Annotated in this window: 58 protein-coding genes and 1 pseudogene (2 of these 59 cut by a window edge); 23 read left to right on the top strand and 36 right to left on the bottom strand. The window is 70.5% G+C overall.

What is annotated here, in order from left to right:
• Nucleotides 1-1,127: the 3' portion of an FAD-dependent monooxygenase gene (locus OHU34_RS23085; protein ID WP_405768093.1), read on the top strand. Its footprint begins 691 nt before the window's first position; the window shows 1,127 of its 1,818 coding nt (coding positions 692-1,818); its start codon lies off the left edge, out of view; it ends in the stop codon at nt 1,125-1,127.
• Here OHU34_RS23085 and OHU34_RS23080 read toward each other — a convergent pair.
• A complete protein-coding gene (locus OHU34_RS23080) occupies nt 1,094-1,768 on the bottom strand; it encodes a hypothetical protein (protein WP_405768090.1) in 675 nt (224 codons plus the stop codon). The two genes, OHU34_RS23085 and OHU34_RS23080, sit on opposite strands and share 34 nt — an antisense overlap.
• 502 nt (nt 1,769-2,270) lie before the next feature.
• Complete coding sequence (locus OHU34_RS23075; protein WP_230195356.1) at nt 2,271-3,044, bottom strand: type II toxin-antitoxin system death-on-curing family toxin; 774 nt, start codon at nt 3,042-3,044, stop codon at nt 2,271-2,273.
• A 252-nt stretch (nt 3,045-3,296) separates the two neighbouring features.
• On the opposite strand from OHU34_RS23075, the pseudogene OHU34_RS23070 reads away from it, so the two are divergent.
• Nucleotides 3,297-3,524, top strand: a pseudogene (locus OHU34_RS23070) (replication initiator); the annotation flags it as partial.
• A gap of 6 nt (nt 3,525-3,530) precedes the next feature.
• Nucleotides 3,531-3,806 (top strand): ribosomal protein L7/L12, encoded by a 276-nt coding sequence (locus OHU34_RS23065; RefSeq protein WP_142264950.1) that lies wholly within the window; start codon nt 3,531-3,533, stop codon nt 3,804-3,806.
• Between the two features lie 103 nt (nt 3,807-3,909).
• Here the strand turns inward: OHU34_RS23065 and OHU34_RS23060 are convergent, their stop codons facing one another.
• Entirely contained in the window at nt 3,910-4,671 is a 762-nt protein-coding gene (locus OHU34_RS23060; RefSeq protein WP_020130328.1) for a phosphoglyceromutase, read from the bottom strand.
• A gap of 189 nt (nt 4,672-4,860) precedes the next feature.
• Here OHU34_RS23060 and OHU34_RS23055 point away from each other — a divergent pair, with 189 nt between their 5' ends.
• Complete coding sequence (locus tag OHU34_RS23055; protein WP_405768088.1) at nt 4,861-6,171, top strand: MDR family MFS transporter; 1,311 nt, start codon at nt 4,861-4,863, stop codon at nt 6,169-6,171.
• Nucleotides 6,172-6,187: 16 nt separating this feature from the next.
• On the opposite strand, the gene OHU34_RS23050 is transcribed toward OHU34_RS23055, so the two are convergent.
• A complete protein-coding gene (locus OHU34_RS23050) occupies nt 6,188-6,688 on the bottom strand; it encodes a DUF2000 family protein (protein WP_405768086.1) in 501 nt (166 codons plus the stop codon).
• A gap of 49 nt (nt 6,689-6,737) precedes the next feature.
• On the opposite strand from OHU34_RS23050, the gene OHU34_RS23045 reads away from it, so the two are divergent.
• Nucleotides 6,738-7,556 (top strand): AraC family transcriptional regulator, encoded by an 819-nt coding sequence (locus tag OHU34_RS23045; RefSeq protein ID WP_230195355.1) that lies wholly within the window; start codon nt 6,738-6,740, stop codon nt 7,554-7,556.
• A 20-nt stretch (nt 7,557-7,576) separates the two neighbouring features.
• Nucleotides 7,577-8,143: a hypothetical protein gene (locus OHU34_RS23040; protein WP_405768082.1), complete on the top strand. Its 567-nt coding sequence runs from the start codon at nt 7,577-7,579 to the stop codon at nt 8,141-8,143.
• A gap of 33 nt (nt 8,144-8,176) precedes the next feature.
• On the opposite strand, the gene OHU34_RS23035 is transcribed toward OHU34_RS23040, so the two are convergent.
• Entirely contained in the window at nt 8,177-8,680 is a 504-nt protein-coding gene (locus OHU34_RS23035; RefSeq protein WP_230195353.1) for a YbjN domain-containing protein, read from the bottom strand.
• Nucleotides 8,673-10,010 carry a D-inositol-3-phosphate glycosyltransferase gene (mshA, locus tag OHU34_RS23030; RefSeq protein ID WP_020130333.1) on the bottom strand — a complete coding sequence of 446 codons (1,338 nt, stop codon included), beginning with the start codon at nt 10,008-10,010 and terminating at the stop codon, nt 8,673-8,675. The genes OHU34_RS23035 and mshA overlap by 8 nt, the downstream gene beginning before the upstream one ends.
• Before the next feature lie 386 nt (nt 10,011-10,396).
• Here mshA and OHU34_RS23025 point away from each other — a divergent pair, with 386 nt between their 5' ends.
• The 3 genes from OHU34_RS23025 (at nt 10,397) to OHU34_RS23015 (ending at nt 14,285) form a co-directional block, all read left to right on the top strand.
• Nucleotides 10,397-11,227: a class I SAM-dependent methyltransferase gene (locus OHU34_RS23025; RefSeq protein ID WP_405768078.1), complete on the top strand. Its 831-nt coding sequence runs from the start codon at nt 10,397-10,399 to the stop codon at nt 11,225-11,227.
• A gap of 229 nt (nt 11,228-11,456) precedes the next feature.
• On the top strand, nt 11,457-12,548 hold the full coding sequence (locus OHU34_RS23020) for a C40 family peptidase (RefSeq protein ID WP_142264955.1): 1,092 nt from the start codon (nt 11,457-11,459) through the stop codon (nt 12,546-12,548).
• Between the two features lie 282 nt (nt 12,549-12,830).
• Nucleotides 12,831-14,285: a fused response regulator/phosphatase gene (locus tag OHU34_RS23015; RefSeq protein WP_230195351.1), complete on the top strand. Its 1,455-nt coding sequence runs from the start codon at nt 12,831-12,833 to the stop codon at nt 14,283-14,285.
• Between the two features lie 156 nt (nt 14,286-14,441).
• On the opposite strand, the gene OHU34_RS23010 is transcribed toward OHU34_RS23015, so the two are convergent.
• The 3 genes from OHU34_RS23010 to OHU34_RS23000 all read right to left on the bottom strand — a co-directional run bounded on the left by OHU34_RS23010 (nt 14,442) and on the right by OHU34_RS23000 (nt 16,142).
• Complete coding sequence (locus tag OHU34_RS23010; RefSeq protein ID WP_062645612.1) at nt 14,442-14,786, bottom strand: DUF2516 family protein; 345 nt, start codon at nt 14,784-14,786, stop codon at nt 14,442-14,444.
• Nucleotides 14,787-14,949: 163 nt separating this feature from the next.
• On the bottom strand, nt 14,950-15,627 hold the full coding sequence (locus OHU34_RS23005) for a hypothetical protein (protein WP_142264957.1): 678 nt from the start codon (nt 15,625-15,627) through the stop codon (nt 14,950-14,952).
• Between the two features lie 86 nt (nt 15,628-15,713).
• Complete coding sequence (locus OHU34_RS23000) at nt 15,714-16,142, bottom strand: helix-turn-helix domain-containing protein (RefSeq protein WP_054243857.1); 429 nt, start codon at nt 16,140-16,142, stop codon at nt 15,714-15,716.
• 193 nt (nt 16,143-16,335) lie between these two features.
• Here OHU34_RS23000 and OHU34_RS22995 point away from each other — a divergent pair, with 193 nt between their 5' ends.
• Nucleotides 16,336-17,076 carry a patatin-like phospholipase family protein gene (locus tag OHU34_RS22995; RefSeq protein ID WP_405768074.1) on the top strand — a complete coding sequence of 247 codons (741 nt, stop codon included), beginning with the start codon at nt 16,336-16,338 and terminating at the stop codon, nt 17,074-17,076.
• Nucleotides 17,077-17,170: 94 nt separating this feature from the next.
• Here the strand turns inward: OHU34_RS22995 and OHU34_RS22990 are convergent, their stop codons facing one another.
• Nucleotides 17,171-19,291 carry a HelD family protein gene (locus OHU34_RS22990; protein ID WP_405768071.1) on the bottom strand — a complete coding sequence of 707 codons (2,121 nt, stop codon included), beginning with the start codon at nt 19,289-19,291 and terminating at the stop codon, nt 17,171-17,173.
• Between the two features lie 53 nt (nt 19,292-19,344).
• Nucleotides 19,345-19,989 (bottom strand): TetR family transcriptional regulator, encoded by a 645-nt coding sequence (locus OHU34_RS22985; RefSeq protein WP_405768069.1) that lies wholly within the window; start codon nt 19,987-19,989, stop codon nt 19,345-19,347.
• Between the two features lie 126 nt (nt 19,990-20,115).
• Here OHU34_RS22985 and OHU34_RS22980 point away from each other — a divergent pair, with 126 nt between their 5' ends.
• Entirely contained in the window at nt 20,116-21,213 is a 1,098-nt protein-coding gene (locus OHU34_RS22980; RefSeq protein WP_405768067.1) for a zinc-binding dehydrogenase, read from the top strand.
• A 75-nt stretch (nt 21,214-21,288) separates the two neighbouring features.
• Here the strand turns inward: OHU34_RS22980 and OHU34_RS22975 are convergent, their stop codons facing one another.
• Complete coding sequence (locus OHU34_RS22975; protein ID WP_142264960.1) at nt 21,289-23,433, bottom strand: aminoglycoside phosphotransferase family protein; 2,145 nt, start codon at nt 23,431-23,433, stop codon at nt 21,289-21,291.
• A gap of 257 nt (nt 23,434-23,690) precedes the next feature.
• A complete protein-coding gene (locus OHU34_RS22970) occupies nt 23,691-24,572 on the bottom strand; it encodes a winged helix-turn-helix domain-containing protein (RefSeq protein WP_020130344.1) in 882 nt (293 codons plus the stop codon).
• Between the two features lie 187 nt (nt 24,573-24,759).
• Here OHU34_RS22970 and OHU34_RS22965 point away from each other — a divergent pair, with 187 nt between their 5' ends.
• The gene (locus tag OHU34_RS22965) at nt 24,760-24,945 is read left to right on the top strand and encodes a hypothetical protein (protein WP_142264961.1); all 186 of its coding nucleotides are present in this window, start codon (nt 24,760-24,762) and stop codon (nt 24,943-24,945) included.
• On the opposite strand, the gene OHU34_RS22960 is transcribed toward OHU34_RS22965, so the two are convergent.
• Together OHU34_RS22960 and OHU34_RS22955 are read right to left on the bottom strand one after the other, a co-directional pair.
• Nucleotides 24,932-25,648, bottom strand: a complete 717-nt coding sequence (locus OHU34_RS22960) for an HAD family hydrolase (RefSeq protein WP_142264962.1) — start codon at nt 25,646-25,648, stop codon at nt 24,932-24,934. The two genes, OHU34_RS22965 and OHU34_RS22960, sit on opposite strands and share 14 nt — an antisense overlap.
• A gap of 29 nt (nt 25,649-25,677) precedes the next feature.
• A complete protein-coding gene (locus tag OHU34_RS22955) occupies nt 25,678-26,556 on the bottom strand; it encodes a GntR family transcriptional regulator (RefSeq protein WP_200839722.1) in 879 nt (292 codons plus the stop codon).
• A 153-nt stretch (nt 26,557-26,709) separates the two neighbouring features.
• Here OHU34_RS22955 and OHU34_RS22950 point away from each other — a divergent pair, with 153 nt between their 5' ends.
• Entirely contained in the window at nt 26,710-26,904 is a 195-nt protein-coding gene (locus tag OHU34_RS22950; RefSeq protein WP_054243849.1) for a hypothetical protein, read from the top strand.
• Here OHU34_RS22950 and OHU34_RS22945 read toward each other — a convergent pair.
• From OHU34_RS22945 to OHU34_RS22935, 3 genes are all read right to left on the bottom strand, one after another.
• Nucleotides 26,894-27,760, bottom strand: coding sequence for a FadR/GntR family transcriptional regulator (locus tag OHU34_RS22945; RefSeq protein ID WP_200839723.1), 867 nt, complete (start codon nt 27,758-27,760; stop codon nt 26,894-26,896). The genes OHU34_RS22950 and OHU34_RS22945 overlap by 11 nt on opposite strands.
• Nucleotides 27,761-28,181: 421 nt before the next feature.
• The gene (locus tag OHU34_RS22940) at nt 28,182-29,447 is read right to left on the bottom strand and encodes a GNAT family N-acetyltransferase (RefSeq protein ID WP_230195347.1); all 1,266 of its coding nucleotides are present in this window, start codon (nt 29,445-29,447) and stop codon (nt 28,182-28,184) included.
• A 116-nt stretch (nt 29,448-29,563) separates the two neighbouring features.
• Nucleotides 29,564-30,130, bottom strand: coding sequence for a hypothetical protein (locus tag OHU34_RS22935; RefSeq protein WP_054243846.1), 567 nt, complete (start codon nt 30,128-30,130; stop codon nt 29,564-29,566).
• Between the two features lie 159 nt (nt 30,131-30,289).
• Here OHU34_RS22935 and dtd point away from each other — a divergent pair, with 159 nt between their 5' ends.
• Nucleotides 30,290-30,715 carry a D-aminoacyl-tRNA deacylase gene (gene dtd / locus OHU34_RS22930; protein ID WP_142264965.1) on the top strand — a complete coding sequence of 142 codons (426 nt, stop codon included), beginning with the start codon at nt 30,290-30,292 and terminating at the stop codon, nt 30,713-30,715.
• A gap of 61 nt (nt 30,716-30,776) precedes the next feature.
• Here the strand turns inward: dtd and OHU34_RS22925 are convergent, their stop codons facing one another.
• The 6 genes from OHU34_RS22925 to OHU34_RS22900 form a co-directional block, all read right to left on the bottom strand.
• On the bottom strand, nt 30,777-31,742 hold the full coding sequence (locus tag OHU34_RS22925) for a YgfZ/GcvT domain-containing protein (RefSeq protein ID WP_405768061.1): 966 nt from the start codon (nt 31,740-31,742) through the stop codon (nt 30,777-30,779).
• A 10-nt stretch (nt 31,743-31,752) separates the two neighbouring features.
• Entirely contained in the window at nt 31,753-32,199 is a 447-nt protein-coding gene (locus OHU34_RS22920; protein WP_142264967.1) for a Fur family transcriptional regulator, read from the bottom strand.
• Between the two features lie 16 nt (nt 32,200-32,215).
• Nucleotides 32,216-32,791 (bottom strand): FABP family protein, encoded by a 576-nt coding sequence (locus OHU34_RS22915; protein WP_020130355.1) that lies wholly within the window; start codon nt 32,789-32,791, stop codon nt 32,216-32,218.
• Between the two features lie 231 nt (nt 32,792-33,022).
• Nucleotides 33,023-33,973 (bottom strand): hypothetical protein, encoded by a 951-nt coding sequence (locus OHU34_RS22910; protein WP_405768059.1) that lies wholly within the window; start codon nt 33,971-33,973, stop codon nt 33,023-33,025.
• The gene (locus OHU34_RS22905; RefSeq protein ID WP_405768057.1) at nt 33,970-34,866 is read right to left on the bottom strand and encodes a hypothetical protein; all 897 of its coding nucleotides are present in this window, start codon (nt 34,864-34,866) and stop codon (nt 33,970-33,972) included. The genes OHU34_RS22910 and OHU34_RS22905 overlap by 4 nt, the downstream gene beginning before the upstream one ends.
• Nucleotides 34,863-35,645, bottom strand: a complete 783-nt coding sequence (locus tag OHU34_RS22900; RefSeq protein WP_405768054.1) for a hypothetical protein — start codon at nt 35,643-35,645, stop codon at nt 34,863-34,865. Before OHU34_RS22900 ends, OHU34_RS22905 begins: the two co-directional genes overlap by 4 nt.
• A gap of 270 nt (nt 35,646-35,915) precedes the next feature.
• On the opposite strand from OHU34_RS22900, the gene OHU34_RS22895 reads away from it, so the two are divergent.
• Complete coding sequence (locus OHU34_RS22895) at nt 35,916-36,278, top strand: DsrE family protein (protein WP_020130361.1); 363 nt, start codon at nt 35,916-35,918, stop codon at nt 36,276-36,278.
• Between the two features lie 18 nt (nt 36,279-36,296).
• Here the strand turns inward: OHU34_RS22895 and OHU34_RS22890 are convergent, their stop codons facing one another.
• The 8 genes from OHU34_RS22890 to OHU34_RS22855 form a co-directional block, all read right to left on the bottom strand.
• A complete protein-coding gene (locus OHU34_RS22890) occupies nt 36,297-36,557 on the bottom strand; it encodes a DUF3099 domain-containing protein (protein ID WP_142264969.1) in 261 nt (86 codons plus the stop codon).
• 81 nt (nt 36,558-36,638) lie between these two features.
• Nucleotides 36,639-36,926 carry a DUF1416 domain-containing protein gene (locus tag OHU34_RS22885; protein ID WP_010351646.1) on the bottom strand — a complete coding sequence of 96 codons (288 nt, stop codon included), beginning with the start codon at nt 36,924-36,926 and terminating at the stop codon, nt 36,639-36,641.
• Between the two features lie 39 nt (nt 36,927-36,965).
• Nucleotides 36,966-37,805, bottom strand: a complete 840-nt coding sequence (locus tag OHU34_RS22880; protein ID WP_142264970.1) for a sulfurtransferase — start codon at nt 37,803-37,805, stop codon at nt 36,966-36,968.
• Nucleotides 37,806-37,942: 137 nt separating this feature from the next.
• Nucleotides 37,943-38,023, bottom strand: coding sequence for a putative leader peptide (locus OHU34_RS22875; protein WP_351007875.1), 81 nt, complete (start codon nt 38,021-38,023; stop codon nt 37,943-37,945).
• A gap of 250 nt (nt 38,024-38,273) precedes the next feature.
• Nucleotides 38,274-39,011, bottom strand: coding sequence for a DUF2993 domain-containing protein (locus tag OHU34_RS22870; RefSeq protein WP_054243837.1), 738 nt, complete (start codon nt 39,009-39,011; stop codon nt 38,274-38,276).
• Between the two features lie 143 nt (nt 39,012-39,154).
• Nucleotides 39,155-40,621 carry a hypothetical protein gene (locus OHU34_RS22865; protein WP_405768051.1) on the bottom strand — a complete coding sequence of 489 codons (1,467 nt, stop codon included), beginning with the start codon at nt 40,619-40,621 and terminating at the stop codon, nt 39,155-39,157.
• A 1-nt stretch (nt 40,622) separates the two neighbouring features.
• Nucleotides 40,623-40,877, bottom strand: coding sequence for a MoaD/ThiS family protein (locus OHU34_RS22860; RefSeq protein ID WP_057600879.1), 255 nt, complete (start codon nt 40,875-40,877; stop codon nt 40,623-40,625).
• A 37-nt stretch (nt 40,878-40,914) separates the two neighbouring features.
• A complete protein-coding gene (locus OHU34_RS22855) occupies nt 40,915-41,754 on the bottom strand; it encodes an alpha/beta hydrolase (RefSeq protein ID WP_142264972.1) in 840 nt (279 codons plus the stop codon).
• Nucleotides 41,755-41,956: 202 nt separating this feature from the next.
• Between OHU34_RS22855 and OHU34_RS22850 the strand changes: the two genes are divergently transcribed.
• The 8 genes from OHU34_RS22850 (at nt 41,957) to OHU34_RS22815 (ending at nt 50,898) form a co-directional block, all read left to right on the top strand.
• Nucleotides 41,957-42,745 carry a response regulator transcription factor gene (locus tag OHU34_RS22850; protein ID WP_142264973.1) on the top strand — a complete coding sequence of 263 codons (789 nt, stop codon included), beginning with the start codon at nt 41,957-41,959 and terminating at the stop codon, nt 42,743-42,745.
• Between the two features lie 105 nt (nt 42,746-42,850).
• Nucleotides 42,851-43,873, top strand: coding sequence for a LacI family DNA-binding transcriptional regulator (locus OHU34_RS22845; RefSeq protein WP_142264974.1), 1,023 nt, complete (start codon nt 42,851-42,853; stop codon nt 43,871-43,873).
• Between the two features lie 176 nt (nt 43,874-44,049).
• A complete protein-coding gene (locus OHU34_RS22840; protein WP_230195342.1) occupies nt 44,050-45,297 on the top strand; it encodes a S1C family serine protease in 1,248 nt (415 codons plus the stop codon).
• Between the two features lie 29 nt (nt 45,298-45,326).
• Complete coding sequence (locus tag OHU34_RS22835) at nt 45,327-45,536, top strand: hypothetical protein (protein ID WP_054243831.1); 210 nt, start codon at nt 45,327-45,329, stop codon at nt 45,534-45,536.
• Nucleotides 45,537-45,653: 117 nt separating this feature from the next.
• Nucleotides 45,654-46,391: a response regulator transcription factor gene (locus OHU34_RS22830; RefSeq protein WP_020130372.1), complete on the top strand. Its 738-nt coding sequence runs from the start codon at nt 45,654-45,656 to the stop codon at nt 46,389-46,391.
• The gene (locus OHU34_RS22825) at nt 46,388-47,833 is read left to right on the top strand and encodes an ATP-binding protein (protein WP_405768046.1); all 1,446 of its coding nucleotides are present in this window, start codon (nt 46,388-46,390) and stop codon (nt 47,831-47,833) included. Before OHU34_RS22830 ends, OHU34_RS22825 begins: the two co-directional genes overlap by 4 nt.
• 111 nt (nt 47,834-47,944) lie before the next feature.
• Nucleotides 47,945-50,047: a pectinesterase family protein gene (locus OHU34_RS22820; protein WP_405768043.1), complete on the top strand. Its 2,103-nt coding sequence runs from the start codon at nt 47,945-47,947 to the stop codon at nt 50,045-50,047.
• A 47-nt stretch (nt 50,048-50,094) separates the two neighbouring features.
• Nucleotides 50,095-50,898, top strand: a complete 804-nt coding sequence (locus tag OHU34_RS22815) for a response regulator transcription factor (protein ID WP_405768040.1) — start codon at nt 50,095-50,097, stop codon at nt 50,896-50,898.
• A 20-nt stretch (nt 50,899-50,918) separates the two neighbouring features.
• Here the strand turns inward: OHU34_RS22815 and OHU34_RS22810 are convergent, their stop codons facing one another.
• The 4 genes from OHU34_RS22810 to OHU34_RS22795 form a co-directional block, all read right to left on the bottom strand.
• Nucleotides 50,919-52,712: an ABC transporter ATP-binding protein gene (locus OHU34_RS22810; protein WP_142264979.1), complete on the bottom strand. Its 1,794-nt coding sequence runs from the start codon at nt 52,710-52,712 to the stop codon at nt 50,919-50,921.
• A 121-nt stretch (nt 52,713-52,833) separates the two neighbouring features.
• Nucleotides 52,834-52,968, bottom strand: coding sequence for a hypothetical protein (locus OHU34_RS22805; protein WP_199920330.1), 135 nt, complete (start codon nt 52,966-52,968; stop codon nt 52,834-52,836).
• Between the two features lie 100 nt (nt 52,969-53,068).
• Entirely contained in the window at nt 53,069-53,203 is a 135-nt protein-coding gene (locus OHU34_RS22800; protein WP_268267485.1) for a hypothetical protein, read from the bottom strand.
• 249 nt (nt 53,204-53,452) lie between these two features.
• Nucleotides 53,453-54,842 carry the 3' portion of a bifunctional metallophosphatase/5'-nucleotidase gene (locus tag OHU34_RS22795; RefSeq protein ID WP_405768036.1) on the bottom strand. The gene runs 413 nt beyond the window's last position, so only the last 1,390 of its 1,803 coding nucleotides appear in the window; the start codon falls outside the window, past its right edge; its stop codon occupies nt 53,453-53,455.

Below are 54,842 nucleotides of genomic sequence, written 5' to 3'. Positions count from 1 at the left end.
TGTCGATGCTCGTCCCGCCCGAACTCTCCACGCGGACAAACACCGACGGCAGTACGCCCGGCGACGGTATGACGTCCGGCGGCAGCGTGACGTCCGACGACGGCGTGGCGCACGGCCTGGAGAGCGGTCGCGCCCCGGAGCTGCACCACCTCCAAGCGGTGGTCGACCGCCTCGCCCCGGAACCGGCGGTCCTCTCCCGGCTGCGGTGGTCCTCCGTCTTCCGCATCAGCCACCGCATCGTCGACCGCTACGCCGACGGGCGCGTCTTCGTCGCGGGCGACGCCGCCCACATCCATCCGCCCACCGGCGCCCAGGGCATGAACACCGGCATCCAGGACGCGTGCAACCTGGCCTGGAAACTGGCCCTCGTCATCCGGGGAGAGGCCGGACCCGCCCTCCTGGCCACCTACGACGCCGAGCGCCGCCCGATCGGCGAGGAGGTCGTCGGCCGGACGGTCCGCCACGCCACCCAGGGCATCGAGGCCGACCCCGACGACCCACGCACCATCCTGCTCCGAGAGGCCCAACTCCTCGTCAACTACCGCAACGGGCCCCTGGCTCCCCACCTCGACGGCTCCCCCGAGACACCCCGGCCGGGCGACCACGCCCCGGAAGACTCCCCGGCAACTCTGCACCCCGGCGACCGCGCCCCGGACTGCGCCGGCCTGACCGCCTCCGGGTCTGCCTACCCCTGGCGCCTGCTCGACGTCCTGCGCGAACGCACGGGGCACGTGGTTCTCCTCTACGCGACGGACCCCACGACGGTGGCAGCGGCAGCCGACTCCGTGGAAGCGACAGCCAAGGCCACCGCGGCCACCGGCCCCGACCTCCAGCTCATCGCCCTGCTCGCCCGCGAAGCCGCAGCCGAGCCGTCCACCCCGGACACCCTCCCCGTCCCCACCTACCGCGACGCCGCCGGTGAGTTCGCCCGCCTCTACCACCCCAGCGGCCCGACCGCCTACGTCATCCGCCCCGACGGACACCTCGCCACCCGCTTCCCCCTCCCCGCCACCTCGGCAGCGCTGCCTCCCTACCTGACAGCACTGTCCACACCGCCACCCCCACCCGACACCCCTCCAGAAGGAATCGGCGGTCAGCAGGACTCCACGCCGACGGGCGAGACGTAGATCGCGGACAGCACCCCGTCGCCGTCCACCTCGACCGGGACAGCGGTTGTCGTATCGGTCAGCTCCAAGTCGTACGGCAGGGATCCCAGCGGGATGTCCTCACCGAGGTAGGCCACCGAAACCGTGCCCTGACAGTCGGCGCCCCCCGGCGGCGCGGTGTCGGGGACCCTGCCGTCCTTCGGACCGGCCTTGTGGGACGTGACGTTGATCAGCGTGTAGTCGTACTCGTAGCGGGCAGGGCTGACGGCGGTCTCCTCCCTCGTCTTCTCGACATCGACCCAGTAGCGGGCGAGCTTCACCGTGACCGCCTCGCACGGTCTTCGGATCGCCTCCGGGGTGAAGTTCAGGCCTGACGAATCCAGGGTCAACCCCCTGGACCGGTACTCGCCGCTGCCGCTGCGCAGTTCCTTCAGATAGGCGGTCAGCTGCACGACGCTCATGCCACTGGTCTTCACGCACTTCGCGGGCGCTGCCGTCGTCGGGCTCTGCGTCGGAGTGGCCGGTCCGGGAGCGGCCGTGTAGTGAGCGAGCTCGGACGGGGAAGCCTGGGCGGCCGGCTTGTCCTCCGACGAACACCCCGAGACCGTCAGCAACGCTGCCACGGCGACGGCCGGTATGAGGAACTTGCCTGTACTTCCCATGAGTTACCCCGCCAGCGTCGACACCGCTTCCCCTACCCAGCGGACCCACAGTACGAGTTCGGTGATCAGGCCCACCAGCGAGTCGGCCATCTCCGTCTCGGCTGGCGGTGCGAGGCTCGAAGTCACCAACGAGCCCCCGCCCCACGAAGAATCCGCAGGCCGGGGGCCCAAAGGGTGTTGCCTACTTCTTCTTGCCCTGGTCTTGTCCGTGGTTTTGGGGACCTGCGTTTTTGCAGCTCCGGGGGCCCGCTGACGGGCGCCTGGCTGGTCGTCATTGGTCATGTTGGCCGGTGTTGAGCGGCTTCGGACGGCCCGGAGACGACCCAGGTTCAGGCAGCCCGGTCCAGAACCTTCTGATCCGGTCAGGCCAGTTACTTGGGGGTGTCGCCGTCGCACCTCGGCTGCGGTGGCCTGGTGTCTGCTACTGGCGACTGCGGTGGTTGCTGTACAGCTCGTTCGCTGAACATCGGAAGTGGCCAGAGCCTAAGACAGGCAGGGAAATCTAGGCATCGGCGAGCCGTTCCAGAAGATCACGGTACTCGCTCACGAAATTATCTACCGCATTCTCGATATCATAGAATTCTCGACTACTGCCGAGATTGTCAAGTTTCAACCTTCGGCGAATCTTTTTTATCTCCGAGACGGCCACGTCGAAATTATCCCTCGGGTAACCCGTCTTTACCGTCAGCGATCCTCGGCGAATCCTGATGAAGTTGTTTTCGTGCGTGTCGAACGTGCAGCCATGGGCGATAAGGAGTTTGCGTAGATCTTTAAAGCTCATTACGTGATCCCCGAAAGATTTTCTTTGCACCCTCTTTCGGATCCAGGCACTCAGGGATCTCACCTCGGACTCTGAATCCCTCACCTCGCCCTTCCCGATGGGAAAGGTACCCGCCACCACCGAGGTTGCCATCTGATACAGGTCTTCCTCGGTCGTGTTGCAGAGGTCGAAACCGTTGCGCTCCAGCGACACCAAGGCACACACTAGTGCGGTGCGTTTATTTCCATTCTCGAATGCGTGATTCTTGGCGATTCCGTAGAATAGGGTTGCGGCTTTCTCGTGGGGCCTTTCATACTTGGCTCGATAGACGCCACGACCATCCGTCATACCGGTGTTCTGGCGCTCCACGGCGGAAGAGAGCTTATTTCCGTCGAGCGGCTGTTCTCCGCCGAAGTCTTTGGACCCCAACGCGCTCTCCGTCAGTTTCTTGCGAATCGCCAGCACTTCTTCCAGCGTGAGAGAAATGCGATTCCCTGAATAGTTCGTTCTGGCCATGAATTCCTTCAACGGTCGCACGATCGCATTACGGTTTCGAAGAAGCACGATTCTGGCACGAACTGGTCGATCTAGTGGGGTTTCCGGGTTTTAGCCTCGCACTTGCCTCCGGTCTCCCCACCTCCACGCACCCCAGCACCCATTCCGTCCGCCGTCGCGGGCGTCGGCGCAGCCGGGGCGGAGCGGGCCGGAGCGGGCCGGAGCCAGGAGCGGCGCCCCGAGCGGAGCCGGGTGCTTGACGTACCTACGCCGGAGGTCGGCAAGCGCGCCGGCCTGTCACAGCGGGAGCTCCACGACCATGCCCGCGTGTCCTTCGCCAAGGTCGCCGAGTACCAGAAGCGCGGCGCGGTCCGCTTCCACGCGGTCATACGCATCGACGGCCGCGCCTACGAGTTCGCCCTCGGCCGCTCTTCGACGCCACCAAAACGATGCGACATGACGGCTGAGGGCTCATACGCTCCGAACTGGAGAAGGGCGGGGAGCAGCATGGCGGACGAGTACTTCTTGCTGGTTTGCGACGACGTGCCTCATGACGTGGTGATCACTGACCCCGGTGTCCGCGTGATGGACGTCGTCCAGGTCGTGCGTCGGCTGACGGGGCTGAGCCTGTGGCGCAGCAAGGTTCTGGCGACGCAGGTTCCCGCCGTCATTCTCGCCTGCGTGCCTGAGGAGGACGCGGCGGCAGCCGTCTCAGCCCTCCGCGATGCGGGGGCACGGGCAGAGACGAGAGGACAGCCGGAGCCGGACTTCCTGAAGCACTGAGCACAACCCGACCAACCGGCTGACGGCCCAGGGACGGCCCAGCCCCACCAAAAAGCCCCAGCCCCGCGAGGAACTCGCAGGTCGGGGGCTTAGCGGTGTCGCGTTACTTCTTCTTGCCCTGGTTTTTGACTGCCTCGATTGCCGCCGCGGCTGCGTCCGGGTCGAGGTAGGTGCCGCCGGGGGTGAGGGGCTTGAAGGATGCGTCGAGTTCGTAGGCCAGCGGGATGCCCGTCGGGATGTTCAGGCCTGCGATGTCGGCGTCGGAGATGCCGTCGAGGTGCTTGACGAGGGCTCGGAGCGAGTTGCCGTGGGCGGCGACCAGGACCGTGCGGCCGGACAGGAGGTCCGGGACGATGCCGTCGTACCAGTACGGGAGCATGCGGACGACGACGTCCTTCAGGCACTCCGTGCGGGGGCGGAGCTCCGGCGGGATGGACGCGTAGCGGGCGTCGGCCGCCTGGGAGAACTCGGAGTCGTCCGACAGCGGCGGGGGCGGGGTGTCGTAGGAGCGGCGCCAGAGCATGAACTGCTCCTCGCCGAACTCCGCGAGGGTCTGCGCCTTGTCCTTGCCCTGGAGGGCGCCGTAGTGGCGTTCGTTCAGGCGCCAGGAGCGGTGGACCGGGATCCAGTGGCGGTCGGCGGACTCCAGGGCCAGCTGGGCCGTGCGGATCGCGCGCTTCTGGAGCGACGTGTGGACCACGTCGGGGAGGAGATCGGCATCCTTCAGGAGTTCGCCACCGCGGACCGCCTCCTTCTCGCCCTTCTCGTTGAGGTTGACGTCCACCCAGCCGGTGAACAGGTTCTTCGCGTTCCACTCGCTCTCGCCGTGGCGGAGGAGGATCAGCTTGTACGGTGCGTCGGCCATGCGTATGAGCGTAATCCACCGCTCCGATCCGTTGTGCGCCCGCTCGTACAGCGGACAGGCCGCCTGGCGGTTGACGGGATCTGTTAATTGAGTGGCCTCCCGCGCTTCGCCTCTCGTAAGTTCTGAGCGCTGCCTGAGCCACTTACACGAGCCGCTTGCACGAGCCGCATACTTCCCGGGGGATCCGCCATGTCCGTCGCCGTCCTGAGACGTGCCGCCCGTGAGACCCTCTCCGGGCTGCCGCGCGAGTTCTGGTGGCTGTGGACCAGCACTCTCGTCAACCGGCTCGGCGCCTTCGTCGCCACCTTCATGGCGCTGTACCTGACACTCGACCGCGGGTACTCCGCCTCCTACGCCGGGCTCGTCGCCTCCCTGCTCGGGCTGGGCGGGGTCGTCTCGTCGCTCGGTGGCGGGGTCATGGCGGACCGGCTCGGGCGGCGGCCCACCCTGCTCGTCGCGCAGACCTCGACGGCGGCCTCCGTGGCGCTGCTCGGGTTCGTGGAGCATCCCGTCGCCATCGCCGGTGTCGCCTTCCTCGTCGGCATGGCCTCCAACGCCTCCCGGCCGGCCGTGCAGGCGATGATGGCCGACATCGTGCGGCCCGAGGACCGGGTCCGCGCCTTCTCGCTCAACTACTGGGCCATCAACCTCGGCTTCGCCGTCTCCTCGACGGCCGCCGGGTTCATCGCCGAGGTCAGCTACCGCGCCGGGTTCCTGCTCGAGGCCGGGATGACCCTCGTCTGCGCGGTCGTCGTCTTCCTCAAGCTGCCCGAGTCCCGGCCCGAGCGGGAGGAGAAGGCCGTACGGGAGGACAGCGTGGGGCTGGGGACCGTGCTGCGGGACGGGCGGTTCATGAGCGTCGTCGGGTTGTCCTTCCTCGTCGCGCTCGTCTTCCAGCAGGGGTCCGTGGGGCTGCCCGTGGCGATGGGCGCGGCCGGGTTCACACCAGCCGACTACGGCATGGCGATCGCCGTCAACGGCGTGCTCATCGTCGCGTTGCAGATCCCCGTCACCCGGTTCATCGAGCACCGGGACCCGCGGCGGCTGCTGATCGTCTCCTCGGTGCTCGCGGGGTACGGGTTCGCGCTCACCGCCTTCGCCGGGTCGGTCGGCGTCTTCGCGCTCACCGTCTGCGTGTGGACCCTGGCGGAGATCGTCAACGCGCCGACCCAGACCGGGCTCGTCGTCCGCCTCTCCCCCACCCACGGGCGCGGGCGCTACCAGGGCATGTACACGCTCTCCTGGGCCGTGGCCTCCCTGGTCGCCCCCGTGATGTCCGGCTTCGTCATCGACCGGTTCGGGGCGGAGTGGCTGTGGGGGATGTGCGCGGTCGTGGGGACGGCGGCGGGCGTCGGCTATGCCGTGCTGATGCGACGCCTTCCCGGGGAGGGCGAGGGCAAGGGCGAGATCGGGGTCGAGGTCGAGGTCGAGGTCGCGGCGACCGTTCCCGGCGCGCAGGCCGGCGCTGCCGCCGAGCCTGCGGCCGCCGGCGCCGTCTGAGCGGCGGGCGCGGGGGTCAGGGGTGCATCCGTGCGCCCTTCAGCACCTTGTCCACCGCGTTCCTCGGACCGTGGACCGCCAGTCCCACGACGTCCAGCCCGGCCGTCGGTACGGCACGCACCGCCGCGCGGTTGTCGCGGTCGTGCCCCGTGGCGAAGAGGTCGCTCGTGAACACCGCGCGTGGGAGGGACCGGGAGAGCACGCGCGCGTGAGCGGCGGCCAGCGTCTCCTTCGTGCCTTCGAAGACCAGCACCGGCTGGCGGAACATCGGCAGATACGCCACGCCGTCCGCGTCCTCGTACGGCTCCCCGATCACCTCGGGGAGGGCCGTGCCGAGGCCGCTGACCAGGAACGCGGTGACGTTCAGGCGCTGCCAGGTCTCCAGGTCCTCGCGCAGCAGGACGGCGATCTTCGTGTCGAAGCGAAGGGGGGCGGTGGGCGGGACCGGTGCGGTGGATGCCGTGGGTGCGACGGGTGCGGTGGGTGCGGTGGGTGCGGTGGGTGTCTCGGCGTTCATGGTTCGAGACTGCCGACCGGCCTACGGCGCCGTCTTGTACGTTCTTTGCATGGCCCCGCAGCGGACGGCCGACGTCTCCGCCTGGCGCCCGGCCGTCCCGGGCGTGGTGGAGGTCTTCCATGCCCACTTCACCGAGTACGCGTACCCGATGCACGTCCACGAGGCGTGGACGCTGCTGATCGTCGACGACGGCGCCGTACGGTACGACCTCGACCGGCACGAGCACGGCACCCCGCACGACACGGTGTCCCTGCTGCCGCCGCACGTGCCGCACAACGGCTCACCGGCCACCTCGGGCGGCTTCCGCAAGCGGGTCCTGTACCTCGACGCCGAACTGCTCGGCGCGGACCTCATCGGGGCCGCCGTCGACGCCCCCGACCTGCGCGATCCCGTGCTGCGCCGACGGGTCGGGCAGCTGCACTCCGCGCTCGCCCGGCCCGGCGACGAGCTGGAGGCCGACAGCCGGCTGACGCTGATCGGCGAGCGGTTGCGGACCCATCTGCGCGCGGGGCTGCGCACCGCCGCCGAGCGCCGCGACCCGGACCTCGCGCGCCGCCTGCGCGAGCTCCTCGACGAACGGGTCGTCCAAGGCCTGATGCTGGACGAGGCCGCCGGGCTCATGTCGGCCCATCCGGCCCATCTGGTACGGGCGTTCAGCGCGGCGTACGGCATCGCGCCACACCAGTACCTCACCTCCCGCCGGGTCGACCTGGCCCGCCGGCTCCTGCTCGACGGGCGGCCGCCGGGTGAGGTCGCGGCGGCGTCCGGCTTCTACGACCAGGCTCATCTCACCCGGCATTTCCGGAAGTTGGTGGGCGTCACACCCGGGCGGTACGGAGATCGACGGAAGTCCTCCGTCCGCCGATGACCGGCGCATAGCGTCGCCTCATGGACATCGACGAGACACAGCACTCCCCCGGCACGCCCGACCCTCAAGGTCCTCAGGGGCCTCAGGCATCTTCCGCACGGGGTGGCTTACACGCGAGACGGATAGCGGTCGCCGTCGCGGGGGCGGCGGCCCTGATCGCCCTGAGCGTCGGCATCGCCCTCGCGGCGGCCTCGGACGAGGAGCCCGCCACTCCCGTACCGAGCGCGACGTCCGCCCAGCCGTCGGACACCGGGGGCGACACGGGGAGCGGCACCTCCGGCGGGACCAGCGGCGGCGTCGACGGCGGCACCACGAGCGGCGGCACCACGAGCGGCGGCACCACGAGCGGCGGCACCGACCCCGACGCGACGGAGACGCCGTCCACGCCGACCTCCTCGCCCACCGCGCCGGCCGACCTGGCCGAGATCAACCGGCGTCTGAACGAACTCGACCAGAAGCTGGACCAGCTGCCCACCAAGCAGGAACTGGCCGACGCCCTGCGCGCCTTCGCCGACCAGCTCGACGCTCCGGCCACCCCGACCGCGCCCGCCCCGGACCCGGACCCGGACGACCCGGACGCTTCCTGACCGGTAGCCGACCGCTGCCGGGGTGAGCCGACGTCAGCCGGGCGGGCGTTGCGTCAGATGGGCGAACGCGTCCAGGTTGCGCGTCGGTTCGCCCCGGGAGACCCGCCACTCGTACTCCCGGCGGATGGCGCTCGCGAAGCCCAGCTCCAGGAGCGTGTTGAAGGCACCGTCGGCGGCCTCGAGGACCTGGCCCATGAGTCGGTCGATCTCGTCGGCGGTGACCGAGGCGAGAGGGAGACGGGCGGTGACATAGACGTCGCCGAGCCGGTCGACGGCGTAGCTCACGCCGTACAGCTTGAGGTTGCGCTCCAGGAGCCAGCGGTGGACACCGGACTCGTTCTCGTCGGGATGACGGACGACGAAGGCGTTCAGGGAGAGGGAGTGGCGGCCGGCGATGAGGGAGACGGTCGTCTTGAGTTTCCGGGTGCCGGGGAGCTGGACCACGTAGTTTCCGGGGGCCGGGCTCTCCCACTCCAGCTCCGCGTCCTTCAGGAAACCCTCGATGACCTGTGCGGCCGTCTTCTCCACGTCACCCATGCTCGGAGCGTACGCGACGGCGGTGGGACTGGGCCGCGGCCGCGTAGACGTCGGCGGTGGCGGCGGCCGCGGTGTCCCAGCCGAAGGACTGGGCGTGCGCCGTGGCGGCCGCGCCCATCCGGGCGGGGAGGTCGGGGCCGTCGGCGAAACGCGCGAGCACGCGCGCGTAGGCGGCCGGATCGTGGCCCTGCACCAGGAAGCCCGTCTCGCCGTCCCGCACGGCCACCGGGAGCCCGCCGACGGAGGCGGCGAGCACCGGGGTGCCGGCCGCCTGCGCCTCTATGGCGACGAGCCCGAAGGACTCGCTGTAGGACGGCACGACCAGCAGTGACGCCGCCCGGAACCAGTCCGCGAGCTGGTCCTGACCGACCGGCGGACGAAACCGCACGACATCCGCGATACCGAGCCGCGCGGCCAGCTTCTGCAGTCCCTCGGGCTTGGCGAGGCCACTGCCGCTGGGGCCGCCGACGATCGGGACGACGATGCGGGAGCGCAGCTCGGGGCGCTCGTCGAGCAGGACGGCCACCGCGCGCAGGAGCACGTCCGGAGCCTTCAGGGGCTGGATGCGGCCCGCGAAGAGGGGGACCAGCGCGTCCTGGGGCAGGTCCAGACGGGCGCGGGCGGCGGCCCGGCCGTCCGCCGGGGTGAAACGGTCGAGGTTGACGCCCGGGTGCACGACGGCGACCTTGTCCGGGCCCGCGTGGTAGTGCCGGACGAGTTCGTCGGCCTCCTCCGCCGTGTTGGCGATGAGGCGGTCGGCGGCGGCGACGATCTGGGTCTCGCCGATGACGCGGGCGGCGGGCTCGGGGGTGTCGCCGTCGGCCAGGTTGGCGTTCTTGACCTTGGCCATGGTGTGCATGGCATGCACCAGGGGGGCGCCCCAGCGCTGGGCGGCCAGCCAGCCGACGTGCCCGGAGAGCCAGTAGTGCGAGTGCACGAGGTCGTAGTAGCCGGGACGGTGACCGGCCCAGGCCTGCATCACTCCGTGCGTGAAGGCGCACAGCTGGGCCGGGAGGTCCTCCTTGGCGAGACCCTCGTAGGGGCCCGCGTCGACATGCCGGACGAGGACTCCGGGGGCCAGCTCGACGGTCGGCGGGAGGCCGCCGGTGGTCGCGCGCGTGAAGATCTCGACCTCGATGTTGATCGCGGCGAGGCGCTGAGCGAGCTCGACGATGTAGACGTTCATGCCGCCCGCGTCGCCGGTGCCGGGCTGGTGGAGCGGAGAGGTGTGCACGGAGAGCATCGCGACGCGGCGGGGGCGGCGGTGGAGCCTGAGCCGCGAGGGTGCCGCCGAAGAGCGACGCCCGAGCCTGTTGGTGTACTGGCTCACGGGGCGTTCCTCCTTGCTGCGGGCATGCCGGAAAGAGGGTGTGGGGCCCTCCAAGGGGCTGCAACGCCGGAGGAAGGCGTTCCCATTCCGGGCGGGTTTCCGAGAGGGACGGTTTTTGCTCAGCCATTACCAGGTATCGCTCAACCGTTCGAAGTCGATGTGCGTTGTTGCCGCGCGGCCAGAGCCGTTCTCGCCCCCGCCGCCCCTTCCCGTCCCGACCCCGGGGGCTGCCGCCCCCGGACCCCCGCTTCGGCCCGAAAGGGCCTCGTCCTCAAACGCCGGACGGGCTGGTTCTCCCGGACGGGCCGAGACTCCGATCGGGCGAGGCTCCGGTCGGGGCGAGGCTCGGGGTCGGCTGGAGGTGGTGCCGCATTACCCTCGTAGGCATGACCTCCCGCGCCCCCGCCCGCCCTGTGGGCACGGTCACGCGCGGGACGACCAACCCCAACCGGCTGCGCCGCATGGACCGCTGGATCGCCGCGACGCACGGTGCCGAACTGCGCCGGGCCGCCGAGCCGCTCGCCGTCGACCTCGGGTACGGGGCGGCGCCCTGGACGGCCGTCGAGTTGCTGCGGCGGCTGCGTTCCGTCGCCCCACGCGCGCGTGTCGTGGGCGTCGAGATCGAACCGGCCCGGGTGGCGGCCGCGAAACCGTACGAGCGCGAGGGGCTGGACTTCCGGCACGGCGGGTTCGAGATCCCGGTGCCCCGGCGGCCGCACCTCGTACGGGCCGCCAACGTGCTGCGGCAGTACGACGAGGACGACGTCGCCGCGGTCTGGCGGCGCCTGTGCGCGCGGCTCGCGCCGGCCGATCCGGTGACCGGGTCCCGCGGCGGGCTGCTCGTCGAGGGGACCTGCGACGAGATCGGGCGTCGGCACGTATGGGTCGCGCTCGGACCGGAAGGGCCGCGCACGGTCACCTTCGCCACCCGGCTGGGCTCCCTGGAACGCCCCTCGGACCTGGCGGAGCGGCTGCCCAAGGCGCTGATCCACCGCAATGTCCCGGGCGAGCCGGTGCACGCCTTCCTGCGCGACTTCGACCGCGCCTGGGCCGCCGCCGCGCCCTACGCGTCGTACGGCGCCCGCCAGCGGTGGATCCGCACGGTGCGGGACCTGACCGCCGACTGGCCGGTGACGGACGGGCCGGCGCGGTGGCGGCAGGGGGAAGTGACGGTCCGGTGGGGGGCGTTGGCGCCCCGGAACCGCGCCGACGACTGAACCACCGTTCCCTCCTTTCCCCCTGGCCGCCGGGAACGATCTCCGTGAGTCGTTCGTCACACTGACGGGGAGATCGTCATGGCGGGGCGGCGAAGAGGGGAAGGACTGCTTCGGTCGCTGTGCCACTCCGTCGTTCCGTCGTCACCTCTGTCGTTTTCAGCCGTGACGTGGCACGATCCCCCGGGCACCGTAAGTTACTGACGGTTAATCAGGGGTTGGGGGACGGGGTATGGGAACGGGGAAGCGCGGCCTGCTCACGGCGGCTGTGACGGTGGTCTGCGCGGTCACCGTGCTGGGCGCACCCGGCACCGCGTTCGCCAGCCCGAGTCCCACGCCGTCGCCGTCGGCGAGTTCCACGACCCCGCCGCTCCCCTCCACCGCGTCCAATAAGGACCTGGAGGCCGTCCGCACCAAGCTCGAAGCGCTCTACCACGACGCCGCGGTCGCCACCGACGCCTACAACGCGGCCGAGGAAGCGGCGAAGAAGCAGTCGGCGGAGATCGTCGAGCTGGCCAAGAAGATCGTCGCGGGCCAGGAGAAGCTGGACGACCTCAAGGACCGCGCGGGCGCGGCGGCCCGCGCCCAGTACCGCACCGGCGGCCTGCCGGACGAGGCGCAGTTGATGCTCACCGACGATCCGTCGGAGTTCCTCGACGGCGCGGGCCGGGCACTCCAGGGGCAGCGCGCGACCAAGGGCCTGATCGGCGAACTCGCCCGCACCCAGCAGGACTTGGAGCAGTACTCCAAGGACGCCTCCACCCAGTGGCAGAAGCTGGAGGCGGGCCGCAAGACGAAGGCCGCGGCCCAGAAGAGGATCGAGAAGCAGATCGCGGCGGCCGAGAAGCTCGAATCCCGGCTCGAGAAGAAGGAGAAGGAGCGCCTCGAACAACTGGAGGCGCAGGTCGCGCTGGAGGCACAGACCGCCTGGCTGGACACCGGCGTTCTCGACGAGATCAACAGCGCGGCGTCCGTCCAGGGCAAGAAGGCCGTGCAGTTCGCCACCGCCCAGATCGGCAAGCCGTACGTGTGGGGCGCGGAGGGCCCGGACAGCTTCGACTGCTCCGGACTGACCTCCGAGGCCTGGAGGAGCGCCGGACAGGCGATACCGCGCACCTCGCAGGAGCAGTGGAAGCAACTGCCGCACATCGCCGTCGAGGACATGCGCCCCGGTGACCTGATCATCTACTTCGACGACGCCAGCCATGTCGCGTTGTACGTGGGCGACGGCGCGATCATCCACGCCCCGCGGCCGGGCCGCACGGTCACGCTCGCGGGGGCGGGCTCGATGCCGATACTCGGGGTGGTCCGGCCGGACGCGTGAGACCCGGTGGCCGGGCGGCCCCATCGGACGCCGCCCTCCACGTGACCCAGGCCACCTCCACCCCGCCGCCAAACTCCGCGCGGACGTGACGTTCGTCATCCCCGCACCACACCCGCCCTGCCCAAATGCGGGACAGAACGCGGCATATGACTGTGGCCAGAGATCAAGCGGCCTGCCTCACACCATTCCGTTGCGGCGCCTTCTGCCGCTATGGTCCCCGTCGGTGGGTCGAGGTCCCTCGTCCCCACCATGCCCTCGGGGGGAGGGAAGGAACTCAAGACGATGCCCGTACCCGTACCGCGGCAGAGAGCGATCCCGGCCGTGGAGAGTGGTCAGGCGCAGGCCGCGCCCATAGTCGGCGGCCCCTCCAAGGAAGAATCCGTTCGCAACGAGGCGACCACGGCCGAGAACCGGAACAACACCGCGCTCAACGCGACGCCCGCCGACGGCGTCCACCAAGGCGTGAGCACGACCAGCGTGAGCACGACCAGCGTGAGCGCCACCAGCGTCAGCGCCACCGGCGTGAGCGGCACCGGTGCGGGCACCGCCCCCACCACGCTCACCCTGCTGCTGATCGAGGACGACCCGACGGCCGCGCCGATCGTCCACGACCTGCTCGACGCGGACGGCAGGCCGATCCGCGTACGCACCGCCCGCAACCTCACCGAGGCCGAGCGGCTGCTGACCCATGACGTCCACTGCATCCTGCTGGACCTGGCGCTGCCGGCGCCCGGCAGGGCGGCCGAGTCCGACGACGAGCTCGCCGTCCTGCGGCACGTGCTCGAGCTCGCGCCCCGGCACGCCGTACTCGCGCTCACCGCGTCCGGCGACGCCGAGCGCGGCGCCGAGGCGGTACGCGTGGGCGCCCAGGACTACCTCTACAAGGACGAGCTGGACGGCCGGCTGCTGAGCCGTGCGATCCGCTACGCCGTGGAGAGGAAACGTTCCGACACGGCCGAGCGCCGGCTCGCCGAGGGCAAGCTGCGCGCGCAGGAGAACGCCCGCCTGGAGCGCGGCCTGCTGCCCACGCCCCTCCTGGAGGGCTCTCCGCTGCGCTTCGCCGCCCGCTACCGTCCCGGCCGCTCACGCGCGCTGCTCGGCGGCGACTTCTACGACACCGTCCGCACGCCCGACGGCACCGTGCACGCGATGATCGGCGACGTCTGCGGGCACGGCCCGGACGAGGCGGCGCTCGGCGTGGAGCTGCGCATCGCCTGGCGGGCGCTGACGCTGGCGGGCCTGTGCGGGGACGAGCTGCTGAACACGCTTCAGCAGGTGCTGGAGCACGAGCGCGACGACGACGAGATCTTCGCGACGCTGTGCACGGTGGACATCGCGCCCGACGGCCGCCGGGCGGGCCTGTGCCTGGCCGGCCACCCCGCGCCGCTGATCGCCCGCCCGGACCGGCCCGCGCGCCTGCTGCCGTACGACAACAACGGCCCCGCCCTCGGCCTGCTGCCGGGCGCCCGCTGGCCGCGGATGCAGGTCGAGCTGGGCGCCGAGTGGAGCCTGATGCTTTACACCGACGGCCTGATCGAGGGGCGGATCGGCGAGGGCCGGGAACGGCTGGGCCTGGACGGCATGGTGGAGATGATCCGCCGCCAGCTCTCCGAGGGACTGAGCGGCGAGGCACTGCTGCGGGCCGCGGTGAACGAGGTACGCGAGCTCAACGGCGGCGAGCTGACGGACGACGTGGCACTGGTCCTGCTGGACCGGGTCCCCGCGCCGCTTCCGTAGCCGTAGCCCCCCGGGACCGGCCGCCCGACGGGAGACGGGGCTCCGGTGTCCGGGGCGAGTCGTCCAGGGCTGGTCGGGAGCGGGGAAGCGGAGCCGGACAGGGCGACGCCCCGCACCCCTGGTGGGGGCTGCGGGGCGTGGAAGGTTCTCGTCGGGTCAGCGGCCGCCGTTGTACGGGCCGTACGGGCCGTCGCTGCTGCTGCCGCCGCGCCTGCGGCCCCAGCCGCCGCCACCGCCGACCTGCCGGAGGGCGGGCCGTACGTCCACGAGAAAGACGATCGTGGCGACGAGGCCCGCGAGCTGGAGGAAGAGCATCGGCACCAGGAGGTTCACCGCCACCGTGACACCGAGGATGATCAGCCAGAAGCCCTTGTTCTGCTTGTCGGCGGCCCGGTAGGCGTCATCACGGAACAGAGCGGCCATCACCAGCGCCACCACGGCGAGGACCAGCATGGCGAGGTAGAGCAGCCACACCAGCCCGGCGAAGCCTTCGATCAGCACAACGTCCACCACCCGACTCGACGCGATTCGACTCGCTCGTCCTTACGCGGTCACCGTACCCGCAACCGCACTCCCGCTACCCGTACAACGGGCCGGGCACCACATGAGTGCCCGGCCCGTGACCGTATGTCCCTGTCCGCCGTGTCCGCCCCGGCCGTCGGTCTCACTTGGCCGGCGGCGTGGTCTTCTTCGCGACGGGCTTGCGCACCGGAGCCTTCTTGGCGGCGGCGGCCTTCTTCGCCGCGGCGGTGTCGGACTGCGCCGCGGCCGCTGCGGGCTTCGGCTCGTCCTTGACCACGACCGGCTGGACGACGGGCGCGGGCTTGGGCTCCGACTTGGGCTCGACCGCGATGGCGAGCTCCTCGATCTCCTCGGCGGCCTCGCCGCGCCAGGTCTTCACGGCCTGCTCGCCGTGCTCGGCGACCTTCTCGTACGTCTCACGGGCCTTGACGGCGTACTCGGCGGCGACGCCGACGCCACGCAGCGCGAAGTCCTGGGCGGACTCGCCGAACTTCTTCAGGTCGGCGTCGAGGGTGCTGCCGATCTTCTTGATGTCCCCGTCGAGGTTGCTGATGAAGTCGGTGACCTTGGCCTGGAGGGTCTCCTGCGCCTCCTTGGCCTTGGCGGTCGCCTCCTTGGCGCGGGCGCCGGCCTTCTCCTGCACGGCCTTGGGGTCGGTGTTGCGGACGGCCTCGAAACGGGCCGGGGCCTCGGTGCGCAGCTGCTCCACCAGACCCGGCACCTTCTTCGCCTGCTGGAGGGCCAGATCGGCGGTGCCCGCGGCGAAGTAGAACGGAGTCGGGTCGCTGAAGGTCTTGCGCAGGTCGTCGGTGATGGCCATGGTGAAGGTCCTCCCGGATTCACATACGTCGTTTTCGGCTGAGGGTCGTGCAGGTCCGCAGCGGTGCGGCCGGTCCCCTGGTCCGGTCAACCGGCCGTCTGCTGCGGGTCGGCGTCGCTCTCGTGGTTCCGTGGGGCCGCCGCACCGTCGCCGTCCGCGAATCCGTTCTCCTTGCGGAAGGACTCGTAGATCTGGAGCAGCACCTGCTTCTGCTGCTCGGTCAGCGTGGGGTCGGCGAGGACGACCGCGCGGGTCGCACCGTCCCGGTACTCCTGCCCGTCCCGCTCCGCGTCGAGGATGCCGGCCCGCACGTACAGCGTCTCGGCGGAGATCCGCAGCGCCTTGGCGACCTGCTGGAGCACCTCCGCGCTCGGCTTGCGCAGCCCGCGCTCGATCTGGCTCAGGTACGGATTGGACACGCCGGCGGCTTCGGCGAGTTGCCGGAGCGACAGCTGCGCGTTGCGCCGCTGCTCGCGCAGGTACTCGCCGAGATTGCCGACGTTGAGCGATGCCATGACTCCACTGTGCACCAGCCTTGCTAACTATTGCAAGCACCTGCTTGCAATAGTGTGTCGCGCCACTCCGGACCGAGCGCCCCGCCGAAGCACCCCACCCACCGACCACACCCACAGACCTCACCCGAAGACCGCATGCGAAACCCACCCGAGCACCCCACCCGAGCGCTCCGCCCGGAAGGGGAGGGCACACGTGGCCTCGCCGAAGTCGCCCACCGTCGGTCTGGTCCTGTCCAGCGGGGCGGTCCTCGGCGCCGCGCACGCCGGTGTGCTGCGAGCCGTCGAGGAGGCCGGGATCGAGGTGTCCGTGGTGACCGGGTCCAGTGCGGGGGCGCTGATCGGCGGCGCCTGGGCGACGGGGGCCGGCAGCGAGCGGATCACCGGGCGGCTGCCGCGCGCGCAGTGGGCGGACTTCGGGTCCGCGGCGATCGCCCCGCGCCTGGGGCTCCTGGACACCACTCCCATGGTCCGCAACATCGAGGAGATGCTCGGCGACCTGCTGATCGAGGACCTGCCGACCCGGTTCGGCGCGGTGGTCACGGAGTTGCGCTCCACGACGCCCCGGCTGGTCGACTCCGACTCGCTGACGGCGGCCGTACGCGCCGGCAGCGCCGTACCCGGACTGTTCCCGCAGGTCCGGCTGGAAGCGGGCGGCGCGCTCTGCGTCGACGGCGCCGTGCTGTCGCCGTCTCCGGTGTGGGCCGCACACCGGCTCGGCGCCGAGCGGGTCATCGCCGTGGGCTTCGGCCGCGGCAACGCCGGCCGGCGCCGCTGGTTCGAGTCCCGTCCCGACCACCCGGCCCACGGCCGCCACGCCGACCTGGCCGTCACCATCGACACCGCCGACCACTCCTCCTGGTCGGCGGCCGGCGTTCCGGACCTGATCGACCGGGGGTACCGGGCGACGCGGGAGGCCCCGGAGAGCTGGCCCTGACGCCACCGGCGCCGGACGGGCGAGCGGTGACGGTCGGTGTCGCGCAAGCACCCGCCCCGGCCTGCCCCGTCCCGGCCCGGGACGGCCACCCTCCTCACGTCTCCCACGGCAACTCCCGTTCGTGCACCACCTCCAGTCGTGAGACCGCGCGGGTCAGCACCACGTAGAGCCGGTTCAGGCCGCGTTGCTCCGACTGCGCGATGGCCGCCGGTTCGACGGCGACGACGTGGTCGTACTCGAGGCCCTTGACGAGGGTCGCCGCAACGACCGTCACCCGGGCGGCCGGATCCTCGGGGCCGGAGGTCGGGATGCCTGCCCCGGTCAGGGCCTCGCGGATCCCGTCGACCTCGGGGTCCGCGGCGATGACGCCGATCGAGCCCTCTTGGGGGAGTGCGTCGCGTACGGCGGCCACGACCGCGGAGCGCAGGTCGCCGTCGGCTCGCCGGACGCGCAGTTCGCCGTCCCGGCGCAGGGAGTCGGCGCGCGGCACGTCGGCGTCGAGGAGGTCGAGCAGGCGTCCCGCGAGGGTGAGAACGGCGGCCGGGACACGGAAGCCCGTGGTCAGCGGGACGATCGTCGCGTCCGGCTTGCCCAGGTGGGCCATCTGCACCCGCCAGGAGTCCGCCGCCCAGGGGGTGGTGCCCTGCGCCAGGTCGCCGAGGACGGTGAGCGAGCCGAAGCGGACCCGGCGGGCGACCGCCCGGCACTCCATCGGGGAGAGGTCCTGGGCCTCGTCGACGACGACATGGCCGTAGCCCTGGGGATGGTCGAGGAGGCCGGCGATCTCGTCGAGGAGGACGAGGTCGGCGGGCGACCAGCGGGCCGACCTCGGTGAGCGGGGCGGGCGCGGCCAGTGCAGGGCCCGCTGTTCGGAGGGGTCCAGGATTCCGTCCGCGGCCCGCGCCAACTCCGCTTCGTCCGTGAGGAGTCCGGCCAGCACCTCCTCCGGGCGCAGCTTCGGCCACAGTGCCTCCACGCACGCGCTCACCGGCCGGGCCCGCTCGATGCGGCGGGTCCAGGAGGCCGGGCGCGGCCCGCTCCGGCGTTCCACCTGCTCCTGGATCCGGCGCACGATCCGGCTGCGCACCCGCTCGCGCCCGATCTCGTACGGCGGCTCCTCTGCGAGCACCCCGGCGACGATGTCCGTCAGCCGGTCGCCCGCGATCCGCCAGCGGTGGGAGTCGTCGGGGACGGAGAGGTCGTCGGCGCGGCCGGCCGTCACCCGTCCGTACACCGTCCGGCGCAGCACCTCGGCCATCCGGGCGTCGTGTTTGACGGCGGCGGTCCGGTCGGGGTCCGTCCCGGTCGCGGGCCGGCAGGCGATCTCGTCGTGCAGGGTCGACTGCCGTACGCCGGTCTCGCCGAGGGAGGGGAGCACCTCGGCGATGTAGGAGAGGAAGGTGCGGTTGGGGCCGAGGATCAGCAGTCCGCCGCGCTGGATGCGCCGCGGGTGGGTGTAGAGGAGGTAGGCGGCCCGGTGCAGGCCCACGGCGGTCTTGCCGGTGCCGGGAGCGCCCTGCACACACACGGACTCGGCGAGCCCCCCGCGGACGAGTTCGTCCTGCTCGGGCTGGATGGTCGCGGCGATGTCCCGCATGGGGCCGACGCGAGGCCGTTCGATCTCCCGGGCGACGATCCCGCCCGGTCGCCCCGCCCCGCCCGGCCCGCGACGCCCGGCCCGCTCCCCGCCGTCGACGTGCCCGCCCGCGTCGAGGCGCTCGTCCTCCAGGCCCGTGAGGTCGGCGGAGTCGCCCCGGCTGCCGGGGGCCCAGCCGAACCGCCGCCGGACGGCCACGCCCTGGGGGTCGCGGGCGCTCGCCCGGTAGAAGGGGCGGGAGACGGGGGCGCGCCAGTCGACGACGAGGGGCGGGGCGGCCGGGTGCTCGCTGATGCGGAGCCGGCCGATGTGGTGGGCGAGGCCCTCGTGCTCGCCGCCCGTGCCGTGCGCGAAGTCCAGCCGACCGAAGAACAGGGGCCCTTCCGGCAGTTCGTGCAGGGCCTTGGCACGGCTGCGCAACCGGAACCCGAGGACCTCGGCGTCGGCGCCGGAGGCGGAGACGTCCTCGCCGGTGACGACGTGCAGGTCGGCGCCCTCGACCATCGCGGCGAGGGCGGCGCGGCAGTTGTCGTGGTGGGCGCGTTCGTGGTGCAACGCGGTGCCGAGATCCGGCGGGCTCTTCGGGTCGCCCTCAGGGACCGGCTCGGGTGTCGTCATACGGCAAGGGTAACGAATAACGTAACCGAGTCACATTTTTTACTCGGTATCAGTCAGCGGGGTGCCGGCCGGCCGAGCTGCGGCAGCCCCGCGCCCAGCACCGCGAACGCCCGATCCACCGCCGCCTCCGCGTCCCCCCGCACGTCCTCCACCCGCTCCCCCTCCGCGATCCGCCGCCAGTTCTCGTCGGCGAGGATCCGCCGGACGGCGACGATCTGACCGGCGGCCAGCCGGGCGTCGAGGGCGTCGGGCAGCTCGTCCGCCAGGGCGTCGGCGAGGGCCGCCTCCGAGCGCTCCAGGTAGCCGTACAGGCGGGCGACCAGGGAGGGCGTGCCGTAGAGCATGGTGTGGAAGGCGCGCACGTCCGGATGGTCGTTGAGACCGGTGACGGGGTCGGCGGCGGCCAGGCCGGCGAGGAAGTGCCGGCGCAGGGCGGGCAGCGGCGCGACGCCCTCGGCCCGCGCCGCCGTGACCACCCTGGCCGCCTCCTGCTCGTGGTCGGCGATCCGGTGCAGGACCAGGTCCTCCTTGGCCGGGAAGTACCGGAAGAGGGTCGGCTTGGAGATCTCGGCCGCCGCGGCGATCTCGGCGACGGACACCGCGTCGAAGCCCCGCTCGACGAAGAGCCGGACGGCGATGTCCGACACCACCTGGTACATCCGCTGCCGCTTGCGCTCGCGCAGCCCGGTCTCGCTCATGGACCGAGCCTACGGGGCCGATCGCCGCCCGGCCCCGCTCGACCTCGGCCGGGGTTGACCTCAACCGGGGTTGAGGTCGAAGACTCCATGCACACGCATTCAACTGCACCGCAGTGGAGGTATGTCATGCGAGCAGCACAGGTGAAGGCGTTCGGCGGACCGGAGGTCCTGGCCACGGTGGAGCTGCCGGACCCGGTCCCGGGCCCCGGCGAGGTCCTGATCGAGGTCGCCCACGCCGACACGATCTTCGTGGAGACCCAGGTCCGCACGGGCCTGTTCCGCGCCCACTTCCCCGTCGAGCCGCCCTACGTCCCCGGTGGCGGCGTGGCCGGCACGGTCACCGCGGTCGGCGCGGGCGTGGACGCCGGGTGGGTGGGCCGCCGGGTGACGTCCTTCGTGGCCGGCAGCTACGCCGAGCGCGTGACGGCCCCGGTCACCGCGCCGACCCCGGTCCCGGACGGCCTGGATCTGCGCACGGCCGCGGCACTCGTCCACGACGGGGTGACGGCCGCCGGTCTGCTGGAACACACCGCCGTGGGCGCCGGTGACCGCGTCCTGATCCTCGGCGCCTCGGGCGGCATGGGCACCCTGCTGATCCAGCTGGCCCGCGCCCGGGGCGCCCGGGTGGTGGCCGCGGCACGGGGAGCGCGGAAGTCGGCGCTGGTGCGGGAGCTGGGGGCGGACGCGGTGGTGGACGTGTCGGCGCCGGACTGGGTGGAGCGGGCGCGGCAGGCCCTGGGGCGGCCGGAGCCCACCCGTGCCGCCGAGGCAGGCGCCGAAGCCACCACCGGGACCACCCCCGAAGCCGTTGCCGGTACCGAACCCGTTGCCGATACCGAACCCGTTGCCGATGCCGAACCCGTTGCCGATGCCGATGCCGCCGCCGATGTCGTACTGGACGGTGTCGGCGGTGAACTCGGTCTCTCGGCCTTCCCGTTGACCGCCGACGGTGGGCGTTTCTCCGCGCACGGGGCACCCTCGGGCGGCTTCGCGGCCGTGTCCGCGGCGGAGGCGGAACGGCGGGGCGTCACCCTGTTCGGGATCGGGGACGTGCAGTTCGGCGAGGCCGAGGCGCGCCGCCTGACCGCGCACGTCCTTGCCGAGGCGACCGCGGGCCGGCTGCGGCCGGTGATCGGCGCCCGGTTCCCGCTGACGGAGGCCGCCGCGGCGCACGCGGCGATCGAGGGACGGGACCTGATCGGGAAGGTGGTGCTCGACGTGTGAGCCCGAAGGGGGTGCACCCCCGCCCGTGCAGGCGTCCGCACCCGTGCAGGCACCGCACCCGCGCACAGCCCGGGGTCAGGACCTGCCGCGGGTCAGGGCCAGCTTGAGGTAGGGGTTGGCCGTTCGGGAGGCCGGAAGGCCGAGGGAGGCGGTGGCCGCGGCCAGCGTCTCGGCGTAGGAGTCGACGGCCCGGCGGACATTGGGGGCGTCCAGGCCCGTCCTGGTCGCCAGCCGGTCGAGATCGACGTAGGCCGAGCGAATGATCTCGCTCCAGCGGTAGACCGGCCAGTCCACCCGCCAGTCCCTGCTGTACTCCGGAGGCATGTGCCGCTCCCAGCGACGGAACATGCGGTCCCTGATCTCCGGCCGGATCGGCGTCAGGTGCATGTGCCGGACCAGGTCGTACAGCGGATCGCCGACCAGGGCCATCTCCCAGTCGATGATGGTCAGGGCCCGGTGGTCGTTGCGGCGCACCAGGTTCCAGGGGTTGAGGTCACCGTGCAGCAGGGCGGGCGCCCGGTGACTCAACCGGTGCCGGGAGAGGATCTCGCGCAGCCGCCACTCGTCGGGCAGCCCGAGCGTGCGGGCCAGTTGCAGCGACTCCTTCGGCAGGTTCCGCACCAGACCGACCAGTTGCTCCTTCAGCCATTCGTAGAAGTCGACGTCTCCGGCCTGAGGATCGATCGCCCTGTGGTCCACCCGGGTCAGCTCGCACAACTGATCGACGAGCGCGTCGGCCTCGTGCGGGAGCAGACCGTTCACCGGGTGGCTCGGCGGCTGGTCGACGCGGGTGCCGACATAGGTGTGAATGCTGAAGGCGTCGTCCCGGTAACTCTCGCCGAGTGCCAGGACCTGCGGTGCCGCCACCCGGGCACGCGACTCCTGGATGGCGTTCAGGACGGCGTGCTCACTCAGGTAACTCGGCTCCCGCCGCGAGACGTTGGCCAGTTTGCGACGCACGACCACGGGATGGGGCATGTCCCGCACCCACACCACCGAGTTGAGATGAGCGGTTCCCTTGAACACCCGGTGCGCGGGGGCAGCGCCCTCCGCGAGCAGCGCCTCCCGCACGGCGGACGCCGGAAAGCGGGGATTCTCGGACAGGCGCCGGTCCGGCCGCCATGCGGAGGCCTTCGCGATCCAGTGCCGGCCGCTGTCGCCCCGGTCGACCCGCGAGGCCAGCCACCTGACGAGAGCCCGCTCGATCTCGTCGTACGCCGGCACGTCCCCGAGCCGCAGGGGCCCCGCCGCCGCCTTCAGCGCCCGGTGCACCTCCACCGTCGCCTCGTCACACCCCTTCTGCGTGAAGGACTCCTGGAGCGACCTCGCGGCACGCATCACGTCCGGATAGACGGACTGCGCCCGCTCGAAGTCGACGTAGTGGGAGAGGTCCTTGTACAGGCCCTTGATCGCGCCGGGCCGGAACTTTCGCATGGCCCGGGCCCACGCCTCGATCACCTCGCCCCACTGGTCGTCCGGGTACTGCATGCGCACCAGGTGGGTGGCGAGGTCGTGCAGCGGGTCACCGAAGGTCGCCAGCTCCCAGTCCACGCAGACGAGCGGCGGGTCCCCGCCGTACGACACGATCAGGTTGTCCCGGTGCAGGTCCGCGTGGAGCAGGCTGTACGGCCGCCGGGTCATCGCGGGCACCCGCTCGGCCAGTCGGAGCAGTGCGTCGTCGGAGATCCCCAGCGCCTTGAACAGCCCGCCGAACTCACCCCAGTTGGGCTTGCGGATCTGTTCGTCGGCGCACAGGGTCAGGGTCTTCAGGAAGGCCTGGCTGTCGCTGTGGTTGGCGGGCCAGGAGCCGGGCAGCGGCGGCAGTGCCTGCCGCCGCACCTGGGTCATCTGTGCCAGCAACCCGGCCAGCGCCTTGATCAGCAGGTTGTCGACAGGTTTACCGTTTCCGCAGATGGTGGAGAGCGGTACGCCCTCCACATGACTGTGGATGGCGTAACCCGGCGTCTTGATCAGGCATTCCGGTGCGTGCGGCAGGGCGCCGCGAACGGCGTCGAGGATCGCCGCCTCCGGCCAGGTCCTGATCACCACGGGCAGCGCGTCCGAGCGCCTGATCCGTACGATCACCGAGGTCCCCGGGGGGCGGCCCACCAGAGGGGCGACATGCTCCGTCAACGGCAGCACATAGTTGCGATTGTGATGGCCGCTGGACTCCTGGGTCGCCTCGGCGGCCCTGACGAAGGCCCGCAGCGCGCCGGGCACGTCCTCGGCTGCTCGTTCCCCGAGGTGACGAGGGGGAACAAGGTGGTCGACCACTGGCCGCTCCGGTATTCGCGCTGGGCATGGTAGGGCAAACGGTAAACGCGCCGCACGACCGGAGTGTTGATCAGCTGAGCCGATTGGTGGTTTTGCCACTCACCCACGTCAGGCGGTTCGAGACCGGCTTGTTCGCCGTCTCATACGTATGGACGAGAGCGATTGCTCGCGCGATTGAGGCATGCTAGCGCACCGGGACCGGGCTATTCGGCGAGAAAATTCCAGACGGAGTCGAACCACGACTGCCAGGTGTCCACGAAGACGGTGCCCGGGGAGTTCGGGTCCCCGTCCTTCACCTGGTGGCTGAGGGTGGCACCGAGACCCAGCACGTCGAGAGCGGTGATCTCCTCGATCTCGTCGTTCGAGCCGACGTCGATCTGCCGTTGAATCACCTCATAGGGGCCGTGCAGCGCCTCGGCCCCGTTGAAGAGGTAGAGCTTGAGGGTCGGGGTCAGCGGGGCGTGCCGGATCTGGATGTCGACGGACGGCACGAGTTTCTCGGTCCGCAGGTCCCTGAGCACCCCGCGCAGTGACTCCGTGTGCCGGTTCGTGATGCCGTGCAGCCGGTTGCGCAGCCGGTCGTCGTCCTTGTTGTCCTTGACCCTCGGATAGGGCAGGACCAGCTCCTCGGAGGGCAGGATCATCCGCAGGCCGATGTGCTGGGGGGCGATGGAGCGGCGGTGGATCCGCTCGGCCTGCAACCGGATGTGCGCGTCCAGCGACTCGGACGTCAACGTGTACACGTCCAGGGTGACTTCCGGCTGCTCGAAGGCCTCGCTGAGCAGCGGTCCCAGAGTCGCTCCCTGAAGCTGCCGCGTGGCCTTGGGCGTGGAGGACTGTATCCGCTGCGTCTTGACGACCCGCGAACCGCTGCCCTGACGGGACTCGATCCAGCCCTCGTGGGCCAGTTCCCTCATCACCCGGGAAACGGTGTCCCTGGAGACCCCGAACTCCTCGGCGAGGTCCCGCTGGGACGGCAGGAAGGAACGCAGCGGATAGGTCCCGTTCGCCATCCGGGCACGTAGATCGTCGGCGACCCGGTGGAACTCCCGGCCGCCGCTGTCCCCACTCTGCTGCGCGTCCACACAGCGACCGTACCGCTATCCATCCAATGACAAACCAATCCCGGTCAAGTACCGGACAGCACAGACCGATTAAGGATCAACCGGCCAGGGGAAATCCAGTTCAAGACAACCAGGCCAATTGGACTGGTTGTGCTGGCTGGACTGGGATTTGAAAGCTTCACAGAGACTGGCAGGAAGGTGGAAGGCCGTGCTCCTGTTATCGGCACTCTGGGAACTCCTCGCGTTCTGCGCGGGGTTGACGGTGCAGGCCAAGCTGGGCGCGGTGGGCGTGATGCTGCTGTTCACCGTGGCCGTGGGCGTACGGGCCCGGCACGACATGCTCGCCGTCGGGGCGGCCGTCATGCTCGTGGTGCTGCTGCTCAGAGCTGCCTGACCGCGTTCAGCAACAGCTCCAGCGAGTCGACCACCGTCGTGGCGCCCGCCCCTCTGAGCAGCTTCTCCTTGTGCGCGTTGCGCGCGTAGCCGAGGAACGGCACGCCGGCCTCACGGGCGGCCAGGAAGTCGGAGGTGGTGTCCCCGATCATCAGCGCGGTGCCGGGCGACGATCCCATGGCACGCAGAGCGCGGTTCAGACAGTACGGGTGGGGCTTGAGGTGGCGCAGTTCCTGGGTGCGGCCGTAGATGTGCGGCGCGAAGCAGGAGGTGAGCCCGCGGCTCGCCAGGTAAGTGGTCGCCACCTGGGGGGAGTTGTTGGTGGTGATGGCCAGCCGCAGCTTCAGCGCGACCAGTGTGCGGATCAGGGGGTCGGCCCACGCCGTGGGCATCGCCGTGGCCGTGGCCTTCAGTTCCTCCTGGGTGAGGCGTTCCTCCAGCTCCGTGACCAGGTCGCTGCCCGGGTGCCGGCGGTCCACCGCGCGCAGCACGACGTGCGGGTCCAGCGACTCCCGCTCGGACTCCGTCAGCAGGCTGTGCAGGCCCCGCGCTTCGAGCCACTCCACGAGACCGTCGGCCACCCCTTCCGCCGAGTGACCGGCGAAGAGCCGGCAGATCGGCCCGTCGAAGTCCCACAGGACGACCCTCGTGCGGGTGATCAACTCCCGCAGCTCCGCGTTCCCGTTCCCGGTGCCTGCTGCCACCTGCTCAGTCTGCGTCGTATCAGAGGTCACTAGAAGAGTGTCAGGTCCGTCGTGATGGTTTCCCAGAGGGCGTCGAACCACTTCTGGGATTCCTCCACGAACGCGGCGTCGCGCTGACCGGCGGCCTTCTCGAAGGAGAAGAGCAGGGACTCGGTGCCGCGCACGTCGTACATGTCGAGGGTTCCGCTGTCGGTGGTCTCCTCCGTGCGCGCGACCATGTAGTACGCGATCAGCGCCTCCTGTCCGTTGAGGAGGTACAGCTTCACCGGCGGGGTGAACGGCAGTGCGCGGAAAGTGATGTTGACGTCCACGCCGTGCGAGCGCAGTGCGCGGAGGTTGTAACTCAGCACCTGGCCCTGCGCGTTGCGCATCGCCAGCCAGCGCTGGTGGACCGGGTCCTCGTCGTCCCCGCGGTCCTCGACCGAGACCGGGAAGGCGAGACTGATGTCCCGGGACGGCAGCAGGATACGGACGTCGATCTTCTGGGGCCGGATGCTGCCGGCGTGGATCAGCCGCAGGGGCTCGCCCAGGGCCGGGATCAGGCTCTCGGCGGTGAGACAGGCCGCGTCGATCCGCACATGCGGGACTCCGAAGGCCGCGGTCAGTCGCGGGGCCAGGCCCACCATCGTGGGCTGCGGCTCGCCGCGGTCCGGCGCCGGCGGTTCCGCGATCCGCGGCGGACTGCCCTTGCTCACGTTGGTGAGCAGCCCGTCGTCCTGGAGCGCCCGCAGGGCCTGGCGGACGGTACCGCGCTCCACGCCGAACTCGTCGGCCAGTTCGGCCTGGGTGGGCAACCGGTCACCGGCCCTGAGATCCCCGACGCGGATGCGTTCGCGCAGGACATCGGCGATCTCACGCGGTGAGAGCCTGCTGCCGTTCACTGCCACGTTCTCCTGGGTCACGACCAAACGCTACAACTTAGATCCATCTGGCGGGAGTTGTTTGAAAGTTGTTTAACAGCTGCCACCAAGTGGGGACAACATAGTCATAGTTGGCAACCAACTTGAGTGAGTTGGCGGAAGGTTTGCCTCCCACTCCAGTCTCGGAAGGGGGGAACCACCATGCCCGTCCTCGTCCTCCTCTGCGCCGCCTTCGTCGTCGGTGTCGAGCAGACCATCCAGTGGAAGTACGGCACCACCGGCGCCCTCGGCCTGCTCCTGCTCAGCGTCGGTATCAAGGCCAAGAGCCCGGTCATCAGCTCCGCCGGCGCCGTGATCCTCGCCCTCCTCGCCACCGGGCCCGCCGTCAGCTCGTGAGCACCAGCTCCGAGCTGATCGTCTCCCACAGCGCGTCGAACCACAGGTGGGACTGCTCCACGAACGTCGTGTCACGCGGTCCGGCGCCCTGCTCGAAGGCGAACAGCACCGACCGCGTGCCTTCGGCGTCGTACATCTCCAGGTGCTCGTGGTCGATCGTCTGCTCGCGCCGCTTGACCGTGTAGTAGGCGAACAGCGCTTCCGTCCCGTTGAGGAGATACAGCTTGACGGGCGGAGTGAAGGGCAGCGCGCGGAAGGTGACGTGCACGTCGATGCCGTGCGTGGAGCGCAGGGTGAGCAGGTTGTGCCGCAACACCTGGCCCTGGGCGTTGCGATGGGCCAGCCAGCGGCGCTGGAGCCGCCCGGTCTCCGTGATGTCCACCGGTGCCGGAAAGGCGAGTTCGATGTTGCGGGACGGCAACAGGACACGTACGTCGATCTTGGCCGGTTTCAGTTGCCCCGCGTGGATCTGCCGCAGGGGTTCACCGATCGCGGCCGTCAGCGAGACCGCCGTCAGGCACAGGGCGTCGACCTCGACGTGGTCGGCGGCGAAGGCCTCGGTGATCCGCGGCGGCAGCGCCACCATCGAGGGCTGCGGCGTCGCCGCGGGACCCGCCGGGAGTCCGGCCGGCCCCGGCCGCGCGGCGACCGTCGCCGGGCTTCCCTTGGAGACGTTGGTGAGGAGCTGCTCGGACTGAAGAATGCGCAGCGCCTGCCGTACGGCACCCCGCTCGACGCCGAACTCGTCCGCCAGCTTGGCCTGCGTCGGCATGCGCTGACCGGGCCGCAGCACTCCGGTTCTGATCCGGGTGCGCAGCTCGTCGGCCACCTCGCGATGTGACCGTTGCGGCCGCACCGCCCCCCTCCGCCCATTGACGGAGGCATGTTCCGGCTCCACGTCCGCACACTACAACTTCTCGCCATCTTTGGGCAGTTCAAAGAGAGATGGTTATAGGACGCTTCCAAGCGGACATAGTTACAGTGAAGTTGGCAGCCAACTTCAACGACATGGTCAAACTTTCAGACGGTTGGCGGTCGGGCTCCCTTCCGGAGGGGAGCCGGGAGCCCGAGCAGTCGACACCGACGTACAGCCACAACTGAACATCGCCCGCACAGCCACAACTTCAGATCGATCGCACAGCCACAACTGAACAGCTACGGATACCCGCATTCAAAGAACCACGGAACCCCGGAAACACGGAAACACGGCACTCAGCCAGACAGGCAGACGCACAGACAGTCAGACGCACAGACGCACAGACGCGCGGAAGGAGTCGTCAGAACATGTCCGGGCACCAAGGCCGCCCGGACGTACGCAGCAGGGCGTCGGCCCCTCGGGCGGCGCCCGCTCGTTCTTCCCGGAGCCGGCCCAGCATCGCCAGGCGCCCCGCGGACTCGTCGCCCAGCCACAGCGTCGCCAGCTCGGCCACGTCCAGGGTGAGGTCGGCGCTGCGGGTGGTCGGCGTACAGGAGGCACCGTCGGGGGTCGCGTCCAGCAGGAAGCGGCCTCCGGCCAGGCCCGACCGGTCGACGACCTCGAGGACCAACGCGCCCGACGCGTCGTACGTCCGCGCCTCCAGGGCCCGCACGACATCCAGGATCCGCACCCACAGCCAGTCCGCCTGCGTGGTGATGCGTGCCGCGCGCGGGTCCGGCAGATGGAGCGGGAGCAGGTCGTCCGGTGAGCGCCAGCCCGTCTTCACCCGGGTGATCCAGTCGATGGAACAGAGGTAGTGCCACAGGGCCCGCTCCGCGGCCGGGGTCACCGCGCTCAGCCAGTCCACCGTCGCCGTGTTCAGCGGCTGCTTGGCGTCGCTCCACTCGTCGTCCGCCCGGTAGGAGGCCATGCCCTCCACCACACCGTCCGCCGAGCGGTAGACCACGAAGAACGGCTCGACCCACGCACCGCCGTACAGCCACAGCTGCCCGGTGCGCGCCGCCCACCAGTGCTCGTCCCGGTCGATCGCGCCCGGCTGGGCGCTCCGCAGCCGCTCGTGCAGCTCGGGGCCGATCCGGCGGATCTCCTCGGGGTCGGCGAAGTCGATCCGGCCGCCGTCCTGCGGGCCCGACCGGTTCGGGTCGAGGCCGGCGCGCGGCACGTCGATCGACCACTCGGTCATGGTGGTCGCCGGACCGAAGCCGTACCGGCCGTAGATCCGGTACTCGGCGGCTATCAGGGTGGCCACGACGTCCCCGCGGTCCTTCGCCGCCGTCAGGTCGTCGGCCATCAGACGGGTGAGGATTCCGCGGCGGCGGTGCGTGGGCGCGACGGTGACGTTGGAGATGGCGTCGGCGGCGACCGGTGCGCCGCCGACCGCCGTGAGCTGCTGGTCGAACGAGCGGAACGTCGCCACGCACCGGCCCGCGTCGAAGGCGCCGGAGACCCGGGAGTCCGCGAACGCGATACGACGGTCGGCGAGCATCTGGTCGGGGACGGTGGGCGGGCGCAGAAAGCCCGTGTTCACGGCACGGGTCCAGTCGGGAAGCTCCGCGTCGGTGACTGCGCGGACGTCGATCGGCTGCGGGATGGCTCGTCGGGTCATGGGATCACCGTAGGCAGGGGCGGGCGGGCGGCGCGAAGATTTTTCCCGCCCTCGCCGCCCGGGCCCCGGCCCGGGCACCGGCCCGGGCACCTCTCCCCGGTGGCACCTCGCCGGAGTCACACCAACAGGTCCTCCACCTGCGCCTCTCCCTCCCGGTAACGCCTCGTGATCTCCGCGCCCGACTCGTCGGCCGTCCGCTGGAGGCGCTGGCGGCGGCTCGAGACCTGCTGCTCGTAGCGGACCAGGCAGCCCATCGCGTCGTGGAGCTCGGGATCGGTGCGCGCGTCGAGGTCGGAGAGTTCGACGTCGGCGAGCATGTCGGCGGCCAGTCGCCGGTACTCCTCGCTGTGCGGGGTGCCCAGGGTGACGTGACGGGCCGAGGAGCGGTGCCGGGCCGGGGCGTCGGTGAGGATCTCCGACAGCCGCTCCACCACGGAGGCCGCACCCGACGGAGAGCGGCGGGCCAGCTCCGCGCGCAGGATGTCGATACGGCCCTGGAGCAGCCGTCGTACATAGCTGAGGTCGGCCTCGTCGCGCTGGGCGTCCCGGCGCAGGGTGCGCAGTTCGGGCAGGCTCAGCCCGGTCAGGTCGTGCTCGGGTTGTTCCGCGGGCAGCACGGGGCTGTCGCTGCGCTGTGTCGGCGGCCGATGTGTCGCAGGCCGCCCGGTACTCGGTGTGCTCATGTCCTTCTACCGTCCCCTCGACCGGCGTGTGGGAAGCATCGTGCCACCCCGATCGACCGCTGGGTTACCGAGTCCCCCCGAACGGCCCCAGATAGGGGCTTAAGGAGCAAAAATGGGCCCCCCACGGGTCCGTGCGGGTAACCCGGCATCATGGTCCGCATGCGAGCGGTGGTGCAGAGGGTGGACGGCGCGAGCGTCGTCGTGGACGGCGAGACGGTCGGGGAGATCAACGGCGAGGGACTGTGCGTCCTGGTCGGGATCACCCACGAGGACACGAAGGAGAAGGCGGCTCAGCTCGCCCGCAAACTCTGGTCGGTCCGCATGCTGCACGACGAGAGGTCGTGCAGCGACATCGACGCCCCGCTGCTCGTCATCAGCCAGTTCACGCTGTACGGGGACGCGCGCAAGGGGCGCCGCCCCACCTGGAACGCGGCCGCCCCCGGCGCGGTCGCCGAGCCTCTCGTCGACGAGGTCGTCGCCCGGTTGCGGGCGCTGGGCGCGACGGTGGCGACGGGCCGGTTCGGCGCGCAGATGCGGGTGTCGCTGACGAACGACGGCCCGTTCACCGTGCTGATCGAGATCTGAGGTCCCCCAGGGGTACCGGGAATCACGGGAATCACGGGAATCCCAGGGTCCTCGGAGTTCCCTAGGGTTCCACGACCGTTTCCTGGGCGGCCGCGGTCGTCCCGGCCAGCAGCGGCGCGTCCACCGGCACGTTCCGCTTCACCAGGGCCAGGGCCACCGGCCCGAGCTCGTGGTGCCGTACGGACGTGGTGATGAAGCCGATCTTGCGCCCGTCGGGGCCGTCGTCGGCGACGCGGAGTTCGGTACCGGCGGCCGGCAGGTGGACCTCGCTGCCGTCGAGGTGCAGGAAGACCAGGCGGCGGGGCGGCTTGCCGAGGTTCTGCACCCGGGCCACCGTCTCCTGGCCGCGATAGCAGCCCTTCTGGAGATGCACGGCGGTGTCGATCCAGCCGAGTTCGTGCGGGATGGTGCGGTGGTCGGTCTCGAAGCCGAGACGCGGGCGGTGGTGCTCGACGCGCAGGGCCTCGTGGGCGAGGATCCCGACCGGCGGACCCGCCTGCCCGGCGTACGCCTCCAGGTCGGCGCGGGGGAGGAAGAGATCACGGCCGTACGCGGTCTCCCGGACGGCGGCACCCGACGGGACGGGGGCGATGGACCCCGCGGGGAGATGCACGACCGCGAGGTCGGCGGTGCGGTCGGCGACCTCGACCCGGTAGAAGAACTTCATCGACTCCAGGTACGCGATCAACGCCTCCTGGGTGCCGGGTTCGACGTGCATCCAGACCGTCAGGCCGTCGTCCACCAGGTAGAGCGCGTGTTCGATGTGGCCGTTCGCGGAGAGGATCAGCGCTTCGGTGGCCTCGCCGACGGGGAGGTCGGTGAGGTGCTGGGTGAGGAGAAGGTGCAGCCAGCTCAGCCGGTCCTCGCCGGAGACGGTGACGACTCCGCGGTGCGAGAGATCGACGAAACCGGCGCCGTCGGCGAGGGCGCGCTGCTCGCGGAACAGATCGCCGTAGTGACCGGCGACGCCTTCGTCCACACCCTCGGCGGGGACGGCGCCGGGCAGGGACAGCAGAGGGCTCTTCATGGCCCCCAGCCTACGACTTGGTAATTGAACCCTTGAGCGTGCAGTCCTCACAGCGCCCGAAGATCGCGAAGTGCTTCATGTCCGTGTCGAAGCCGAAGGTCTCGCGCAGCTTGTCCCGGAACTCCGCGGCCACCTGTACATCCGCCTCGATGACATTGCCGCAGTCCCGGCAGACGAGGTGGATGTGATGGTGCCGGTCCGCCAGGTGGTACGTCGGCGCCCCGTGCCCCAGATGCGCGTGGCTGACCAGCTCGAGCTCCTCCAGGAGCTCCAGGGTCCGGTACACGGTGGAAATGTTGACCCCCGACGCCGTCTTCCTCACTTCCACGAGGATGTCGTCGGGGGTCGCGTGCTCCAGGGTGTCCACGGCTTCGAGGACAAGCTGGCGCTGCGGCGTCAGCCGGTAACCGCGCTGCCGCAGGTCGCTCTTCCAGTCAGTGCTTTCAGTGCTCACCACACCGAAGAGTCTAGAACTACTTGAAGAAGGCGATCCCGTCGTCCGGCATGTCGTCGGGGAGGGCCTTCGCCCAGCGTTCGACGTCCTCCGGGGTGACGACCTTCTTCAGGTGCGCCGACATGTAGGGGCGCAGCTCGGTCTCGGGGGTCTGCTTCTCGCCGACCCACATGAGGTCGCTCTTGACGTACCCGTACAGCCGCTTGCCGCCGGTGTAGGGGCCGGAGGCGGCCGTGCGGGCCACCGCGTCCGTGACGAGGTCGATCTGCGGCTTCTTGTCGGCGAGCTCGCCGTACCAGATCTCGACGACGCCGTCGTCGCGGACCATGGTCACCTCGACCTTGCGGTCGGCGTCGACGCGCCAGAAGCCGGACTCCGACTCCAGCGGCCGGACCTTGTTGCCCTCGCCGTCCAGGACCCAGGTGTGGGAGTGGTACTCCAGGAAGTCCCGGCCGTCGTGGCCGAAGGTGACCTCCTGTCCGAAGTTGCACTTCTCCGAGCCGGGGAAGTCATGCACGCCCGCGCCCGCCCAGCTGCCCAGCAGGAAAGCGAGGGGGACGAGGTCCTTGTGGAGGTCGGACGGAATCTCGATCATGAGTGACAGTTCCTGGAGATGGTCGGTCAGCGCTGGCCCTGGTACAGCTTCTTCACGGTCAGACCGGCGAAGGCGAGGGTGCCGACGCAGACCAGGACCAGCAGGGCTTCGAAGAAGATCTCCACGGGGTGCTCCTCGGATGAGCGTGCTTCGGGGTACGTACTACAGGGCCGGCCCCCAGCTTACGCGGCCGGGGACCGGCCCTCCGTGTGAGGTACTCCCTCACGGGGGTCAGCCCAGCAGCTGACTCTGCAGGGTGACGGTCTGCTGGAAGGGGACGGCCGCGGCGGTGCCCTTGCGGGACTGGAGGACCACGGCGACGACGTCACCCGCGCGGAGGTAGGCCTGCCGCAGCTGCTCCGCTCCGTACGGCTTCACCTCGTCGTAGGAGTACCGCATGACGCTCATGCTGTCGAAGTCGGCGGCGGTGGGGTACTCGTCGTCGAACTCCGCCTCGGCGGCGCCGCGCACGGCGTGCAGGGGAGCGCCGTAGGTGGTGAGCTCGCCGTAGATGTCGTCGGCCACCGTCCCCGTGTCGAACTGGAGCAGGTAGACGCGGGTGCCGGTGCCGTCCGGGGTGGTCCAGCCACGGGCCGCGATGTGCCGCAGTCCGTGGTCGGTGAGCAGCTGGCCGACGTCGTCCCGGTCCTCCTTCGACTCGAACACGTTCAGGAAGTCCTTCGTCGGCAGCCAGCCGTCGGCGCCCCGCAGCGTCTTGTCGTCCGTCGCCCCCTCGGGAGCGGGCAGCAGCAGCGCGCGCAGGTCCGCGTAGTGGGCCTGCGCCCAGTTCTTGGTGTCGAACGGGCTGGGGCTGCCCGAGGGCAGCGGCGGCCTGGTGATCTCCGGGTACGCCCAGCGGCCGTCCGACTCGGTGGCGAGACCGGGTACGTCCGTGCGCTCCATGCCCGCGATCCCGTACGCCGTACCGGCCCCGAGCGCGGCGAACACGGTGACGACGGCGGTCCAGCGCAGCACGGCCCGCAGGACTCGCCGGTCCTTCGGAGCGGCCGGGCCGCCCTGCGGGGCGGTGGGTGTTTCCGTGGCCGGGGCCGGGAGTCCTTCCACGGGCGCGGTGTCCGGCTCGGCGGCGAGCTGCTCGGTGACCTGCGTCCCGACGGAGGGTTCAGCGGCCGTCCCGTCGGTCGGTGCGGCGGTGGCCGGCGTCTGCTGTTGCTCGGTCATACGGCCTGTCCCGGGTCGTCGATGCGGTCGAGTTGTGCGGTGAAGAACTTGGTGACGAACTTCGCGTCGAGCACACCGGGGGCGTTCGCGGTGACGCTGACCAGCACGTCTCCCACGTAGGCGGTGCAGAGCGCGAAGCCCAGCTCCTCGTCCTTGTCCTTGGGCGTCAGGAAGCACCGGGCGTCCTTGTTGCCCGCGATCTTCGGGCCCTTGCGGAAGACGTCCGTGGCGGCGAGGAAGCCGTTGACGGACGTCGCCGCCTCACGCACGGCGGTGCGGTTCTCCATCCGCGACAGATTGACGTCGAAGGTGATCGCGTCCGTGGTGTTGTAGTCCGACCGACCGACGACGTAGCTGCGCATCGCCACGCCCTTGATGCGCTCCTTGTCGATCAGCTTCTCCAGCTGCCGGCGCGACTTGGTGGGCAGGTCCTTGATGGACTCCTTGCGCATGGCGGTGGCCTGCGCTCCGCTGAACTCGGCGTCCGCGCCGAACTCACCGAGGTCGGGGCCGCGCTCGAAGCCGTCGGTGCCGTAGGGCACGAGCAGGGCGCTCAGTCCCTTGCCCGCACCGTCCGCGCCGTCCTGCTCGGTCTTCTCCTCGCCCTGGTCCGGCGGCGGGAACTTCCACGTCGGCTTGCCGGGTGCGCGGTCGGCGTCCTGGACGGTCACGGCGGTGTAGCCGACACCGCCGACGAGCGCGCACGCCAGCAGCACGGATCCCGCCACGGTGGCGATACGGCCGGGGCGGAGGACCCTGCGCGCGGGCTGCACGGCGGTGACGGGCTCTGCACCGCCGCCCTCGATGACCTCGGGGTTCCCGGGGTTCGCGGGGTTGATCTCGGGGTTCTCGGGGTTCTCGGGGTTCGCGGGGTTTTTGGGGTTCTCGCTCACAGCTTTCCCACCTGCCGCTGGGCCAGGTCCATGATCTTCGCCTTGGAGATCGGCTTGCTGTCGTAGACCTGGATCTCCACGCAGATGTCACCGCGCCAGGCGTAGGCCTCGGCCGTGTACATCGGGAGGTAGCCCGGCTCCTCTTCGGGTGTGTCGTGCACGTACGCCGTCCCGTTGCCGTCCCCCGTGCCGGGGATGGGCCAACTGCGGGTGTCGTCCTCGTCCTCGGCCCAGTAGCCGCCGCTCTCGGCCCACTCGGCCGCGGCGGCCTTGCTCTCCTGGTGGAACTGCACGAGTGCGATCTCGACGTTGTACGACTCGCCCACGCGCCACGAGACCATGGCCGCGCGGCGGAACTCGTCGTCGACGAGGTTGTTGAACGTGGCGCCCGGTTTCGTGTACTCCTGCGCGTACGTGGGCAGATCCGCCCAGCCGTCGCTGTCCACCGCGAAGTCGGCGTCCTTGGCTCCCTTGGGACGGGTGATCAGCAGCTTGCGCAGATCGCCGTCCGTCTTGACCCGCCGGTCCTGTGCCGCCGACAGCGGCTCGACCTCGCCCTTGCCCTGCGCGAGCACGGGCTGCGAGAGCGGCGGCAGCGCGGTCGGCTCGCGGTCGGCCTGGACGAGGAATCCGGCGCAGGCGCCGGCGACGACACCGAGCACGGCGGCTCCGGCGATCATCAAGGTCGTACGGCCGCGACGACGGCGAAGGCCCGGCAGGGGCGCCTCGGCCGCAACGGATGCGTCCGCGTCTGCGTCTTCGTCTGCGTCTCCGCGCACCTCTGCGTCTCCGCGCACCTCTGCGTCTCCGCGCACCTCTGCGTCTCCGCGCACCTCTGCGTCTCGGTCCGCCTCCACCTCCGGCGCACCTTCTGCCGCTGCCTTGGCGTCGGCCTCGACAGGCCCACCCGCACCTACTACCTCGTCGGCCCTTTCTGGACCTTCCACAACATCCCCCTCAGAAGCGTGAAGCGCGTATTCCGTCTCGCGCTGCACAGGAGACCCATGGTCAACACAAGCAGTTGTAGTTGAGTTGATTACGATTCAGGCATGGCGAAGAAGCTCGTGATCAAGGTGACGGCGGGCGCGGATGCGCCCGAGCGGTGCTCCCAGGCGTTCACGGTCGCGGCCGTCGCCGTGGCCAGTGGGGTCGAGGTCTCGCTGTGGCTGACCGGGGAGTCCGCCTGGTTCGCGCTGCCGGGCCGGGCCGCCGAGTTCGAGCTGCCGCACGCGGCCCCGCTGCCCGGCCTGCTCGACTCGATCCTGGCCGGTGGCCGCCTCACCCTGTGTACCCAGTGCGCGGCCCGCCGGGACATCACGGAGAAGGACGTCATCGAGGGCGTACGGATCGCGGGAGCGCAGGTGTTCGTGCAGGAGGCGCTGACCGACGGCGTCCAGGCGCTCGTCTACTAGAAAAGGGGGAACAGGCCGCTACGGGCGGCGTTTCTTGCCGTCCAGCTCGTCCCACCACTCGTCGGACTTCGGGTCACCGGAGGGGTCGTCCCACCAGCGGTCCTCGGGGCCGCGCCGGTTGGCGACCATCGCGGCGAGCGGCGGGATGAGCATGGCCACCACGCACATGCCCACGGCCACCGGGATCGACCAGAGGCGCACGACCGCCCACGCCAGGACGAAGAGACCGACGCAGGTCCCCATCATGGCGAAGTAGACGTGCCGTCGCCGTGCGTACATACCTCCAGCGTAGGTCCGCGCACGCCGAAGGGCCGCACCCGCGGTGTCGGGGTGCGGCCCTTCAGTGGTTCACGGTGTCGTTCAGACCGCGATCGCGACCTCCGCGAGGCCGCCCTGCTGGGCGACGACCGTGCGGTCGGCGGTGGCGCCGGGAACGAGGGCGCGAACGGTCCAGGTGCCCTCGGCCGCGTAGAAGCGGAACTGTCCGGTGGCGGAGGTCGGGACCTCCGCGGTGAACTCGCCGGTCGAGTCCAGCAGACGGACGTAGCCCGTCACCGGCTCGCCGTCCCGGGTCACCTGACCCTGGATCGTGGTCTCACCGGGCTTGATCGTCGAGGCGTCCGGGCCGCCGGCCTTCGCTCCACACATGTGCTTCTCCTGAGGTCGTTCAGGTCGGTCTTCGGATGGTTACTTGTTGGCGCCGAGCTCGATCGGGACGCCGACGAGGGAGCCGTACTCGGTCCAGGAGCCGTCGTAGTTCTTGACGTTCTCCACGCCCAGCAGCTCGTGCAGCACGAACCAGGTCAGGGCCGAGCGCTCGCCGATGCGGCAGTACGCGATGGTGTCCTTGGCCAGGTCGACCTGCTCGTCGGCGTAGAGCTCCTTGAGCTCGTCGTCCGACTTGAAGGTGCCGTCGTCGTTGGCGTTCTTCGACCACGGGATGTTGCGGGCGGACGGGACGTGGCCCGGGCGCTGCGACTGCTCCTGCGGCAGGTGCGCGGGAGCGAGCAGCTTGCCGCTGAACTCGTCGGGCGACCGGACGTCGACCAGGTTCTGCGAGCCGATGGCCGCCACGACGTCGTCGCGGAAGGCGCGGATGGACTTGTTCTGCGGCTTGGCCTGGTAGGAGGTCTCGGGGCGCTCGGGCACCTCTTCGACCAGCTCGCGGGCGTCCAGCTCCCACTTCTTGCGGCCACCGTCGAGAAGCTTGACGTTGTCGTGGCCGTAGAGCTTGAAGTACCAGTAGGCGTAGGACGCGAACCAGTTGTTGTTGCCGCCGTAGAGGATCACCAGCGTGTCGTTGGCGATGCCCTTGGCCGACAGGAGCTTCTCGAAGCCCCCCTGGTCGACGAAGTCACGGCGGACCGGGTCCTGGAGGTCCGTGGTCCAGTCGATCCGGATGGCGTTCCGGATGTGGTTCTTCTCGTACGCGGACGTGTCCTCGTCGACCTCGACGATGGCGATGTCGGCGTTGTCGAGGTTGGCCTCGACCCAGTCGGCGTCGACCAGGACGTCACTGCGGCTCATGCTCGTTCTCCTCCGGGGCAGTTGCGGCGGGGGTGTGCAAGAAAGAGGGGTGCGCGGCCGGGTCTCGCCGGCGGCCGGCGCACGGATGCCCTCGAGTGAGGGCGCCGGGAGGCGCGGAAGGCCGGCGGCGCTTCCGCTCAGAAAGTGCGACAGAGCATGGCGGCGACGCGGCACAGGTCTACTGCCCGCCGCTTCGTGAGATCCGCCTGTCGCTGCATCATGTCGACGATCGTAGGGACGGACAGGTGGGCATGTCACCAGCATGCCGAATAGTGAGATGCGATCGTCCGGATAATGGGACAGAAAAAGCGCCCGGGCCGTTGCGACACGGCTTCCGGGCGCTTGTGTCCGTCGTCACCCCTACGGTACGGACGGCTGCGTCTCGCCTGTCGGACACTCGCCGTCCATCGGGGGTCGGTCCATGGTTCGTCGTCCATGGCCGGTCCGGGGGTCGGTCCGGGGGCAGCCCTACCCGGCCAGCCTGACGTTCGAACCCTTCACCGAGATGTCCACACCGTTCGTCCCCGCCTGGACCTTGTCGAGCTGGATCCCGCCGGGCAGGTCGTCGATCTTCTGCTGGAAGTCGGTGATCGAGCGCACCTCGCTCTCGGCGGCCTGGACCCCGCCGAAGCTGGGCAGCGAGTCGGCGTGCACGCGGACGGTGTCGCCCTCGACGGTGACCGTGCTGAGGACGTACACGGGCTGCGGCAGCTTGGTGCCGAGCACGGTGGCCTCGACGGCGACCTTGATCTTGCCGTTGCCGCCGTCGGAGAGACCGACCACGTTGGCGGTGACGCCCTGCATCACCTGCGTCGGCTCGGACTTCGCGGTCTTCAGCAGCTCGGCGTAGGTGATGGACGCGGTGCCGGTGGCGCTGGAGGCGGTGGCGGAGCTGTAGTCGCCGGAGAACTCGACGCCCTTCATGTCCGCCTGGAGGTCGTCGATACGGATCGACTGACCGCTCGTGCCGGTGGCCGCCTCGTAGTCCTTCATGCCGACCTCGACGTCGTCCAGCGAGCCGCCGACGACCTGGGTGAGGAACGGGAAGCCCTTGATGGACACGTCCGGGGTGGTGGCGAGGCCCTCGTTGGCCTTCAGCTTGTCGGCCACCTCACCCTCCGCGAAGTTCACGGCGAGGCGGTCCGCGAGCACGAACAGGCCGCCCAGGACCACGACGACGACCAGCAGTATTCGAAGCGCACGCATGCGGTAGTTCCCCCACCCGGATGGCCTGAACGGTTCATTGACAACGGTTCAAGGTAACCCCGAGAGGAAGGGGCACCAGCGATTTGTCGATCACCTGTGACAGACCATCACCGCTCTTTACCCCTTACTCCGCTCTTTGCCCCTTACTCCTGGGCCAGCGCCCGCCCGAGCACGTAGACCGCGGGGGCGGCCGCGGCCAGCGGCAGGGCCACGCCCGCCGTGAAGTGGACGAAGCGGGAGGGATAGTCGTAGCTCGCGACCCGGTGGCCGATGAGCGCGCAGACCGCCGCGCCGGCGCCGAGCAGCGCGCCCTTGGCGCCGAGGCCGGTCATCCCGCCGACCGCGATGCCCGCGCCCGCGGCGGCGAGCAGGGCCACCACGACGGAGGCCGGGGTGGGCAGCGGCAGCGCCCGGGCCAGGACGGCCACCGCCACCGCGGCCGTGCCGACCGTCACCGCGTCCGGCTCGGCGCCGAGATGCCCGGTGGCGAGGACGGCCAGCGCGGAGGAGGCGACGGTCGCCATCAGTCCGTACATACGTTCGTCGGGGTCGGCGTGCGAGCGCAGCTGGAGCACCAGACAGAGCAGGACCCAGACGCCGAGGGTGCCGAAGATCGCGGCGGGCGCGTTCTCCCGGCCCGCCGCGAGGAGTGCCGCGTCCGACACCAGTGCGCCCAGGAAGGCGAGCGCGATGCCCTGGCGGGCCGGCCACATGCCGTTCAGCCGGAACCAGCCCGCCGCGGTGACGGCCTGGAGCGCGACGAGCGGGACGAGGAGGGCGTAGGAGCCGATGGCCGCCGCACCGGAGAGGAGCAGACCGAGGACCGCGGTGAGCGCGGCGGGCTGCATCCCCGGCTCGATGATCGGCGAACGCCCCTCCAGGCGGGCCCGCTGGGCGTCGGTGACACGGGCGTTGCCGGCCAGGGTGGCGGGGCCGTAGGTCATGCCGGTGTCTCCGGTCGCGGGCTCCGGCACGGGGGCGGAAGCAAGGGGGGCGGCGGCGGGCGCCGAAGGGAGAGGGGAGGCCTGCTGCGGTGCCGGGGTCTGCCAGCTTCCCGCCTGGGCGTGGTGGTGCGCCTGGGAGTGACTGTGCGATTGCGCCTGGTTCTGTGCCTGGGCGTGGCCCTGGGGCTGGGGCTGGGCGTGGCTCTGCGGCTGTGCGTGGTTCTCCGGCGGCAGGGGCGCGCCCGCCGCGGGGCCGCCGCCGTACGCCGGGCCGTTGCCGTACGCGGAGGTGTCCGCGTACCCGGGGGCGTTTCCGTACCCGGAGGCCTCGTCGTACGCGGGAGCGTTGCCGTACGCGGGCTGCGGGCCGCCGTAGACGGGCGCCCCGCCGGTCTGCGGGGGCAGATAGGCGGTCGGGGCCGGGTCGGCCGCGGTGACCGGCGCCTGGACGCTCGTCTCCCAGGTCTGGCCCTGCCACTGCTGCGTGTGCTGGAGGTGGGCCTGCGGGTCCTCGTACCCCTGCTGCTGCCCCGGCCAGGCCTGCTGCTGCTGCTGAGCATGCTGGGGCTGATGAGCCTGCTGGGGCTGCTGCTGGGCGTACGGGTCGTAGCCCTCGTAGCCCTCGTACCCCTCATAGCCCTGCTGGTCGTACGGCTGGTCGGTCATCTCACCCTCCTGCGAACGGCGGGAGCACCTCGACCGTGCCGCCGTCGGCCAGCCGTACCGTCTCATGTTCGCGGGTGCCCACGGGGTCACCGTCGACGAGGAACGAGCATCGCCGCAGGACACGCACGAGTTCACCGGGGTGTCGCGCACGTGCGGCGTCGAGTGCCTCGGCGAGCGTGGCCGCGTCGTGCGGCTCCTCGGCGACCCCGGCCGCGGCCTTGGCCGCCGCCCAGTAGCGCACCGTGACCTTGGGCATCAGGTTCCTCAATCAATCGGCTGTGTACACGGTCAGGCTAGCCCGCCCGCGCGACCGCCCAGTCCCCGATACGGGCCAGCAGGCCGTCGTCGGCCGCGTGCTCGGCGTGGCCCATGCCGTGTTCCACCCAGAGTTCGCCGTGCCCGGCCGCGGCCTCGGCCAGCATCCGGGGGTGGTCGAGGGGGAAGTAGCCGTCCTGGTCGCCGTGCACGATCAGCAACGGGGTCGGCGCGATCTTCGGGACCGCCTCGACCGGGGACAGCGGGACGGGGTTCCATTCACGGCGGTGGATACGGGTGCGGAAGCCGTAGCGGCCGACCAGGCGGCCCTCGGGGCGGGTGACCATCCAGTGCAGCCGGCGCATCGGGGCCGTGCCGCGGTAGTACCAGCGGGCCGGGGCGCTCACGGAGACGACTGCGTCCACCGTCCCCTCGTAGAGCGCCGCGTGCCGCAGCACCACCGAGCCGCCCATCGAGAAGCCGACGGTCACCACGCGCGCGTGCCCGAGCGAACGGGCCCACTCCACGACGGCGGCCAGGTCGAGGACCTCGCGGTCGCCGACCGTCGAGTGTCCGCCGGAGCGGCCGTGGCCCCGGAAGGAGAAGGTGACGACGGCGCCGTGTTCGGCGAGGGCGGACGCCACGCGCCGCACGTGCGGGCGGTCCACGTCCCCGGTGAACCCGTGGGCGACGACGAACACCGGGTGACGGATGGATGGCGCGGAGGCGTCGTATACGGCCGCACCCGGTTCGTATACGGAATCGACGGCAATCCCGTCGGCGGTGGGCAGAAACGTCCGCAATGGTGCGTGCGTGCCCGTCTCGGAATACGGACGAACGGTGGAACGTGCCACATGACCTGCCGGACCGCTGCTCATGTGGGCTATTCTGCTGGACAGAGGACTCGGGCAGCGTAGCCCCCGGGTCCTTTTGTGCTTTCGGAAGCGTTGTATACGAAATGGGAACCGGGCGGGAAACGCCAGGTGACCGCGGGTGTACGGCCCTTCGGGATCGCAGAGCAGTGCCGCAAAAGCCGCAGTGCCGCAATGTCCTCGCAGGGACCGAGGAGGAACCAGACGTATGAGTTCTCTGCTGCTCCTGACCAACGCTCTCCAGCCGTCGACGGAGGTGCTTCCGGCTCTCGGACTGCTGCTGCACAACGTGCGCGTGGCCCCGGCCGAAGGCCCCGCCCTCGTCGACACCCCCGGTGCCGACGTCATCCTGATCGACGGCCGCCGCGACCTGCCCCAGGTCCGCAGCCTCTGCCAGCTGCTGCGCTCCACCGGACCCGGCTGTCCGCTCATCCTGGTCGTGACCGAGGGCGGCCTCGCCGCCGTCACCGCCGACTGGGGCATCGACGACGTCCTGCTGGACACGGCCGGACCGGCCGAGGTCGAGGCCCGGCTGCGGCTGGCCATGGGCCGCCAGCAGATCGTCAACGACGACTCCCCGATGGAGATCCGCAACGGCGACCTGTCGGTCGACGAGGCGACCTACAGCGCGAAGCTGAAGGGGCGGGTCCTGGACCTCACCTTCAAGGAGTTCGAGCTCCTGAAGTACCTGGCCCAGCACCCGGGCCGGGTGTTCACCCGCGCACAGCTGCTCCAGGAGGTCTGGGGCTACGACTACTTCGGCGGCACCCGTACCGTCGACGTCCACGTACGACGTCTGCGCGCCAAGCTCGGCCCCGAGCACGAGTCGCTGATCGGAACCGTCCGGAACGTCGGTTATCGATTCGTTACTCCCGAGAAGGGGGAGCGCGCGAGTGACGACGCCAAGGCCAAGACGGACCGGTCGGAGCAGTCAAACGCGGACGATACGGACAACATGGCCGCCCTGGACGCCGCAGAGGTCACGGCGGAGGCGTAGTACCCGCCGGTAAGCCCGGCACCCGCTCGGGAAGGGCGTCGCGCGCGCCCAGCGAAGCTCCTGTACGCCCTGCCCAGAGCGGGTCCATCCGCGTAGACTCCGCGGGTGGCCAAGGTGACTCGGGATGATGTGGCGCGACTGGCGGGTACTTCGACCGCTGTCGTCAGCTATGTCATCAACAACGGACCCCGGCCGGTCGCCCCGGCCACGCGCGAGCGTGTCCTCGCCGCCATCAAGGAGCTGGGGTACCGGCCCGACCGGGTCGCCCAGGCGATGGCGTCACGGCGCACCGACCTCATAGGTCTGATCATCCCGGACGCCCGTCAGCCCTTCTTCGGCGAGATGGCGCACGCGGTCGAGCAGGCCGCCTCCGAGCGCGGAAAAATGGTGCTGGTCGGCAACACCGACTACGTCGCCGAGCGCGAGGTCCACTATCTGCGGGCGTTCCTCGGGATGCGCGTCTCGGGCCTCATCCTCGTCAGCCACGCGCTGAACGACCTGGCGGCCGCGGAGATCGACGCCTGGGACGCCCGGGTGGTGCTGCTGCACGAACGCCCCGAGGCCATCGACGACGTCGCCGTCGTCACCGACGACCTGGGCGGCGCCCAGCTCGCCGTGAGCCACCTCCTGGAGCACGGCTACGAGTACGTGGCCTGTGTCGGCGGCACCGCGGAGACCCCCTCCGTCGGTGACCCGGTCTCCGACCACGTCGAGGGCTGGCGGCGCGCGATGGACGAGGCCGGTGTCAGCACCGAGGGCCGGCTCTTCGAGGCGCCGTACAACCGCTACGACGCCTACCGCGTCTCCCTGGAACTGCTGGCGGGCCCGGACCGGCCGCCGGCCGTGTTCTGCTCCACCGACGACCAGGCGATCGGTCTGCTGCGCGCGGCGCGCGAGCTGCGCATCGACGTGCCCGGCGAGCTGGCGGTCATCGGCTTCGACGACATCAAGGAAGCGGCCCTCGCCGACCCGCCCATGACAACGATCGCATCGGACCGCTCGGCGATGGCCCGGGCGGCGGTCGACCTGGTCCTGGACGACGGCCTGCGGGTCGCGGGCTCGCGGCGCGAGCGGCTGAAGGTGTTCCCGTCGCAGCTGGTGGTGCGCCGGTCCTGCGGCTGCGAGTAGCCGCTCGCAGGCCTGTGCGTGAACCGTTCACGGGCCCGCATGAGCCGTACATGAGACGTCTCTGAGAGGCTCCGCCTTACTGCGGGATCGCTCTTTATATCGGGCATACGAGGTTCTGGCGGGCTTCTCAGGGAGCACTCAGGGAGCTCTCATGGTCGGGCGGGAAGCTACTTTCCATGACCGAGAGCATCCGCCGCAGCGGCGAGTACGAGAACTTCGAGAACCCGTACCAGGCCCCGTACGAGGGCGCCCAGCAGCACGCCTCCGCCCCCATGGGCTCCTCCCCGGTGAACCCGGAGTGGCCGCCCCCGCCGGCCTACGAGCCGGTCGCGCAGCCCGTGCAGCAGCAGCCGGTGCAACAGCAGCCCGTTCAGCCGGTGCGGCAGTCCGCGCACCAGCCGCAGCCGGCCGTCGAGCCCACCGCGGTGTGGCAGACCCAGGCAGCGGCCGGCGGCGCCGACAACGGCGGCTACGGCGGCAACGGCGGCGGAACCGCTCTCCTCACCCCCGTGGCCTCCGAGCCCGCGCCCGGCAGGAAGAAGCGCGCCCGCGGCCCGTTCGCACTGCTCGCCGCCGTGGCGATCGTCGCGGCGGCCATAGGCGGCGGCACGGCCTACGGCATCCAGGAGCTGACCGGCAAGGACGAGGTGGTCTCCTCGTCCACCACCACCAGCGTGGTGCCCTCCAGCAAGACGGGTGACGTCGCCACCATCGCGGCGGCGGTCAGCCCGAGCGTCGTCGAGGTCAGCGCCACGCTCAGCAACGGGACGTCCACCGGCTCCGGTGTGATCATCACCAGCGGCGGCGAGATCGTCACCAACAACCACGTCATCTCCGGCGCCAACTCGATCAAGGTGACGACGAGCGACGGGAAGTCGTACACCGCCAAGGTCGTCGGCACGGACAGCAAGAAGGACCTCGCGCTCATCAAGCTGGAGAACGCGTCCGGCCTGAAGGCGGCGACCCTCGGCAACTCCGACGGCGTCAAGGTCGGCGACACGGTCGTGGCGATCGGCTCCCCCGAGGGCCTGACCGGCACCGTCACCAGCGGCATCGTCTCGGCGCTGAGCAGGGACGTGACCGTCTCGACCGACGAGAGCCAGAGCGAGAGCCAGGGCGGCCAGGGCGGCGACGGCAACTGGCCCTTCCAGTTCGGCGGCCAGCAGTTCAACGGCGACACGGGTACGTCCACGACGACGTACAAGGCGCTCCAGACGGACGCCTCCCTGAACCCCGGCAACTCCGGCGGCGCGCTCATCGACGCCAGCGGCAACATCATCGGCATCAACTCCGCGATGTACTCCGCCGCGACGGACTCGTCCTCCTCCGCCGACGCCGGCAGTGTCGGCCTCGGCTTCGCCATCCCGATCAACACCGTCAAGGCCGACCTCGCCACGCTGCGGGCCGGCGGCTCCGACAGCTGACAACCCACCACCGAGTCAGGGAGTACGTCATGATCAAGCAGGTTTCGCACACGGTGACCGGTTTCGGTGCGGCCGACCTCGGCCTGGCCCTCGACGTGGCGTACGAACTGCACCCGCCGGTCGCGCCCACCCGCGCGCCGGAGGTGGCGGCCCCGCAGCTGATGGGTCTGCGCACCACCGCGGCCCGCCCCCACCAGCGCAAGGTGCCGCTGAACCGGCTCGCGGCGATGCGCGGCTGATCCCACCGCAACCCGCTCTGCACGCGCACACCGGGAACCGTGCGAGGCTGAGGACACTCAGCACGTTCAGCAGGTCCGGCCTCCCGTCGTCCCACCGCACCCGAGGAAACCACGCCCATGAGCCCCGCCGAAGGCGACCGTGACACCCAGCGCATCCTGATCGTCGACGACGAGCCGGCGGTGCGTGAAGCACTCCAGCGCAGCCTCGCCTTCGAGGGCTACGACACGCAGGTCGCCGTGGACGGCGCGGACGCGCTGGAGAAGGCCACCGCCTACCAGCCCGACCTGGTGGTGCTGGACATCCAGATGCCGCGCATGGACGGCCTCACCGCCGCGCGCCGCATCCGCGGGGCCGGCGACACCACGCCCATCCTGATGCTGACGGCCCGCGACACGGTCGGCGACCGGGTCACGGGACTGGACGCCGGGGCGGACGACTACCTGGTCAAGCCCTTCGAACTGGACGAACTGTTCGCCCGCGTCAGGGCCCTGCTGCGGCGCAGCTCCTACGCGGCGGCGGCCGGAGCGGGCGCCGTGGAGGAGGACGAGGCCCTCACCTTCGCCGACCTGCGCATGGACCTCGCGACCCGTGAGGTCACCCGCGCCGGACGCCCCGTGGAACTGACCCGCACGGAGTTCACCCTCCTGGAGATGTTCATGGCGCACCCGCGCCAGGTCCTCACCCGTGAGCAGATCCTGAAGGCGGTCTGGGGCTTCGACTTCGAGCCGTCGTCCAACTCGCTGGACGTGTACGTGATGTACCTGCGCCGCAAGACGGAAGCGGGCGGAGAGCCCCGCCTCGTGCACACCGTGCGGGGCGTCGGGTACGTGTTGCGACAGGGCGGGGCGGAGTGAACAAGGTCGTACGGCGGTTCCGCTCGCTGCCGATCCGGTCACGGCTGGCCATGCTGGTCGCGGCGGCGGTGGCGTTCGCGGTGGCGGCGGTATCGGTGACCTGTTGGTTCCTCGTGCAGGGGAAGCTGTACGCGCAGGTCAACGATGACCTGGAGGAGATGGCACGGAGGCCCGGCACGGTCAACGCGCTCCTGCAGAGGTGCACGCAGAACCCTGAGGAGAACACCCAGCTTTTCCCCGGCAGGAACAACTACGTCCAGGCGATCAAGGAGCAGGGCGCTCCCTGTGTCGACCCGACCTCCCCGGGCACGGTCAAGGTCACCAGCTCCGACAAGGACGTGATCAAGGACGCGAAGAGCGGACGGGCCCTCTTCCGTAACGGCACCGACGACGACGGCAACGCCGTGCGCGTGCTGACCATGTATCTGGGCGCTGACCAGAACGACTCGCAGGGGGTTGCCCTGCAACTCGCGGTCTCCCTCAAGGGCACCCAGTCCACCCTCAACGAACTCGCCCTCATCCTCCTCCTCGTCTCCGGTATCGGAGTCGTCGGTGCCGGCGCCGCCGGTCTGGCGGTCGCCCGCGCGGGGCTGCGGCCGGTCGACAAGCTCACCGAGGCCGTCGAGCACGTGGCCCGGACGGAGGACCTGAGCATCCGGATTCCCGTCGAGGACGACAGCGACGACGAGATCGCCCGCCTCTCCCGTTCCTTCAACTCGATGACCGCGTCCCTCGCCAACTCCCGTGAGCTCCAGCAGCAGCTGATCGCGGACGCCGGTCACGAGCTGCGCACCCCCCTCACCTCCCTGCGCACCAACATCGAACTCCTCTCCCGCAGCGAGGAGACGGGCCGCCCGATCCCCCCGGCGGACCGCAAGGCCCTCCTCACCTCCGTGACGGCGCAGATGACCGAGCTGGCGTCACTGATCGGCGACCTCCAGGAACTGTCCCGTTCCGAGGGCCAGCGCGGCGAACGCGTGCAGGTGGTCTCGCTGGAGGACGCGGTGGAGTCGGCGCTGCGCCGGGCCCGGCTGCGGGGTCCGGAGCTGACCATCACGGCCTCGCTGGAGCCCTGGTACACCCGGGCGGAGCCGGCCGCGCTGGAGCGTGCGGTGGTCAACATCCTGGACAACGCGGTGAAGTTCAGCCCCGAGGGCGGCACGATCGACGTCCGGCTGAACCACGGGACGCTGACGGTCCGCGACCACGGCCCCGGTATCCCCAGCGAGGAACTCCCGCACGTCTTCGACCGCTTCTGGCGCTCCCCCAGCGCGCGGGCCCTGCCGGGCTCGGGCCTCGGTCTGTCGATCGTCGCCCGCACCGTGGAACAGGCCGGCGGCCAGGTCTCCCTGGCCCGCGCGGACGGCGGCGGCACGGTGGCGACGGTCCGGCTGCCGGGGGCACCGACACCTCCGCCGGAGGATCCCGCCATCACCTCGTAGCAGGCGGACGGCTCTCTCCCACGAATTTCCGTGAGTTGGCAACCTTTCCGATCCGGGCGGCGACCCAGCAGCGCATCAACTCCCCCCGCCCCGCACGGAACGGATGGTCGTATGAGCGCGCACCGACGCAGCGGCACCAGCAGGCCCCGACACCGCAGGCGCAGCACCGCCCTCGCGTTCGGCATCCCCCTCGTCCTCACCGCCGCCGGCACCCTGGCCTACGGCGCCGACCTCGGGCTCCTCGGAGCGGACGCGCAGGCGAAGGCCGCTGCCGCGCCCGCCGCCGCGCCCGCCTGGGCGACCGCCACCGCCGACGGCTTCGCCTCCGTCGACGCCCTGGGCCAGAACGGTACGTACGGCGGCCGGGACGGCAAGACCGTCACCGTGAAGACGCTCGCCGACCTCGAGAAGTACGCGACCGCCGCCGAGCCGTACGTCATCGTCGTCGCCGCGACGATCACCATGGACCCGGTCGGGAAAGAGATCAAGGTCCAGTCGGACAAGACGATCGTGGGGTCCGGGACCGCCGGGCACATCGTCGGCGGCGGCTTCTTCCTCGGCCAGGGCGTCCACAACGTGATCATCCGCAACCTGACGATCCGGGACGCCTACCAGGGCGTCTGGAACGACAAGGAGCACGACTACGACGGCATCCAGATGGACGGCGCGCACCACGTCTGGATCGACCACAACGACATCCGGCACATGGCCGACGGGCTCATCGACAGCCGCAAGGACACGACCTATCTGACGGTCTCCTGGAACAAACTGAGCCAGGAGAACAAGGCGTTCGGCATCGGCTGGACCGACAACGTCACCGCCGACATCACGATCCACCACAACTGGATCCGCGAGACCGAGCAGCGCAACCCGTCCACGGACAACGTCGCCCACGCGCACCTGTACAACAACTTCCTGGAGGATGTGGCGGGGACGGACATCAAGTCCTCGTACGGCAACTACTCGCGCGGCGGGACGAACATGGTCCTGGAGAACTCCTACTTCCAGGGCCTGGCCAACCCCGTCGTCCGGGACGCCGGCGCCACCCTCGTCCAGCGCGGCAACGTCTTCTCCGGCACGACCGGCAAGAACGAGAGCGGCGGCACGGGCGCGGCCTGGGACCCGAAGACGTACTACGCGTACACCCTCGACAAGGCGGCCGACGTGCCGGCGCTGCTCAAGTCGGGCGCGGGCCCGCGCAGTTCCATCGGCACCTCCGCGAGTACGACGACGACGGCCACCACGAAGGCCGCGGCCGCCACCACGCTCACCGTCGCCAAGGACGGCAGCGGGCAGTACACGACCGTGCAGGCCGCCGTGAACGCCGTGCCGGCGAACAACCCCGCGCGGGTCGTGATCGCCGTCAAGCCGGGCACGTACCGCGAGCTGGTCAAGGTCCCGTCCAACAAGCCGCACGTCACCATCCAGGGCACCGGCGGCAGCCGCAAGGACACCACCATCGTCTACGACAACGCGTCCGGTACGCCGAAGCCCGACGGTTCCGGCACGTACGGCACCGGCGGCAGCGCGACCGTCGCCGTCGACGGCGACGACTTCCAGGCCCGTAACCTGACCATCTCCAACGACTTCGACGAGGCCGCCCACCAGGACATCGCCAACCAGGCGGTCGCCCTGCGCACCTCCGCCGACAAGGTGTTCCTCGACAGCGTCATCGTCAGCGGCGACCAGGACACCCTGCTGGTGGACACCGCGGCCAAGGAGAAGCTGGGCCGCGTCTACCTCACCAACTCCTACGTCATCGGCAACACCGACTTCATCTTCGGCCGGGCCACCGCGGTGATCGACAAGTCCGTCATCACCCTGAAGAAGCGCTGGAACGGCACCTCGGCCGGCTATGTCACGGCCCCCAGCACGGCCGCCGGCCGCAAGGGCATCCTGATCGCCAACTCCACGGTCAACGGTGACGTCGCCGACCGCAGTTTCTACCTCGGCCGCCCCTGGCACGCGGGCGGGGACGCGACCCTGGACCCGCAGACAACCGTCCGCAACACCGCCCTGAGCGCCGCCGTCAGGACCACGCCGTGGACCGACATGAGCGGCTTCTCCTGGAAGGACGACCGGTTCGCGGAGTACAGGAACACCGGCGCGGGGTCGGGCGCGGCGAGCTCCGACCGTCCCCAGCTGACCGACGCCCAGGCCGCCGCCCAGGAGGTCGCGGACTGGCTGGGCGACTGGACCCCCACGGCCTCCTGACATCCCTCTGCCAGCTCCACCACAGCCCCTCGCTCCACCGTGAGGGAATGGTGATACGAACGGTGAAGGGAACGGCGGGGGCGGCAGCGGGCGGGGGAACGGCGGGGCGAGCGGGTACGGCGGGGCGAGCGGGTACGGCGGGGAGGATACTGCTGGCCGACGACGACGCGGACATCCGCGAGGGACTCGGCCGGCTGCTCCGCTTCGAGGGCTACGAGACCGTCCTCGCCGGAGACGGACGGCTCGCCCTCGACCTCGCCCTCGACCTCGTCGGAGCCCCCGGCAACGCCCCCGACCTGGTCCTCATGGACGTCACCATGCCCGGCCTGGACGGTCTGGCCGCGACCCGGCGGATCCGGGCCTCCGGCTCCACCGTCCCCATCCTGATGATCACCGGCCGGGACGCGGTGGGCGACCGTATCGTCGCCCTCGACAACGGCGCGGACGACTATCTGATGAAGCCGTTCGCCGCGGAGGAGCTGCTGGCCCGGGTACGGGCCCTGCTGCGCCGGGGGCCCCGACGGGCGTCCCCGCCCGCCGGGGCCGCCTCCACCCGGTTGACCTTCCACGACATCATCATGGACCTGCCTACCCACACGGTCACCCGCGCCGCCCGCCCGCTCGACCTCACCCCCACCGAGTACTCCCTCCTGGAGTACTTCCTCCGCCATCCGACGAAGGTCCTCGGCCGCGCCCGGATCCACAAGGACGTCTGGGGCTTCGACTTCGAGCCGACGTCCAACACGCTCGACGTGTACGTCATGTACCTGCGGCGCAAGCTGGAGCAGTACGGCGAACCGCGGCTGATCCAGACGGCACGCGGGCTGGGGTACGTGCTGCGGGTGGGGTGACTCGGACACCCGGCGCTGCTTCAGAGGCGCAGCACCAGCGTGTCGTCGGTGAGCCGCTTGCGTGCCGTGCTCTCCCCGGCCGGCTCCGACCAGGGTTCGACCAGCCTGGTGTAGGCCGCGCAGCGGGTCATCAGCTCGTCGTGCGTGCCTGCGTCCAGCAGCCGCCCCTCGTCCACGACCAGGATGCGGTCGGCGTCGCGGGCGAGGCTCAGATCGTGGGTGATCATGATCGTGGTGCGGCCCGACATGAGGCGGCGCAGCGGCTGGACGATCTGCCGGGCGGCCACCGAGTCGAGGCCGGCGGTCGGTTCGTCGAGGACGAGGACCGGGGCCGCGCGGAGCATCGCGCGGGCGATGGCAATGCGCTGGAGCTGGCCGCCGGAGAGGGCCGCGGTGCCGGGGGCGATGTGGGTGTCGTAGCCGTCGGGGAGGGCGGCGATGAACTCGTGGGCGGCGGCCGACCTGGCCGCTCGCTCGATCTCCGGGTCCGTGGCGCCCGGACGGCCGCACGCGATGTTCTCCCGGATCGTGCCGTTGAGGACGAGGGTCTGCTGGGGGAGCAACGCCGTGTTCTCGCGGACGAACTCCAGCGGGACGTCCGTGAGCGGGACCCCGTCCAGGCGGACGACGCCCTCGTCGGGGTCGTAGAAGCGGGTGAGGAGTTTGGAGAGGGTGGACTTGCCGGCCCCGCTCGCGCCCGTGACCAGCACCAGTTCGCCGGGGCCGACGGTGAAGGTCACGTCCCGCAGCGACGCGCGGGCCGCGTCGGGATAGCGGAACGAGACGCCGTGCAGGCTGACCCGGCCCTGGACCGGCCAGGCGGGGACGGGGGCGTCCGGGTCCTTCACCGACGGCTGCGCGTCCAGGAGTTCCGCGATGCGTTCCGCGCCCGCCGTGGCCGCGGTGACCGTCAGGCCGAGTTGGCCGAGGTTGCGGACCGGCGGATAGAGGTAGCCGATGAACGCGGCGAAGGCGAGCAGGGCGCCGAGGGTCATCCGGCCGGCCGAGATCTCCCAGACGCCCAGGCCGATCACCGACAGGACGCAGAGAGTCTCGACCACCTCGACGAACTGCTCGTACATCTCGCTCAGCCGCGCCCCGCGCACACTGGCCCGCATCCACGCGCGGGCCTCCTTGTCGAGGCGGCGCTCCTCGTCGCGGCGGCGGTTGTACGCCTGGGTCAGCACGATGTTGCCCAGCGACTCCTCCACCACCGAGGTGATCGCGCCGTCGGCGACGCGTTCGTCCTGCGAGGCCTGCTTGATCCGGCCGGAGAAGCGGCGGGCGGCGAGCAGGAAGAGCGGGGCGAGGACGAAGGTGGCGAGGGCCAGATCCCAGCGGAGCCACAGGGCCGCCGCCGCGTAGAAGACCGCGGAGAAGGCCGCGGAGATCGTGCCGACCACGCCCGACACGACCAGCTGTTCGATGGCCTCCACGTCTCCCGTCAGGCGTTCCACCAGGTCACCGCGGCGGTGCCGCTGGAAGAAGTGGGGCGGCAGATCCTGGACGTGACCGAAGACGTTCGCGCGCAGCCGGAGGACGAACCGTTCCGCCGTCCAGGTCGCGAGCGAGTTGCCCAGGTAGCCGACGAGTGCGCCCACCGCGGCGACGCCCAGCCAGGCTCCGGCCGGCCCCCAGAAGGCGGAGAGCGAGCCGGCCTCGAGGGCGTTGTCGGTGAGTTCGGCGAACAGCAGGATGGAGGCCGTCTCGGCGAGCGCGGACACCACCACGCACCCCACGATCACCAGCATCCACCCGCGGTCACCGCGGGTCAGCGGCCAGAAGCGGCGGAAGGCCTCACGGGCTTCCCTCATGTCAGCAACTCCCTCGACTCCCTGCGTGGACGAAAGGCCGTGTACGAAAGGCCGTGTACGAAGGGCACGGCCGAGGCGGGGTCACCGGCTCTCACCGGTGACCCCGCCTCGTGGCGTGCCGTCAGCCCTTGTGCGCGACCGGGCGGCGCTTCGGCGTGACCTTCTTCGCGGCCTTCTTCTTGGCCACGGGCTTCGGGGCCGGGGCGGCAGCGGTCTTGCGGGCCTTCTTGACGGGGGTGATCTTGTGGAAGCTCATGGGAATTACCTCTCCATTTATCAGGTGCTGAATATGCTGGTTTTACGCGCGGCTTATTTGTCGCGTATTTGCAACAGTGTCGACCGAGGCGACTGCGACATCAGCCCTTGTGGGAGACCGGGCGGCGCTTCGGCGTGACCTTCTTCGCGGCCTTCTTCTTGGCCACGGGCTTCGGGGCCGGGGCGGCAGCGGTCTTGCGGGCCTTCTTGACGGGGGTGATCTTATGGAAGCTCATGGTGCTCTCCGTTCGCTCTGTTCGCTTACTTCGCTTTCGCGTCGTTCGCTTTCGACATGGAAAACATTACGGGACGACGGAAGAGGAAAAGGCCGATTCCGCTTAGACCTCGATGAATTGCGGCTGAGACGACTTTTCAGGCGGCATCGGGAACCAACCGAGAACTCACACAGGTTTTAATACGAAGAGGCGGCCCCGTCGATGACGGGGCCGCCTCGTGAACCGCTGTGCTCGCGGGTCGCTCGTGGGTTACTGCACGATCGCGATCCGGTTCGCCGTCGGCGGGGCGATCGGGCCCGTGGCCGAGGAGTTGGCGAGCAGGTACTGCTCCAGGGCGGTCAGGTCGTCGGCGCCGACGAGGTCGTTCGTGCCCTGGCCCAGCGTGGTGAAGCCGTCGCCGCCGCCCGCGAGGAAGCTGTTCGTGGAGACGCGGTAGGTGGCGGCGGGGTCGATCGCCGCGCCGTTCAGCTTGATGGAGTCCGTGACGACACGGTCGGCGCCGCTCTTCGTCAGGTCCAGCGTGTACGTCAGGTTGGCGGACGGCTGAAGGATCTTCGGCGCGCTCGCGTTCGTCCCGCTCACCTGCTCCTTGAGGACCTGGATCAGCTGGGCGCCGGTGAAGTCCTGGAGGTTCACCGTGTTGGAGAACGGCTGGACGGTGAAGCCCTCGGCGTAGGTCACCACGCCGTCGCCCTCACTGCCCTTGGCCGCGTAGGTCAGGCCCGCCCGGACGCCGCCCGGGTTCATCAGCGCGAGGTCCGTCTCCGGGTCGAGCTGCTTGCCGTACCAGAGCTGGGCGTCCGCGATGAGGTCGCCCATCGGGGACTCGGTGCCCGTGCTGGGGACGTCCGCGGAGATGTAGCCGATCGCCCGGTTGCCGACGGGGGCCGCCAGGGTGTTCCACTTGGTGATCAGCTCGGTCATGTCGGGCGCCTTGGCGACGGTCCGGGTGACCACGTGGTTCGCCGACTTGACCGCCGTACGCGCGATGTCACCGGTGAAGCGGTCGTACGTCAGCGTGGTGTCCGTGTACAGCCGGCCGAAGGACGCGGCCGAGGTGACCGTGCGCGGCTTGCCCGACGGGTCCGGGATCGTGCACGCGTACGCGGCGTGCGTGTGACCCGTCACCAGCGCGTCCACCGCCGGCGTGATGTTCTTCGCGATGTCGACGATCGGGCCGGAGATGCCGGCGCCCGCGCCCGGGGAGTCACAGTTGTAGTTGTAGGAGCCCGAGGCCGGCAGCCCGCCCTCGTGGATCAGCGCCACGATCGACTTCACGCCCTGCTTCTGCAGCACCTTGGCGTACTTGTTGATCGTCTCGACCTCGTCCTTGAACTTCAGGCCCTTGACGCCCTCGGCGGACACCACACCGGGGGTGTCCTCCAGCGTCACGCCGATGAAGCCGATCTTGACGTCCTTCTTCTTCCAGACGAAGTACGGCTGGAGGATCGGCTTGCCGCTCTTCTCGGACAGGACGTTGGCCGCCAGGTACGGGAAGTCGGCCCCCTTGAACCGCTTGTCCGTGTAGCAGCCGGCCGTCGGGTGACAGCCACCGTTCTGGAGCCGGGCCAGCTCCTTGGCACCCTCGTCGAACTCGTGGTTGCCGACCGACGTGACATCCAGGTCGAGCTTGTTCAGC

The sequence above is a fragment of the Streptomyces sp. NBC_00080 genome (genome assembly GCF_045041255.1).
GTDB classification, from domain to species: Bacteria; Actinomycetota; Actinomycetes; order Streptomycetales; family Streptomycetaceae; genus Streptomyces; species Streptomyces coriariae.
This window is presented reverse-complemented; position numbering and strand designations above follow the sequence as displayed.

Coding starts and splice junctions, on each gene's coding strand:
- OHU34_RS23055 (WP_405768088.1), top strand. CDS start 4,861: ATGTCCGTCGCCGTCCTGAGACGTGCCGCCCGTGAGACCCTCTCCGGG.
- OHU34_RS23065 (WP_142264950.1), top strand. CDS start 3,531: ATGGCGGACGAGTACTTCTTGCTGGTTTGCGACGACGTGCCTCATGAC.
- OHU34_RS22815 (WP_405768040.1), top strand. CDS start 50,095: ATGGTGATACGAACGGTGAAGGGAACGGCGGGGGCGGCAGCGGGCGGG.
- OHU34_RS22860 (WP_057600879.1), bottom strand. CDS start 40,877: ATGCCCAAGGTCACGGTGCGCTACTGGGCGGCGGCCAAGGCCGCGGCC.
- OHU34_RS22880 (WP_142264970.1), bottom strand. CDS start 37,805: ATGAGCCGCAGTGACGTCCTGGTCGACGCCGACTGGGTCGAGGCCAAC.
- OHU34_RS22895 (WP_020130361.1), top strand. CDS start 35,916: ATGGCGAAGAAGCTCGTGATCAAGGTGACGGCGGGCGCGGATGCGCCC.
- OHU34_RS23015 (WP_230195351.1), top strand. CDS start 12,831: ATGCCCGTACCCGTACCGCGGCAGAGAGCGATCCCGGCCGTGGAGAGT.
- OHU34_RS22875 (WP_351007875.1), bottom strand. CDS start 38,023: ATGCAGCGACAGGCGGATCTCACGAAGCGGCGGGCAGTAGACCTGTGC.
- OHU34_RS22915 (WP_020130355.1), bottom strand. CDS start 32,791: ATGATCGAGATTCCGTCCGACCTCCACAAGGACCTCGTCCCCCTCGCT.
- OHU34_RS23060 (WP_020130328.1), bottom strand. CDS start 4,671: ATGGCCGACGCACCGTACAAGCTGATCCTCCTCCGCCACGGCGAGAGC.
- OHU34_RS22850 (WP_142264973.1), top strand. CDS start 41,957: ATGAGTTCTCTGCTGCTCCTGACCAACGCTCTCCAGCCGTCGACGGAG.
- OHU34_RS23040 (WP_405768082.1), top strand. CDS start 7,577: ATGGACATCGACGAGACACAGCACTCCCCCGGCACGCCCGACCCTCAA.
- OHU34_RS22840 (WP_230195342.1), top strand. CDS start 44,050: ATGACCGAGAGCATCCGCCGCAGCGGCGAGTACGAGAACTTCGAGAAC.
- OHU34_RS22820 (WP_405768043.1), top strand. CDS start 47,945: ATGAGCGCGCACCGACGCAGCGGCACCAGCAGGCCCCGACACCGCAGG.
- OHU34_RS22855 (WP_142264972.1), bottom strand. CDS start 41,754: ATGAGCAGCGGTCCGGCAGGTCATGTGGCACGTTCCACCGTTCGTCCG.
- OHU34_RS22870 (WP_054243837.1), bottom strand. CDS start 39,011: ATGCGTGCGCTTCGAATACTGCTGGTCGTCGTCGTGGTCCTGGGCGGC.
- OHU34_RS23005 (WP_142264957.1), bottom strand. CDS start 15,627: ATGGCCATCACCGACGACCTGCGCAAGACCTTCAGCGACCCGACTCCG.
- OHU34_RS22810 (WP_142264979.1), bottom strand. CDS start 52,712: ATGAGGGAAGCCCGTGAGGCCTTCCGCCGCTTCTGGCCGCTGACCCGC.
- OHU34_RS23080 (WP_405768090.1), bottom strand. CDS start 1,768: ATGGGAAGTACAGGCAAGTTCCTCATACCGGCCGTCGCCGTGGCAGCG.
- OHU34_RS23000 (WP_054243857.1), bottom strand. CDS start 16,142: ATGGCATCGCTCAACGTCGGCAATCTCGGCGAGTACCTGCGCGAGCAG.
- OHU34_RS22940 (WP_230195347.1), bottom strand. CDS start 29,447: ATGACCCGACGAGCCATCCCGCAGCCGATCGACGTCCGCGCAGTCACC.
- OHU34_RS22885 (WP_010351646.1), bottom strand. CDS start 36,926: ATGTGTGGAGCGAAGGCCGGCGGCCCGGACGCCTCGACGATCAAGCCC.
- OHU34_RS23075 (WP_230195356.1), bottom strand. CDS start 3,044: ATGGCCAGAACGAACTATTCAGGGAATCGCATTTCTCTCACGCTGGAA.
- OHU34_RS22990 (WP_405768071.1), bottom strand. CDS start 19,291: ATGACGACACCCGAGCCGGTCCCTGAGGGCGACCCGAAGAGCCCGCCG.
- OHU34_RS23050 (WP_405768086.1), bottom strand. CDS start 6,688: ATGAACGCCGAGACACCCACCGCACCCACCGCACCCACCGCACCCGTC.
- OHU34_RS22925 (WP_405768061.1), bottom strand. CDS start 31,742: ATGAAGAGCCCTCTGCTGTCCCTGCCCGGCGCCGTCCCCGCCGAGGGT.
- OHU34_RS22910 (WP_405768059.1), bottom strand. CDS start 33,973: ATGACCGAGCAACAGCAGACGCCGGCCACCGCCGCACCGACCGACGGG.
- OHU34_RS22935 (WP_054243846.1), bottom strand. CDS start 30,130: ATGAGCACACCGAGTACCGGGCGGCCTGCGACACATCGGCCGCCGACA.
- OHU34_RS22980 (WP_405768067.1), top strand. CDS start 20,116: ATGCGAGCAGCACAGGTGAAGGCGTTCGGCGGACCGGAGGTCCTGGCC.
- OHU34_RS22830 (WP_020130372.1), top strand. CDS start 45,654: ATGAGCCCCGCCGAAGGCGACCGTGACACCCAGCGCATCCTGATCGTC.
- OHU34_RS22835 (WP_054243831.1), top strand. CDS start 45,327: ATGATCAAGCAGGTTTCGCACACGGTGACCGGTTTCGGTGCGGCCGAC.
- OHU34_RS23035 (WP_230195353.1), bottom strand. CDS start 8,680: ATGGGTGACGTGGAGAAGACGGCCGCACAGGTCATCGAGGGTTTCCTG.
- OHU34_RS22800 (WP_268267485.1), bottom strand. CDS start 53,203: ATGAGCTTCCATAAGATCACCCCCGTCAAGAAGGCCCGCAAGACCGCT.
- OHU34_RS23025 (WP_405768078.1), top strand. CDS start 10,397: ATGACCTCCCGCGCCCCCGCCCGCCCTGTGGGCACGGTCACGCGCGGG.
- OHU34_RS22805 (WP_199920330.1), bottom strand. CDS start 52,968: ATGAGCTTCCACAAGATCACCCCCGTCAAGAAGGCCCGCAAGACCGCT.
- OHU34_RS23045 (WP_230195355.1), top strand. CDS start 6,738: ATGGCCCCGCAGCGGACGGCCGACGTCTCCGCCTGGCGCCCGGCCGTC.
- OHU34_RS22865 (WP_405768051.1), bottom strand. CDS start 40,621: ATGACCGACCAGCCGTACGACCAGCAGGGCTATGAGGGGTACGAGGGC.
- OHU34_RS22985 (WP_405768069.1), bottom strand. CDS start 19,989: ATGAGCGAGACCGGGCTGCGCGAGCGCAAGCGGCAGCGGATGTACCAG.
- OHU34_RS23020 (WP_142264955.1), top strand. CDS start 11,457: ATGGGAACGGGGAAGCGCGGCCTGCTCACGGCGGCTGTGACGGTGGTC.
- OHU34_RS22890 (WP_142264969.1), bottom strand. CDS start 36,557: ATGTACGCACGGCGACGGCACGTCTACTTCGCCATGATGGGGACCTGC.
- dtd (WP_142264965.1), top strand. CDS start 30,290: ATGCGAGCGGTGGTGCAGAGGGTGGACGGCGCGAGCGTCGTCGTGGAC.
- OHU34_RS22950 (WP_054243849.1), top strand. CDS start 26,710: ATGCCCGTCCTCGTCCTCCTCTGCGCCGCCTTCGTCGTCGGTGTCGAG.